Source organism: Deltaproteobacteria bacterium (assembly GCA_015233135.1).
Taxonomy (GTDB): domain Bacteria; phylum UBA10199; class UBA10199; order JADFYH01; family JADFYH01; genus JADFYH01.
The window spans coordinates 1-57,327 of record JADFYH010000011.1; the positions used below are offsets into that span (position 1 = coordinate 1).

At 43.9% G+C, this 57,327-nt stretch carries 55 protein-coding genes (1 of these 55 only partly in view); 31 read left to right on the plus strand and 24 right to left on the minus strand.

Annotation, left to right across the window (positions count from 1 at the left end; all coding sequences use genetic code 11):
- Positions 1-66: 66 nt before the first annotated feature.
- Positions 67-462, minus strand: coding sequence for a hypothetical protein (locus tag HQM15_05100; GenBank protein MBF0492137.1), 396 nt, complete (start codon positions 460-462; stop codon positions 67-69).
- 246 nt (positions 463-708) lie between these two features.
- Positions 709-1,941: an efflux RND transporter periplasmic adaptor subunit gene (locus HQM15_05105; protein ID MBF0492138.1), complete on the minus strand. Its 1,233-nt coding sequence runs from the start codon at positions 1,939-1,941 to the stop codon at positions 709-711.
- A gap of 131 nt (positions 1,942-2,072) precedes the next feature.
- On the opposite strand from HQM15_05105, the gene HQM15_05110 reads away from it, so the two are divergent.
- From HQM15_05110 to HQM15_05130, 5 genes are all read left to right on the plus strand, one after another.
- The gene (locus HQM15_05110; GenBank protein ID MBF0492139.1) at positions 2,073-3,416 is read left to right on the plus strand and encodes a glycine--tRNA ligase; all 1,344 of its coding nucleotides are present in this window, start codon (positions 2,073-2,075) and stop codon (positions 3,414-3,416) included.
- Between the two features lie 115 nt (positions 3,417-3,531).
- Complete coding sequence (locus HQM15_05115) at positions 3,532-3,822, plus strand: DUF2442 domain-containing protein (GenBank protein ID MBF0492140.1); 291 nt, start codon at positions 3,532-3,534, stop codon at positions 3,820-3,822.
- The gene (locus tag HQM15_05120; protein ID MBF0492141.1) at positions 3,819-6,506 is read left to right on the plus strand and encodes a pyruvate, phosphate dikinase; all 2,688 of its coding nucleotides are present in this window, start codon (positions 3,819-3,821) and stop codon (positions 6,504-6,506) included. The genes HQM15_05115 and HQM15_05120 overlap by 4 nt, the downstream gene beginning before the upstream one ends.
- A gap of 20 nt (positions 6,507-6,526) precedes the next feature.
- Positions 6,527-7,699 (plus strand): hypothetical protein, encoded by a 1,173-nt coding sequence (locus tag HQM15_05125; protein MBF0492142.1) that lies wholly within the window; start codon positions 6,527-6,529, stop codon positions 7,697-7,699.
- Between the two features lie 114 nt (positions 7,700-7,813).
- On the plus strand, positions 7,814-8,962 hold the full coding sequence (locus HQM15_05130; GenBank protein ID MBF0492143.1) for a hypothetical protein: 1,149 nt from the start codon (positions 7,814-7,816) through the stop codon (positions 8,960-8,962).
- A gap of 66 nt (positions 8,963-9,028) precedes the next feature.
- Here the strand turns inward: HQM15_05130 and HQM15_05135 are convergent, their stop codons facing one another.
- Positions 9,029-10,432, minus strand: coding sequence for an MBL fold metallo-hydrolase (locus tag HQM15_05135; GenBank protein MBF0492144.1), 1,404 nt, complete (start codon positions 10,430-10,432; stop codon positions 9,029-9,031).
- 1 nt (position 10,433) lies between these two features.
- Entirely contained in the window at positions 10,434-11,882 is a 1,449-nt protein-coding gene (gene rho / locus HQM15_05140) for a transcription termination factor Rho (GenBank protein ID MBF0492145.1), read from the minus strand.
- A gap of 238 nt (positions 11,883-12,120) precedes the next feature.
- Here rho and HQM15_05145 point away from each other — a divergent pair, with 238 nt between their 5' ends.
- The 4 genes from HQM15_05145 (at position 12,121) to lysA (ending at position 16,011) form a co-directional block, all read left to right on the plus strand.
- The gene (locus tag HQM15_05145; protein MBF0492146.1) at positions 12,121-12,558 is read left to right on the plus strand and encodes a disulfide bond formation protein B; all 438 of its coding nucleotides are present in this window, start codon (positions 12,121-12,123) and stop codon (positions 12,556-12,558) included.
- Entirely contained in the window at positions 12,555-13,205 is a 651-nt protein-coding gene (locus HQM15_05150) for a thioredoxin domain-containing protein (protein MBF0492147.1), read from the plus strand. Before HQM15_05145 ends, HQM15_05150 begins: the two co-directional genes overlap by 4 nt.
- Before the next feature lie 43 nt (positions 13,206-13,248).
- Positions 13,249-14,622, plus strand: coding sequence for an argininosuccinate lyase (gene argH, locus HQM15_05155; protein ID MBF0492148.1), 1,374 nt, complete (start codon positions 13,249-13,251; stop codon positions 14,620-14,622).
- A 132-nt stretch (positions 14,623-14,754) separates the two neighbouring features.
- A complete protein-coding gene (gene lysA, locus HQM15_05160) occupies positions 14,755-16,011 on the plus strand; it encodes a diaminopimelate decarboxylase (GenBank protein MBF0492149.1) in 1,257 nt (418 codons plus the stop codon).
- 91 nt (positions 16,012-16,102) lie between these two features.
- Here lysA and HQM15_05165 read toward each other — a convergent pair whose 3' ends face one another.
- From HQM15_05165 to HQM15_05175, 3 genes are all read right to left on the minus strand, one after another.
- Positions 16,103-17,632: an FAD-dependent oxidoreductase gene (locus tag HQM15_05165; protein MBF0492150.1), complete on the minus strand. Its 1,530-nt coding sequence runs from the start codon at positions 17,630-17,632 to the stop codon at positions 16,103-16,105.
- 22 nt (positions 17,633-17,654) lie between these two features.
- Entirely contained in the window at positions 17,655-18,188 is a 534-nt protein-coding gene (locus tag HQM15_05170; GenBank protein MBF0492151.1) for a rhodanese-like domain-containing protein, read from the minus strand.
- Between the two features lie 131 nt (positions 18,189-18,319).
- Positions 18,320-18,622 (minus strand): hypothetical protein, encoded by a 303-nt coding sequence (locus HQM15_05175; GenBank protein ID MBF0492152.1) that lies wholly within the window; start codon positions 18,620-18,622, stop codon positions 18,320-18,322.
- A 41-nt stretch (positions 18,623-18,663) separates the two neighbouring features.
- Between HQM15_05175 and HQM15_05180 the strand changes: the two genes are divergently transcribed.
- On the plus strand, positions 18,664-18,813 hold the full coding sequence (locus tag HQM15_05180; GenBank protein ID MBF0492153.1) for a hypothetical protein: 150 nt from the start codon (positions 18,664-18,666) through the stop codon (positions 18,811-18,813).
- Positions 18,806-19,282, plus strand: a complete 477-nt coding sequence (locus HQM15_05185) for a nucleotidyltransferase (GenBank protein ID MBF0492154.1) — start codon at positions 18,806-18,808, stop codon at positions 19,280-19,282. Before HQM15_05180 ends, HQM15_05185 begins: the two co-directional genes overlap by 8 nt.
- 78 nt (positions 19,283-19,360) lie before the next feature.
- On the opposite strand, the gene HQM15_05190 is transcribed toward HQM15_05185, so the two are convergent.
- On the minus strand, positions 19,361-19,876 hold the full coding sequence (locus HQM15_05190) for an NUDIX hydrolase (protein ID MBF0492155.1): 516 nt from the start codon (positions 19,874-19,876) through the stop codon (positions 19,361-19,363).
- A 26-nt stretch (positions 19,877-19,902) separates the two neighbouring features.
- Here HQM15_05190 and HQM15_05195 point away from each other — a divergent pair, with 26 nt between their 5' ends.
- Complete coding sequence (locus HQM15_05195; protein MBF0492156.1) at positions 19,903-20,310, plus strand: OsmC family protein; 408 nt, start codon at positions 19,903-19,905, stop codon at positions 20,308-20,310.
- Between the two features lie 20 nt (positions 20,311-20,330).
- Here the strand turns inward: HQM15_05195 and HQM15_05200 are convergent, their stop codons facing one another.
- Together HQM15_05200 and HQM15_05205 are read right to left on the minus strand one after the other, a co-directional pair.
- Positions 20,331-20,702, minus strand: coding sequence for a type II toxin-antitoxin system VapC family toxin (locus tag HQM15_05200; GenBank protein ID MBF0492157.1), 372 nt, complete (start codon positions 20,700-20,702; stop codon positions 20,331-20,333).
- Positions 20,690-20,917, minus strand: a complete 228-nt coding sequence (locus HQM15_05205) for a type II toxin-antitoxin system prevent-host-death family antitoxin (GenBank protein ID MBF0492158.1) — start codon at positions 20,915-20,917, stop codon at positions 20,690-20,692. Before HQM15_05205 ends, HQM15_05200 begins: the two co-directional genes overlap by 13 nt.
- Positions 20,918-21,193: 276 nt before the next feature.
- Here HQM15_05205 and HQM15_05210 point away from each other — a divergent pair, with 276 nt between their 5' ends.
- A complete protein-coding gene (locus tag HQM15_05210) occupies positions 21,194-23,446 on the plus strand; it encodes a nitrite/sulfite reductase (GenBank protein ID MBF0492159.1) in 2,253 nt (750 codons plus the stop codon).
- A gap of 258 nt (positions 23,447-23,704) precedes the next feature.
- On the opposite strand, the gene HQM15_05215 is transcribed toward HQM15_05210, so the two are convergent.
- Complete coding sequence (locus HQM15_05215) at positions 23,705-24,403, minus strand: transposase (protein ID MBF0492160.1); 699 nt, start codon at positions 24,401-24,403, stop codon at positions 23,705-23,707.
- A gap of 507 nt (positions 24,404-24,910) precedes the next feature.
- Between HQM15_05215 and HQM15_05220 the strand changes: the two genes are divergently transcribed.
- Complete coding sequence (locus HQM15_05220; GenBank protein MBF0492161.1) at positions 24,911-25,486, plus strand: hypothetical protein; 576 nt, start codon at positions 24,911-24,913, stop codon at positions 25,484-25,486.
- Between the two features lie 16 nt (positions 25,487-25,502).
- Complete coding sequence (locus HQM15_05225) at positions 25,503-26,654, plus strand: FtsX-like permease family protein (protein ID MBF0492162.1); 1,152 nt, start codon at positions 25,503-25,505, stop codon at positions 26,652-26,654.
- On the opposite strand, the gene HQM15_05230 is transcribed toward HQM15_05225, so the two are convergent.
- Positions 26,651-27,271 (minus strand): hypothetical protein, encoded by a 621-nt coding sequence (locus HQM15_05230; GenBank protein MBF0492163.1) that lies wholly within the window; start codon positions 27,269-27,271, stop codon positions 26,651-26,653. The two genes, HQM15_05225 and HQM15_05230, sit on opposite strands and share 4 nt — an antisense overlap.
- Before the next feature lie 8 nt (positions 27,272-27,279).
- Complete coding sequence (locus HQM15_05235) at positions 27,280-28,875, minus strand: NAD(P)-binding protein (GenBank protein MBF0492164.1); 1,596 nt, start codon at positions 28,873-28,875, stop codon at positions 27,280-27,282.
- 84 nt (positions 28,876-28,959) lie between these two features.
- Here HQM15_05235 and elbB point away from each other — a divergent pair, with 84 nt between their 5' ends.
- Positions 28,960-29,613 (plus strand): isoprenoid biosynthesis glyoxalase ElbB, encoded by a 654-nt coding sequence (gene elbB / locus HQM15_05240; protein MBF0492165.1) that lies wholly within the window; start codon positions 28,960-28,962, stop codon positions 29,611-29,613.
- 178 nt (positions 29,614-29,791) lie between these two features.
- Here elbB and HQM15_05245 read toward each other — a convergent pair whose 3' ends face one another.
- Genes HQM15_05245 through HQM15_05255 form a run of 3 tightly spaced genes read right to left on the minus strand, consistent with a single transcriptional unit; the run spans position 29,792 to position 31,351 of the window.
- On the minus strand, positions 29,792-30,121 hold the full coding sequence (locus tag HQM15_05245) for a type II toxin-antitoxin system HicB family antitoxin (protein MBF0492166.1): 330 nt from the start codon (positions 30,119-30,121) through the stop codon (positions 29,792-29,794).
- A complete protein-coding gene (locus tag HQM15_05250) occupies positions 30,118-30,372 on the minus strand; it encodes a type II toxin-antitoxin system HicA family toxin (protein ID MBF0492167.1) in 255 nt (84 codons plus the stop codon). Before HQM15_05250 ends, HQM15_05245 begins: the two co-directional genes overlap by 4 nt.
- 31 nt (positions 30,373-30,403) lie before the next feature.
- Entirely contained in the window at positions 30,404-31,351 is a 948-nt protein-coding gene (locus HQM15_05255; GenBank protein MBF0492168.1) for a hypothetical protein, read from the minus strand.
- Positions 31,352-31,480: 129 nt separating this feature from the next.
- Here HQM15_05255 and HQM15_05260 point away from each other — a divergent pair, with 129 nt between their 5' ends.
- The 4 genes from HQM15_05260 to recQ all read left to right on the plus strand — a co-directional run bounded on the left by HQM15_05260 (position 31,481) and on the right by recQ (position 37,176).
- A complete protein-coding gene (locus tag HQM15_05260) occupies positions 31,481-34,312 on the plus strand; it encodes an SNF2 helicase associated domain-containing protein (GenBank protein MBF0492169.1) in 2,832 nt (943 codons plus the stop codon).
- A 100-nt stretch (positions 34,313-34,412) separates the two neighbouring features.
- Positions 34,413-34,820, plus strand: a complete 408-nt coding sequence (locus HQM15_05265) for a hypothetical protein (protein MBF0492170.1) — start codon at positions 34,413-34,415, stop codon at positions 34,818-34,820.
- Positions 34,817-35,359 carry a hypothetical protein gene (locus HQM15_05270; GenBank protein MBF0492171.1) on the plus strand — a complete coding sequence of 181 codons (543 nt, stop codon included), beginning with the start codon at positions 34,817-34,819 and terminating at the stop codon, positions 35,357-35,359. The genes HQM15_05265 and HQM15_05270 overlap by 4 nt, the downstream gene beginning before the upstream one ends.
- Positions 35,356-37,176, plus strand: coding sequence for a DNA helicase RecQ (gene recQ, locus HQM15_05275; protein MBF0492172.1), 1,821 nt, complete (start codon positions 35,356-35,358; stop codon positions 37,174-37,176). Before HQM15_05270 ends, recQ begins: the two co-directional genes overlap by 4 nt.
- Here the strand turns inward: recQ and HQM15_05280 are convergent.
- Positions 37,165-38,544: an ATP-binding protein gene (locus HQM15_05280; GenBank protein ID MBF0492173.1), complete on the minus strand. Its 1,380-nt coding sequence runs from the start codon at positions 38,542-38,544 to the stop codon at positions 37,165-37,167. The two genes, recQ and HQM15_05280, sit on opposite strands and share 12 nt — an antisense overlap.
- A 117-nt stretch (positions 38,545-38,661) precedes the next feature.
- Here HQM15_05280 and HQM15_05285 point away from each other — a divergent pair, with 117 nt between their 5' ends.
- On the plus strand, positions 38,662-40,041 hold the full coding sequence (locus HQM15_05285; protein ID MBF0492174.1) for a M20/M25/M40 family metallo-hydrolase: 1,380 nt from the start codon (positions 38,662-38,664) through the stop codon (positions 40,039-40,041).
- On the opposite strand, the gene HQM15_05290 is transcribed toward HQM15_05285, so the two are convergent.
- Positions 39,989-42,502 (minus strand): mechanosensitive ion channel, encoded by a 2,514-nt coding sequence (locus tag HQM15_05290; protein ID MBF0492175.1) that lies wholly within the window; start codon positions 42,500-42,502, stop codon positions 39,989-39,991. The two genes, HQM15_05285 and HQM15_05290, sit on opposite strands and share 53 nt — an antisense overlap.
- Before the next feature lie 27 nt (positions 42,503-42,529).
- On the opposite strand from HQM15_05290, the gene HQM15_05295 reads away from it, so the two are divergent.
- The 4 genes from HQM15_05295 to HQM15_05310 all read left to right on the plus strand — a co-directional run bounded on the left by HQM15_05295 (position 42,530) and on the right by HQM15_05310 (position 46,109).
- Entirely contained in the window at positions 42,530-43,159 is a 630-nt protein-coding gene (locus HQM15_05295; protein MBF0492176.1) for a hypothetical protein, read from the plus strand.
- 54 nt (positions 43,160-43,213) lie between these two features.
- Positions 43,214-43,627, plus strand: a complete 414-nt coding sequence (mce, locus tag HQM15_05300) for a methylmalonyl-CoA epimerase (protein MBF0492177.1) — start codon at positions 43,214-43,216, stop codon at positions 43,625-43,627.
- Positions 43,628-43,713: 86 nt separating this feature from the next.
- On the plus strand, positions 43,714-45,042 hold the full coding sequence (locus HQM15_05305; protein MBF0492178.1) for an ATP-binding protein: 1,329 nt from the start codon (positions 43,714-43,716) through the stop codon (positions 45,040-45,042).
- A 74-nt stretch (positions 45,043-45,116) separates the two neighbouring features.
- Positions 45,117-46,109, plus strand: coding sequence for a CoA ester lyase (locus tag HQM15_05310; protein ID MBF0492179.1), 993 nt, complete (start codon positions 45,117-45,119; stop codon positions 46,107-46,109).
- Between the two features lie 83 nt (positions 46,110-46,192).
- On the opposite strand, the gene HQM15_05315 is transcribed toward HQM15_05310, so the two are convergent.
- Positions 46,193-47,392, minus strand: coding sequence for an MFS transporter (locus tag HQM15_05315; protein MBF0492180.1), 1,200 nt, complete (start codon positions 47,390-47,392; stop codon positions 46,193-46,195).
- A 110-nt stretch (positions 47,393-47,502) separates the two neighbouring features.
- Between HQM15_05315 and HQM15_05320 the strand changes: the two genes are divergently transcribed.
- The 4 genes from HQM15_05320 (at position 47,503) to HQM15_05335 (ending at position 51,724) form a co-directional block, all read left to right on the plus strand.
- Positions 47,503-48,258 carry a hypothetical protein gene (locus tag HQM15_05320; GenBank protein ID MBF0492181.1) on the plus strand — a complete coding sequence of 252 codons (756 nt, stop codon included), beginning with the start codon at positions 47,503-47,505 and terminating at the stop codon, positions 48,256-48,258.
- A gap of 52 nt (positions 48,259-48,310) precedes the next feature.
- A complete protein-coding gene (locus HQM15_05325) occupies positions 48,311-49,507 on the plus strand; it encodes an ATP-grasp domain-containing protein (protein MBF0492182.1) in 1,197 nt (398 codons plus the stop codon).
- Between the two features lie 21 nt (positions 49,508-49,528).
- Positions 49,529-50,014 carry a 5-(carboxyamino)imidazole ribonucleotide mutase gene (gene purE / locus HQM15_05330; protein ID MBF0492183.1) on the plus strand — a complete coding sequence of 162 codons (486 nt, stop codon included), beginning with the start codon at positions 49,529-49,531 and terminating at the stop codon, positions 50,012-50,014.
- A gap of 63 nt (positions 50,015-50,077) precedes the next feature.
- Positions 50,078-51,724, plus strand: a complete 1,647-nt coding sequence (locus tag HQM15_05335; GenBank protein ID MBF0492184.1) for an acyl-CoA/acyl-ACP dehydrogenase — start codon at positions 50,078-50,080, stop codon at positions 51,722-51,724.
- A gap of 33 nt (positions 51,725-51,757) precedes the next feature.
- Here HQM15_05335 and HQM15_05340 read toward each other — a convergent pair whose 3' ends face one another.
- The 4 genes from HQM15_05340 to HQM15_05355 form a co-directional block, all read right to left on the minus strand.
- Positions 51,758-53,056 (minus strand): MFS transporter, encoded by a 1,299-nt coding sequence (locus tag HQM15_05340; GenBank protein ID MBF0492185.1) that lies wholly within the window; start codon positions 53,054-53,056, stop codon positions 51,758-51,760.
- A 43-nt stretch (positions 53,057-53,099) separates the two neighbouring features.
- Positions 53,100-53,447 carry a hypothetical protein gene (locus HQM15_05345; GenBank protein MBF0492186.1) on the minus strand — a complete coding sequence of 116 codons (348 nt, stop codon included), beginning with the start codon at positions 53,445-53,447 and terminating at the stop codon, positions 53,100-53,102.
- 92 nt (positions 53,448-53,539) lie between these two features.
- Entirely contained in the window at positions 53,540-53,971 is a 432-nt protein-coding gene (locus HQM15_05350) for a hypothetical protein (GenBank protein ID MBF0492187.1), read from the minus strand.
- A gap of 41 nt (positions 53,972-54,012) precedes the next feature.
- Positions 54,013-54,600, minus strand: a complete 588-nt coding sequence (locus tag HQM15_05355; protein MBF0492188.1) for a peroxiredoxin — start codon at positions 54,598-54,600, stop codon at positions 54,013-54,015.
- Between the two features lie 155 nt (positions 54,601-54,755).
- Between HQM15_05355 and HQM15_05360 the strand changes: the two genes are divergently transcribed.
- Positions 54,756-55,925 (plus strand): hypothetical protein, encoded by a 1,170-nt coding sequence (locus HQM15_05360; protein MBF0492189.1) that lies wholly within the window; start codon positions 54,756-54,758, stop codon positions 55,923-55,925.
- Positions 55,926-55,937: 12 nt separating this feature from the next.
- Here HQM15_05360 and HQM15_05365 read toward each other — a convergent pair whose 3' ends face one another.
- Complete coding sequence (locus tag HQM15_05365) at positions 55,938-56,816, minus strand: HDOD domain-containing protein (protein MBF0492190.1); 879 nt, start codon at positions 56,814-56,816, stop codon at positions 55,938-55,940.
- Between the two features lie 182 nt (positions 56,817-56,998).
- Between HQM15_05365 and HQM15_05370 the strand changes: the two genes are divergently transcribed.
- On the plus strand, positions 56,999-57,327 hold the 5' portion of the coding sequence (locus HQM15_05370) for an NADH-quinone oxidoreductase subunit I (protein MBF0492191.1). The gene runs 172 nt beyond the window's last position; the window shows 329 of its 501 coding nt (coding positions 1-329); the start codon lies at positions 56,999-57,001; its stop codon lies off the right edge, out of view.

Below are 57,327 nucleotides of genomic sequence, written 5' to 3' on the forward strand. Positions count from 1 at the left end.
GAAGATCCGTCGCTATTTTTTAGAGGAAAAAGTGGGTCCCTATCCTTGCGAACCACCGGGTCCCTATCATGCGTACAGGTGGGGCCCTATCATGCGAACTCCAGGCTCCCTGTCATGCGCGCTGACAATCTCCTTAGTCTCGCGGATCAACAAGCCCAGCGGCTTCATTTCGGTATCAAAAAAACCGGCATTGATTCCCAATAAAGCTCCACTGCGTTGGACCATCTCTCGAACGGAAACCCCTACTGAGGAAAAATCTTTATCGAACACTAGTCTTAGATCATTTGTCTTAAGATTAACTTTGTAGAGCAGCAATTCTTGGGCATTTGTGTGAGAATCTTGGGTCGGATATTGAGCCTCCTCCAATCCGGGGGAAACCACCTTCCAAACCAAGGGGGCTGCGGAGAGAGGGAGGGCCCATAGCAGCATGTAAAAGATAAGAAAAAACTTTATTTTTTTCATAAACTGCGCCCTTGTCAAAATAACATTTTTATGTTCTTGCCTCAATTCTCATGAAGGATTTTATTGAAAAAATAAAAAATTTTAGCCTTTACATCAATGGGCGAAGAATGAAGGAGGAGGGGTTCAAGGTAGACATTAACCCATTTAGTGGCAGGGTGATCGGTAAGGTTTTTTTAAGCCCCCTCGAATCCTACCTTTTCTCCGAGGAGATCACTCCTACAGAAGAAAACACGGTCAAAACCAAGCCTAGCTCTCTGTCTTAATGTATTCCTGTTCTTCCACCAAGGTGTTTAAGCCCTTGGACACCACTTTTTCCCCTTCTCTAATTCCCTTTTTCACTTCAACTTTGTCGGCTGTTTTTCGCCCCAAACTGACTTCCCTCTTTACAGCAAGATCTCCTTCAACCACATAAACATAGGCCTTTCCATTCTTTTCCAACGCCGCAGAAAGGGGAATTTGTATCGATTCTTTCGTCTCTGAAAGAGGGGTGAAAATTTTTCCATTCATTCCCCCTTTTAGTTTTTGTTGCGTATTACTCAGCGAAATTTTCACTTCGTAATTTTTATTTTGAGGATCGGGTTCTGCTGCAATAAAGATGACTTCAGCAGGCAGGGCTTGACCGGGAAGCTCATCCGAAAAAACCTCCAGATGATCCCCTTTTTTAAACTGGGAAACCATATCTTTAGAGACAAATACGGAAAGCAAAATTGGATCCAAGCGAACAATTTGATACAAAACCTCTCCCAGCCCCACCACACTTCCATCCGTCACGTTCTTTCGGCTGATGAAACCCGCAATGCCCGCATTAATAGTCTCCGATTCCAGCTTTTTTTCATTCAGGGCAATCTCGGCTTTGATGCGATCCATCGTGGATTCTTCTGCACGCAGCACCAAATCATTTTTTGACGAACCAGAAACATTTTGCGGAGTAGAAGATTCCTGATCTTTTGTAGTTTCTGCGCTTTCTTTCAAGGCGGGTCTGTGGCTTTCATCGCCAACCTCATCGGAATCACCATTTTCGGAAGAGGGACTTTCTTCAGCATCTTCCGGCCTCACAGCAACGGCAGCAGGAGCATTTGCGGCTGGAATAATTTTCAGCAGATTCATTCCTGCCTCGATTCTCGCCTCTGTCTCCTTAAGTTCTTTCCTGCTTTTATCCAGCTGTAGTTTGATCTTCGTAGCATCGATGGTTGCCAGGGGATCTCCCATCGAAACATTCTGCCCTTCCTGAGCAGTGGCAGACAATATTTTACCCTCCACTTCCGTTTTTACATCCAGTTTATCGCTGGGAACAAAAGTGCCTTTCAATTCCAAGGTATTCTGAATTTCTTCCCATTTGGCTTCCGTGAGAGAAACCGTCTTTATTTTATCCGCGGTTTTAGGTTTTTTGGGTTTTGCTTTACAAGCCAAAATCGAAAAGGAAAGCGGTATCAGAATAGAGAGAATCGATAGAACTGAAAGCAATTTATTTTTTTTCATGGAAAGGCCCTTGTTATGGATGTTGAGAAGTGAAAATTATAGTGTAGCGTCCATCTAAGTCAAACAGGAAAAGCCAAAAATGGGGTTTTTATCTTGACCCAAACATCTAGCACTTGATAGCGGGGGCGACTATGGAAAAACTTGTCAGCCTCGCCAAACGACGGGGTTTTATATTTCAATCCAGCGAAATTTATGGGGGAATCAACGGTTTTTGGGATTATGGTCCGCTGGGGGTTGAGCTTCGTCAAAACATCAAAAATTTCTGGTGGAATCGCCTGGTGCGTCTTCGGGAAGATGTCGTGGGCGTAGATACCTCCATCATCTGCCATCCCAAAACCTGGGAGGCCTCAGGACACGTCGCCAATTTTTCAGATCCCATGGTCGATTGCAAAGTTTGCAAAGGCCGTTTTCGCGCCGATCACATCGCCAACATCCCCTGTCTTCAAAAACCTTCGCTGAGTGTTGAATGTTGTGCCAAAGAAAAAAAAGGGCCGGGAGAACTCACCGAAGTCCGACAATTCAACCTCATGTTTCAAACCCACATCGGCGCCTTGCAGGACGCCTCTTCCGTGGCTTACCTAAGACCTGAGACCTGTCAATCTATCTTCACGAATTTCAAGAATATTCAGATTACTTCGCGACAAAAGGTTCCTTTTGGCATTGCCCAAATTGGCAAGAGTTTTCGAAACGAAATCACCCCGCGCAATTTCATTTTCCGGTCGCGTGAATTTGAACAAATGGAAATGGAATTCTTCATTCATCCAGATGCCGCTGAAGGCGAGAAATGGTATGAGTATTGGGTGGCGGAGCGCTTTCAATGGTTTGTGGACCTGGGAATTCAAAAAGAAAAACTCAGAAAACGCATCCATGAAAAAGACGAACTTGCGCATTATGCCAAGGGTTGCACGGACGTCGAGTATGAATTTCCTTTTGGTTGGTCCGAGTTGGAAGGTATCGCGAATCGATCCAACTACGATTTGAACCAGCACATCAAACATTCCGGAAAAGACCTCAGCTATTTTGACGATGAGAAAAAAGAAAAATATGTTCCTGCCGTCATTGAAACTTCTTTGGGAGTAGACCGTAGCTTCCTTACCGTTTTTGCCGATGCCTATCACGAGGAAAAAGTGGCTGGAGAAAAGGGGCAAGAAGAAGAACGAGTCGTACTAAAATTTGCACCTCACATTGCACCTTATAAAGCGGCGATTTTTCCTTTATCAAAAAAACTAGGAGAGACCGCCAAAAAATTAGAAAAGGATCTGCGTAAAGAATTTAAAACCGATTACGACGATTCCGGCAGTATCGGAAAACGCTATCGTCGTCACGATGAAGCGGGAACTCCTTTTTGTATTACTTATGATTTCGAATCGGAGCAGGATCAATGTGTAACCGTGCGGGAACGGGATTCGATGAAGCAGGAGAGGATTGCGATTTCGCAGGTGAGAAATTATTTAAGGGACAAGATTTTTATTTAACTCACGTTACGCGATATTCTACTCTCCACCCTCCCCCGTCTAGGGGGAGGAAGTATTCATTGGCAAGTGCAGTTTAATTTCAAATTACGTTAAGGTAATACCATTGAGGTAGAATATGCATCATCAACTTTTTAAAGTAAGGGCGGTAGATCTGCTTTCTGATTATACGCTCAAGGTTCATTTTGATGACTCCTCCGAGCAAACAATTGATTTTGCCCCTTTATTAAAAGGTGAGATTTACGGGCCATTGAAACAACTTTCTCTTTTCAGACAAGTGAAGATTGATCCAGAAACCCATACACTGTGCTGGCCGAATGGAGCAGATTTTGATCCCGAAACTCTTCACAATTGGAATTTATATTCCTCACGTCTGATTGAAAAAACAAAGCACTGGGGTCCCTTATGACCAAATACGTCTATTTCTTCGGTGATGGCCAAGCCGAAGGTGATGCCAAACAAAAAAATCTTCTGGGTGGAAAAGGTGCAAATCTTGCCGAGATGAATTTGTTGGGAATTCCAGTCCCTCCCGGATTCACAATCAGCACCGAGCTTTGCACGTATTTCTACAAAAACAACCGAACCTACCCTTCTGAACTCAAGGCCCAAATCGAAGAAAATCTGACGAAGGTCGAAAAAATCATGGGACGTCGTTTTGGAAGCAGCGAAAAGACCTTGCTGGTTTCCGTTCGATCGGGAGCCCGAGCCTCGATGCCGGGAATGATGGACACCATTCTCAACCTGGGACTTTCTGAAAAAACGATAGTCGGCATCATTAAAGAGTCGGGCAACGAACGTTTTGCCTATGATAGTTATCGACGCTTTATCCAGATGTATAGCGATGTTGTTTTGGGAATTCCCCGTCATAAATTCGAGCTTCAGCTGGAAGCCTTGAAGGAACAGAAAAAAGTTAAGTTAGACACCGAGCTTTCTACCGAAGACTTGAAAAAACTCGTGCTTGAATTCAAGGAAATTGTCTTGCAAGAAAATGGATCACCTTTTCCAGAAGATCCCTGGGATCAACTCTGGGGTGCGGTAGGAGCTGTGTTTAAATCCTGGATGAACAAAAGAGCTATCGAATATCGGCGAATTCATGGAATCCCCGAAGAATGGGGAACCGCGGTAAATGTGCAAGCCATGGTGTTTGGAAACATGGGCGACGATTGTGCTACTGGGGTTGCCTTTACGAGAAATCCTTCCACGGGTGAAAAACTTTTCTTTGGCGAATTTTTGGTAAACGCCCAGGGAGAAGATGTGGTCGCTGGAATTCGCACGCCTCAATCCATCAATCTCGAAGGAAAAAAACGCAATCACTCTCCCTTGCCCAGCCTGGAAGAAGTGTTGCCTGCTTGTTATCAAACCTTGGTCAGTATCTATCAAAAACTGGAAAAACATTATCGGGACATGCAGGATATCGAATTCACGATTGAGCGCAGTAAAGTCTGGATGTTGCAAACCCGCAACGGGAAACGCACCTCTGCTGCTGCTATCAAGATGGCCGCAGACATGGTAACCGAAGGTTTAATCGACAAAAAAGAAGCTGTGTTGCGCATAGAACCGGAGCAGCTCGATCAGCTTCTGCATCCCACTTTAGATCCTAAAGCCAAAAAAGAAATTATTGGAAAAGGCCTTCCTGCGTCACCTGGAGCCGCAGTGGGTCGTATTGTTTTTTCTGCAGAAGACGTCGACCTGTGGGTGAAAAGAAGAGAAAAGGTGATTTTAGTACGCCTGGAGACCTCCCCCGAAGACATTCATGGCATGAACTTGGCCGAAGGAATTTTAACGGCGCGAGGTGGAATGACTTCTCATGCCGCCGTCGTGGCTCGCGGTATGGGAAAAAGCTGTGTCAGTGGTTGCGGAGATTTGAAAATCAACATGGAGAAAAAAGAATGCAGTCTCGGTGGCAAAACCTTAAAAGAGGGCGATTGGATAACTTTGGATGGTTCCAAAGGTGAAGTCATTTTTGGCAAAATAGCCACTCTCACACCCACCCTGTCGGGAGATTTTGGAACCCTGATGCAATGGGTAGACTCCTTCCGCAAACTCAAAGTGCGTACCAATGCAGACACTCCTCATGATGCCAAGGTGGCCAGACAATTTGGCGCCGAAGGGATTGGTCTTTGCCGCACCGAACACATGTTTTTTGATGCCGAACGCATCGAAGCCGTGCGTGAAATGATTTTGGCCGAAGATGTGAACGGTCGCAAAAAGGCCCTCGCCAAGATTCTCCCCATGCAACAAGGGGATTTCAAAGGCATCTTCCGCGAAATGAAAGATCTGCCCGTTACTATTCGATTGCTGGATCCCCCTTTGCACGAGTTTCTTCCTCATACCGCCGAAGAGATTGCGCAACTTTCCAAGAGCATGGATGTCTCCCTCGAAAAACTGGAGGCTAAACTGGAAAGTTTAAAGGAATTCAATCCCATGCTGGGTCACCGCGGTTGTAGACTGGGCGTGACTTATCCGGAGATTTACGAAATGCAGGTGCGCGCTATCATGGAAGCGGCTTGTGAATTGGCAAAAGAGGAAAATTTTAAAATCATTCCTGAAATCATGATTCCTCTCGTGAGTGATTATAAAGAACTCGTGCTCCTTCGAGGAATTAGCGAGCAAATTGCGACAGAGGTCATGAAAGAAAAAGGGGTACACCTAGAGTATAAGATAGGCACCATGATTGAACTTCCCCGTGCCGCACTTACCGCAGACCAAGTCGCTCAAGCGGCCGATTTCTTTTCTTTTGGAACCAACGACCTGACCCAAACCACCTATGGTTTGTCCCGAGACGATGCGGGAAAATTCTTGCCCTTCTACATCGAAAAAAAGATCTTTTCAGAAGATCCCTTCGTGGTACTGGATCAGACCGGCGTCGGGCGGCTCATTAAAATGGCGGTAGACTTAGGTCGAAAAACGAAGCCTCATCTAAAAGTGGGGATTTGCGGAGAACATGGCGGCGAACCAAAGTCTGTCGAGTTTTGCCATCGCAATGATATGGAATATGTCAGCTGTTCACCTTTTCGAGTTCCTATCGCCCGATTGGCTGCGGCCCAGGCGGCCCTCAAAGAGGCAGGTTCCACGGGATCAAGTACCGTTTAAAGGAATGGGGCAAACAACTCATGTTAAAAAAAATTACTCTCATTTTTCTTTTTCTCTCGTCCTGCTCCGGACCCTCTATCTTTACATCCATTCCCCTCAGCACAAGCTCCCCCACCTTGGCCAAACCTATTTCAATGAGCATCGATGAAACGAATGCCCGAGCTTATGTAGTCAACTCCAATTATACTTTTATGTATCAGGATGCCTCTCTGCTCGTACTCGATTTGAGTAACCCCATCGCACCTGGCACCCGTAACGCGGTTTCAATTAAAAATTATTCAGGGCAATCTTATCTGGATGCAACAAATCACCGCTTATATGTGACCAACCGACTCAGCACCGATGTAAATGACACGGTAGACCAAATTTTACGAATCAATGTGAACGAAACCGATAGTCATTTTTTACAGGTCGATGAGTTCAATGCGGATGTAAATCCTTTCGGAATAATCGGCGATGGAACTAATCTTTATACTGTCTGCCAAAATTCTCTTGATCGCTATTTATTGAGTGACCTCACCCACCGCACGCGTATTGATTTTCAAAACACTCTTTCTGCCGGACAAACTTATCTGACTACAGACACACGGGAAGCAGCGATTGCCCCAGACTCCGCGCATATTTTTGTGTCCAATCGCTCCGACAAACTGCTTATTTTAAACACCTCCGATATTTTGACTCCAGATCCTAGCCAGGAAGTAACTGCTCCAGGCGGGGAAGCGATGGATTATGCGCTCACCAGTACGTCCTCCACGCGCGGAATTGCCAGCGATGGAACCTACATCTATGTCGTAGAAGCCTCTCCCCCTGCTCTCAAGATCTTAACGGATCGGAATTTGGGACCTGTAGTGGGGGCACCCATTGAAACCAGTTTGGCTTCCCTTGCGGTAGCTGAAATCCCACTAGCCCCCGACCCCAATGAAGTGGCCGTTGATGTTATCAATCATCGTGCCTATGTCAGCTTAAGCCAGGATCACCAAATCTCTGTTATCGACACCCAGTTGTTTAGAGAAATTGCACGTATTTCAGTAAGAGACAATTTACCGAGCGGAGTAAAATCGGGGGAATATCCCTTTGCTCTCAGCGTAGGCCATTTCGGAGGCACGGCCTATGTATATGTGATGAACTTGAATACCAATACGATCTCGATTATCAACGGAACTACTCTCGCCATTGTAGCGAGTTATCCATAAAGAGCTCCCTCTCCTTCGTAAGGAGAGGGTTTAGGGGGAAGTAGAGATCGAGTAGACTCGAAATCACCCTCTCCCTGACCCTCTCCCCTCAAGAGAGATGGGACCTGCACTCCAATGAAACCTGTTCCCTTTGTAAAAATATTTCTGTTCCTTGTTCTTGTCCTTAGCTCTGCCTGCGGCAGCAATAATAGTCCCCCAAACATTTTGCAGCTCCCTCAAGAACTAGCATTAGATAGTACCAACAATCGACTTTTCGTTGTAGATTCACGCAACAATAATTTTTCCTTAGTAAGCACAATCGACAACAGCATTGTCACCGGCGCGCCCTTACTCAACAACGACAGCGCGCTTCGTTTTGCCGAAGATCCTCAGGATATCGCCGTTCAAGATATGGGATCGGGTCTTTCTCGCATTTTTATTATTGGAAATGGAGCAAGCAATTCCAATCAAATTACGGTGCTCGATTATGACAGCAGCAACGGCCTTCGGGCAGCAAGTTTTAGTCCTATTTCTGTAGGGACCACTTCAACAGACGAATTGGGCGGATTTGCCCTCGATAGCGTAAACCACAGACTTTTTGTCAGCAACAGCACTCAATCCACTTTGCATGCCTTTAGCACCCAGGATGGAAATCCCAGTTTAAGTAGTCCTTTAACGGTGGCCTCTCTTCCTGCCCGTCTCAGTTTCAATTCGGAGATTTCACGACTCTTTGTTTCTTCTTTGGGATCCAATTCAGTGTCCGTGGTAAACACCGCAGACTTAAGTACCGCCGTGGAAAGCCTGGATGTTGGTGGACACACCAGTGCCCTCAGCTCCTTTACAAATACCAGTGGAAGCATTTTGGCTGCGCTCATTCCTGGCGCAAATACCATTCGTTTATTTCACCTCAATTTAACAACCATTTCGTCCAGTTCTAATATCGGAGATCCCATTTTACCCAATACCACCGGAGTAGACCTCCCTCCCAATGCGCCTCTCAGTGGAGCCGCGGCCCAATTAAAAAGTGGTGAAACTTCGGATGGAACGATTGTAGTCTTTATTACTCAAAGCACGGGAGATTTAGGAACAATCGACATTAGCTCCGATTTATCTTCTTACAGCACAGGGAGAATCAGTGTTCCCAATGCCTCTGCGGCTTCTGGGCTGGAGATCTTAAACGATGCTTCTGGTTTTGGAACGCGTGTCTATGAAGCAGCGCCCAATGGATCAACCGTGTCGATTGTGGATATTGCGTCGCGGGCTTTTTCTTCGCAGGTTTTTTAGTAGCTTGACCCACAAAAAATTGTAGCTCTACCTATCAAAAACTAAAAGCCGAATATTTTTATTTAGTTACAGCAACTCAATAAACTGCTTGGGAGTCGGCACCTGCACGTTTTGAAAACCTTTTGCTTTAATATGTTCCGCCAAGGCGAGAGATTGTTCTTCATCGCCGTGAACAATAAAGACGCCGCGAAGTCGTTTTCCGCAGGCCTCTACAAATTCGATGAGTTCCCCTTTGTCGGCGTGGGCTGAAAAGGAGTTGATCACCTCCACACGCGCATTCAGCTCTCGCTCGATTCCAAAAATTTTGATCTTCCGTCGGCGCTCCACGATGCGGCGCCCCAAGGTATGCTGGGCCTGATAGCCAATGATGAGAATCGTATTATTGGGATTTTCAATATTGTTGCGCAAATGATGCACAATCCGTCCCCCTTCGCACATGCCGGAAGAAGCAATAATGATCATGGGTTCTGTTTTATAATTGAGGGCCCGACTCGATTCGGAATCGGTCAGATAAACCAGATTCTTAAAACCAAAGGGATCGCCGGTTTTTTCTATAAATTGACGCGTTCCTAAATCCAGATAATCGGGATGCAATTTGAAGATATCCGTGATGGAAATGGCCAGCGGACTATCCACATAAATAGGAATTTCCGGAATCAATTTTTCTCGGGTGAGTTGATGCAAGGTGTAAACAAGAAGTTGAGTTCGTTCCAGCGCAAAGGAAGGAATGATGAGCTTTCCCCGACGGGCAAAGGTTTCATTCACCACACGGGCCAAATCCCTTTTCATAGTGTCGATAGGATCGTGCGAGCGATCACCATAAGTACTTTCAATAATAAGATAGTCCAAATCGGTCACGGCTTCTGGGTTGCGCATCAGTGGCATATTTTTTCGGCCCAAATCACCCGAAAAACCGATGCGCATTTTTTGGCCATTTTTTTTCACATCCAAAGCCACAATCGCCGAACCCAGCACGTGGCCCGCATCGTAAAACTTCATCGACACCTCTTTGCTGATGCGCAAAGAACGATGATAATCGATGGACACGAAGTGATTCATGGCCTGTACGACATTTTCTTCGTTATAAATAGGCTGCACCGGGCCCATATCCGGGTCATACAACTCATGCTTGTTAATATAATCGGCATCGTGTTGCTGAATATAAGCAGCATCCATGAGCATCACCGAGCACAAGTCGCGCGTGGCGGGCGTCGAGAACACATTGCCCTGGAATCCATTTTTCACCAGCGTGGGGACATTTCCCGAATGGTCGATATGGGCATGCGAGAGGAGCATGTGGTCGATGGAATCGAGATCAAAGGGAAAAGGCAGCTTCGAATTGCGTTCAAAGGCCTCCCGATGGGGCCCTTGATACATACCGCATTCCAGCAAAATGCGTTCGGAGCCCGTTTCCAAAACGTGCATCGAGCCGGTCACTGTTCGAACACCACCGAGGAAGAGTAGGCGCATATTATTTATTCATCGAATCCAGAAAATCGAGATTCGTTTTTGCATGAGAAAGTTTATCGATTAAAAACTCCATCGAATCGACCACATTCAGTGGGGCAAGTAGTTTGCGTAAAATCCAAACCCGATTGAGGACATTTTCGGGAAGCAGGAGTTCTTCACGGCGTGTGCCGCTTTTGTTGATGTCAATACAGGGAAAGATGCGCTTTTCCATCAATTTGCGGTCGAGGAGAATTTCACAGTTACCCGTGCCTTTGAATTCTTCGAAGATCACCTCATCCATCCTGCTTCCCGTATCAATCAGGGCCGTTGCGATGATGGTGAGCGAACCGCCTTCTTCAATATTTCGGGCCGCACCAAAAAAACGTTTGGGTTTGTGCAGGGCGTTGGAATCCACACCCCCGGAAAGGATCTTTCCGGAAGGCGGCACCACGGTGTTGTAAGCTCGGGCCAAACGCGTGATGGAATCGAGCAGAATGACGACATCCTTACGATGTTCCACGAGGCGTTTCGCTTTTTCGATGACCATCTCTGCCACTTGCACGTGACGCGAGGCGGGTTCGTCAAAGGTGGAGCTGATCACTTCACCCTTTACCGAGCGCTGCATGTCGGTCACTTCTTCAGGGCGTTCATCGATCAGCAAAACAATGAGCACCACTTCCGGATGATTGGAAGTAATGGCATTGGCCACATTCTGCATCATCACCGTCTTTCCAGTACGGGGAGCGGCTACGATGAGGGCCCGCTGTCCTTTGCCAATGGGGGTGAGCAAATCGATGACGCGACTCGTATAGTTTTTAGGATCGTGTTCCAGGTTGAGTTTTTGAATAGGATAAAGAGGGGTCAGGTTATCAAATAAAATTTTATCGCGAGAGGCCTCAGTGGGTTCAAAATTTAATTTTTCAACCTTGAGGAGGGCAAAGTAACGTTCCGACTCTTTCGGCGGACGAATCTGCCCCGAAATCGTATCTCCGGTTCTTAAATTGAAGCGTCGTATTTGGGAGGGGGAGACATAGATATCATCAGGACCGGGTAAATAATTGTAATCGGGAGCTCGCAAGAATCCGAAACCATCGGGCAGGGTTTCCAGAACCCCTTCCCCGTAAATCGCTCCATTGCGCTCCGTTTGTTTTTGGAGGACTGCAAAAATAAGATCCTGTTTTTTTAAACCCGCAGCCCCTTCAATTCCCAGGTCGCGAGCCATCTGAATCATGTCGTTGATTTTTTTTTCTTTCAGCTCCTTCAGGTTCATAATATCGCCCTGAATGGGAGGATTTTCTTCCTCGCCAGACCCGGCAGCAGAAGCTGAAATAGCCCCGTTTTCTTCAGCAGAATAATCCGGGTTGTAATCTCTGCGGGGTTCACGATGTGTGTGGGAGGAGGGGTTGCGGCGCTGTGGTGGACGACGGCGAGGGCTGCCATTGTCACGGCCTTGGTTGTTTTCTTCGTTCATAGAGATAGATAAAGCTTAGGGAGGGAGAAATCTCCGACTTCAGCTCCTTTCTTATTTGGTTTGAGGATGGTCAAAAAATGGATTCAAATAGACACCGTAAAAAAATAGACGGGTATGATTTATGATTATATAGGTATTGCTCTCGATATTTAAATGGGTGAGATCGATATTATTTTATTATCTATTTAAGTTTAAAAAGCTGTCAAGCAAAGCTTTTCAAAGGTTGGAGAAGACAAATATGACTCCCACAGATAAAACAAGCAATTCAGATTGGAACCTTCTTTTTACAGCCTGGCTGATCGCCACCCTCTCCACGCTGGGGAGTTTGTTCTTTAGCGAAATAATGAGGTTTCCTCCTTGCGTTTTGTGTTGGTATCAAAGAATTTGCCTGTTTCCCCTGGTGATCCTTTTAGCCAGAGGGCTCTTTCCCCTGGATAAGAGTGTGATCAAGTTTGCCCTTCCCTTGGCTTTAAGCGGATGGGCTATCGCATTTTATCACAACCTCCTTTATTACGGAGTTATCCCCGAAAGCATAAGCCCCTGCCGTCAAGGCGTATCCTGTGCAGAACGCTACATCAACTTATTCGGCGTCTTTACAATTCCGATGCTTTCAATCCTGTCGTTTTCAACCCTGGTCCTACTGCTATTTCTATTAAAAAGGAGACTTTCCGTATGAAAAAACGAAAACTATTTTTAGTGGCAGCGACGTGTCTCGTCCTTGCTTTTGTACTGGGGGCTTATTTCTATAAAAGTCAGCAAGCTTCGAAGCTGAGTTTTATGGCCAGAGAAAACGCGGCTACCTTTGTCCGAGACTACTCCTTAAAACTAGGCAGTGAAGGTGCAAAGGTCTATCTCGTAGAGTTCTCCGACCCTGCCTGTGAAACCTGTGCCCAATTCTATCCTCTGGTTAAGAGCTTGATGGAGGCACACCCAGGTCAAATAAAACTCGTGGTCCGACATGCCCCTTTCCATCCGGGCTCCGATACTGTGGTCAAGATATTGGAGGCAGCGAGGAAGCAGGGAAAGTATTGGGAGACTTTGGAACTCCTGTATAAAAATCAGCCCGAGTGGGCAAGCCATCATAACCCTCAACCTCAATTAATCTGGCAATATCTTCCAGAGCTAGGGCTAAATAGTGCTCAGATCAAAAAAGATATGAACGATCCTGAAATTGCTCAACATATCGAACAAGATCTGGCCGATGCCAAAGTCCTTGGTGTCACGATGACGCCCGAATTTTTTGTGAACGGGAAAGCTTTGCCCAGCTTTGGTTTCGAACAATTAAGAGAATTAGTTGAATCGGAGATTGAAGCCAATTATTAATTGGTTGCTTTTCCATACTTGTGCCTGATATCCGCCCTTCACTATGGCTACAAAACTCTGGGGTGGGCGCTTTGCCGAAAAAACTGCAAAAGAAGTGGATGAATTCAACGCATCCATAAGTTTTGACTATAAACTCTGGCCTTATGACATTGAAGGCTCCTTAGCCCATGTCAAAATGTTGGCGCGTCAAAAAATCATTTCTCAAAAAGATTCTTCAAGTATTCAAAAGGGTTTGAAGTCCATCGCTCAAGATATTGCTCAAGGAAGATTCGAATGGAAGACCGATCAGGAAGATGTGCACCTCAACATCGAAGCGGAACTGATTGATCGCATTGGCCCGGTCGGAGGAAAATTGCACACCGCTCGGTCGCGAAACGATCAAGTGGCACTGGATGCCCGTCTTTACTGCCGTAGCCAGGCCAAAATTATTTTAAAGGAACTGAACAACTTTCAACGAGTGCTCGTTCAACTGGCCGAAGAAAATATCGAAGTCATTCTCCCCGGCTACACCCATCTTCAAAGGGCTCAGCCGATCTTACTCGCCCATCATTTGCTGGCCTATGTAGAAATGGCAGCACGAGACAGTGAAAGAATTTGTGATGCCTTAAAACGCATTGAGATCTTGCCTTTGGGCGCTGGGGCCCTGGCGGGGACTACCTTTCCCATCGATAGACATTTTGTCGCAAAGGAATTGGGCTTTTCTCGAGTCTCGAACAATTCCTTGGATAGCGTCAGCGATCGAGACTTTATGATTGAGCTCCTCAGCGCCTGTGCTCTGATTTTGACGCATCTCTCGCGCCTCTCCGAAGAACTGATCTTATGGAGCAGTTTTGAATTTTTCTTTGTGGCCCTCCCCGATAACTTTTGCACCGGCTCGTCGATGATGCCCCAAAAGAAAAATCCGGATATCCCCGAACTCATTCGCGGAAAAACCGGCCGCGTCTTTGGAAATTTAATGGGTCTGCTGACCGTAATGAAAGGCCTGCCACTGGCTTACAACAAAGACATGCAGGAAGACAAAGAAGGCCTGTTTGACAGCGTGGAAACCACTCAGACTTGCCTGAGAATCATGACCTTGATGTTGCAGAAAACGAAGTTTCGCGCAGAAGTCATGAAGAAAGCCACCCAGGAAGGCTTTGTATTGGCGACGGACTTGGCCGATTATCTGGTGACCAAAGGAATTCCCTTTCGTGATGCGCATCACATTGTCGGACAGGCCGTGCTATATTGTCAGACTAAAAATAAAACTTTGGAAGATTTGAGCCTGGAAGAACTGCAAAAAATGTCCAAGGCTATTGAACAAGATGTTTTTTCTTGGCTCAATATTGAAAATGCCGTGAACCGTCGAAAAAGTTTTGGGGGAACGGCAAAGAGTGAAGTGAAGAAGCAGATTTCTCAAATAAAAAAAAGATTATAACTTATACTTCCCGATAGTCCTCTCTCCCTTGAGGGGAGAGAGTTAGAGAGAGGGTGATAATTTGGAATCCAATTGAATCAAAGATCACCCTCACCCTGACCCTCTCCCCTCAAAGGGAGAGGGGAGAAGCAGATGCATTATTTCCAATACAAAAACAAACAACTCTACGCCGAAAAAGTAGCGGTAAAGGCCATCGCCAAACAAGTAGGCACCCCTTTATACATCTACAGTTATTCTACGCTGGAACGTCATTACAAGATTTTTGACGCAGCCTTTGCAGACCTCCCTCATCAAATTTGTTTTTCGATGAAATGCAATTCGAACCTCGCCATTTTAAAATCCATCGCTGGCTTTGGGGGCGGGGTAGATATTGTGAGCGGAGGCGAATTGTACCGTGCGCTGCAGGCAGGAATTTCTCCTCAAAAGATTGTCTATTCGGGCGTTGGAAAAACCGCTGCAGAAATGGATGCAGCCCTGGATGCTGGGATTTTATTCTTCAATGTCGAATCGGAAGCCGAACTGGAAGTACTGCAAGAGCTTGCAAAACGAGCGGGCAAAAAAGCACCGATTTGTCTTCGTGTGAATCCCAATATCGATCCCAAAACACACCCTTATATTTCGACAGGGATGAAGAAAAGCAAATTTGGCATTGAAGTCAAACGTGCAGTAGAAATTTATAAAAAAGCGCAAAGGCTCTCCCACATTGAAATCGTGGGTCTCGATTGTCATATCGGCAGCCAACTCACCCAGATTCGACCTTTTGTGGATGCCCTCAAAAAATTAAAAGACCTGATCGCAAAATTGAAACAGGCCGGCATTGCCTTGCGCTACCTGGATATTGGAGGCGGTTTGGGGATTAATTATGATAAAGAAACTCCTCCTTCACCGGCCGATTATGCGAAGGCCTTAATCCAAGAACTCAAAGAATTGAATCTCACCCTCATTTTTGAACCCGGTCGCGTGCTCATGGGAAATGCAGGCATTTTAGTCACTCAAATGCTTTACAGTAAAAAAGGCGAGGCCAAAGAATTTGTGATTGTGGATGCCGCGATGAACGACCTCATTCGTCCCGCTTTCTATGGGAGCTATCATGCCATTGAACCGGTGGAACAAAAAGGCCGCAAAAAAATCAAGACCGACATAGTGGGCCCCATCTGCGAATCCGGCGATTTTTTTGCCCAGGACAGGCAAATTGAAAAAACCGAATGTGGTGAATTACTCGCCCTGTTTTCCGCCGGCGCCTATGGTTTTGCCATGTCTTCCAACTACAACACCCGCCGCCGTGCAGCGGAGGTGTTAGTAAAGGGGAATCAATTTGAAGTGATTCGTGAGAGAGAAAGTTACGAAGACTTGATCAAAAACGAAAAGATTCCTAAGTTTTTGAAATAGGATTTGAGTTTAAATATTCCAAATACCCTCCTTTGAGATTATAAGCCGGATAGCCCTTTTGACTTAGAATCTTCCAGGCTAGATAGCCGCGTTAGCCTTTTTGACAATACAGCACGACCGTTTGATCTTTTGGAATTTCACTCAGTCGATCTCGAATTTCTTTGAGAGGAATATTTTTTGCACCTGGAATTTGTTCGAACTTTTCAAGTTCCTCCGGATCGCGCACATCTATCAAAAATAATTTCTTATTCTTAAGCTCGGCCGCGTCGATAGAGTGAACATCACCGCGCAACTCGTTGGAGGCCACGAAGGCCGCCATGTTGATGGGATCCTGCGCCGAACCAAAAGGCGGGGCATAAGCAAGATCGATGGATTCCAGATCGGAAATGGTCATGCCTCCAAAAATAGCGGTGGCCAGCACATCCACGCGTTTATCGACTCCTTCCGCTCCCATCACTTGGGCACCCAAAATTCTTCCGCGACCTTCTTCCACCAAGAGTTTCGTCACCAGCATTTGTGCGCCTGGATAGTAGGAGGCGTGCGAGGGATCCCGCGTAATGGAATAAAAAAAAGAAAATCCGGCCTCCTTGGCCTGTCTGCTGTTGAGCCCCACATAGCCCACGGTTTTATTGAGAATACGCACGATGGAAGTTCCCAGCGCTCCAAGATAGGTGAGATTTTTTCCGGCGGCATTGGCTCCGGCAATGCGGCCTTGACGATTGGCAGGGCCAGCCAAGGCAATACGGACGCGCCCTCCCGTAATGTGGTGTCGAGTTTCAGCGGCATCCCCCACCGTAAAAATATCCGGGTCGGACGATTGCATCAGGTCATTGGCCTTTACTCCACCGGTGATTCCAATTTCGAGCCCCGCTTCTTTGGCCAAGGTCACTTCAGGCCTCACGCCCACGCTGAGCAACACCATCTGTGCCTCAATTTTTCTACCATCTTCCAGCACCACATAATCCGCTGCAATTTCTACAAGACCGGTCCCTGCAATAATTTCCATTTTTTTCTGCAATTCGCGCGTAAGTTCTGCGGCCATGTCGTCATCCAGCAAAGGTAAAACGTGATGGGCTTTTTCGACCACACACAGGTCAAGCCCGCGATGAATCAGGGCTTCCGCCATTTCCAAGCCAATAAATCCACCCCCCACGACCACCGCTTTTTTAATTTTTTTCTGCTGTAAGAACTGAACAATTCTGTCCATGTCCGGAATATCACGCAGGGTAAAAACATGCGCTTGCTGCACCCCTTTAAAGGGCGGAACTATAGGCGAAGCACCTTGGCTGAGAATGAGTTTGTCATAAGGCACTTCAATTTCGTCTCCCTCAGGCCTGCGCACTCGCAATTTTTTTTCGTTTCTCAATATGGCCAACACCTCATGATGGATGTTCACTCGGATACGATATTTGTCCCAAAATTTTTGGGGATTCATGAGCAGCAGATCGTCCCGATTTTTGATATCCCCGCCAATGTAGTAAGGCAGGCCACAGTTGGCAAAAGAGACATAAGGTCCTCTCTCAAATACCGTAATTTCGGCTTGCTCATTTTCACGACGAGCCTTAGCCGCCGCAGAAGCACCCCCGGCCACACCCCCTACCACCACAATTTTGAGTGGCATAAAAACTCCTATCGATTGATTTTTAATCCGTCTCAATACGGTTCCAGGGCATTTTTTCCAAAAGAATAGCCATGCCACAAAAACCAGAGACTCCCGCAAACACAAGACCTGTCCCCACAAAAAGGCTCAGGAATAGAAAGGCAGGATGAACAATTTTGGAAAGGAGAATCCCCAAGACCACGAGTGAACCCGCTGCGATTTGAACTTGCCTCATGAGGGGAAGACGGGAAGATATTTTAACAACGGCCCCAGGAACTTTGGAACATTCAGAAATCCCCCCTTCAATACAGAGGGTATTTGAGAAGCCCTGACCCTCCAAAATTTTGCGGGCCCTCTCGCTTCGAACTCCACTCTGGCAGATCAAATACAACGTTTTGTCTCGAGGGATAATACTGAGTAACCCTTTCTCAATACTATCCAGAGGTAGATTGATAGCTCCGGGGAGGTGACAGGCCGAAAACTCATCGGGGTTTCGAACATCGAGAATCGTACAAGAATCTTTTTGTTTTAACTGAAGGAAATCTTGAGCTCGGATTGTTTTGGATATTGTTTCCATGAACTCTCACATGGTTATAGAGGGGAAAAATGTCAAGGGAGCTAGGAGATCTAGAAATGTTAAAAAGATACAAACCTGGAAATGAGAAGAATCTGGAGGAGTTTTTTTACTGATTCTTTGTAAATAATTTTTTAATTCTTCGCCTGCTTAAACCCTTTTGGAATTTCAAACAGACTGGGAGAAAAATCTTCATGACTCAACTGTTTCACCAACATCACGTCCTTCGAAACTCCATCTCTTTGATCGAATACCGTTTTAATAATCATCCTATCTTTAAGCATTTCCTGATAAAGCGCATTCGATTTTAAAAAAGGTGCTATCCCCTGATCTAACAGCTTTTTATAAAAATCTTTCAGCAATTCAACATCTGCATCGGGGAGTCCCAAAGAACTGAAACGGCTTGCCCACATTTCAAATACTTTTTTATTTTTCACAAACAAGGCATAGTGGAGTAGACTGTAACAAGGAGAAAAAAATGAAAAAAAAAAGGCAATCCGCAGAAACAAAAAAAGAAATCCGTCTCAAGATAAATCCTCTTGCCGTTTATCAAATTTTGAGTCTTCGAGGAAAAGTACGAACAAAAGTTGAAAAACTCTCTGATGTTTTAAGGAGAAAATATGGTTGAAATACTTTTTCAGGCGATTTCTTTATTTGAGAAAAATAAAATTGATTATTGTCTGATCGGTGGCTTGGCCATGATGCTTTACGGAGGGCGAGCCAACACGGTGGATATTGATTTCTATGTGCTTGTTGAAGATTTAGAAGAAGTTCGAAAAGTATTTGAAAAGGAAAAAATTTCAGTTCGAAGTGCAGGTGAACATCAGTTGAAAATCAAAATAAAAGGCGTCCAATTGGATATTCTTTATGCAGATCATTATTTGGGAGATCAAGTTGTTAAAAGGGCGAAGCGAAAAAAATTAGGGAAAAATTACGTTAAAATTGCAACACCTGAAGATTTAATTGTGCTTAAAACCCTTGCCGACCGTAGCGTTGATCGACGTGACATCGAAGAACTAAGAGAATTATTTGAAAAAAAATTAGACGAAAAATATATTAAACGGAAATTGGAGTATTTGAGGAATTTTCTTTCGTAGCATCTTTATTTGCTCTGGAACTTCGGTCCAAAGCCCCTACTTTTTGAATTAATCTGCATTTGTAAAAATCATAATCGCTTATTTCATTTGGTTCATAAAATACAGGCCTGCATAAAATTTCGGGTCAATCCAAACTCCCTCTTTCATTTTTTTTCCAAGAAAGACATCAATGTTATCAAGCGGAATCTCATGCACCACAATCTGTTCACTCTCGTCTCCTCCTCCTGTACCAATTTTTTTCATATTTTCAGCCTTATAAAAATGAATCGTCTCTCCACTCAAACCCGCGGAAGGAGGCCCTTCAAAAAGATAAATCAATTTTTCTGCCGTGTAGCCAATCTCCTCTTCCATTTCCCGCAAGGCTGCCTGTTCCAGGTTTTCCTGGGAGGCCTCCGGGATATCTCCCACCAAGCCCGCTGGAAATTCAATTACCCATTTTTTGAGAGGGACACGATATTGCTCGGTGAAAACCAAAATTTTTTCAGGGGTCATGGTAAAAATGGAAACAATGCCACTGCAATTATTTCGTTTCACGTATTCCCATCTGCCCTCCTGAATAAAATTAAGATATTTACCTTGGTGAATTATTTTCATACAAAGACCTTAAAGGAGAATTTTTTATGGTTCAAATAAATTTAATTTACGAAGGCGAACTTCGTGTTCGCGCCATCCATGGGCCATCCGGAAAAGAGCTGGTCACCGATGCCCCGTTGGACAATCAGGGGAGGGGCGAGAGCTTTTCACCTACCGATCTGGTTTGCACAGCTTTAGGATCTTGCATGGTGACGATTATGGGCATAGTGGCAGCACGGCATCAAATTGATTTAAAAGGGACAACGATTAGCGTCAAAAAGCACATGATCCAAGAACCAGTGCGACGGATTGGAAAAATCGAAGTGCATCTTAAAATGCCTGCCGGTATTGATGAAAAAGAAAGGAAAATTCTGGAACGCGCCGCCCGCACTTGTCCCGTGCATGAATCCTTACATCCGGATGTAATACAAGAAATACAGTTTGATTGGGCTTGATTTTTGGGATTGGTTCTTAATTACCAGAGCACATTCTTATAATATTTTTTGATGAGTTTGTCTGAGGTGACAATGGGGACATCCTGTCTTTTGGCATAGGCTACGATGAGTCTGTCGACGGGGTCTTTGTGTTTCCAATCCAAATGAATTGCATCAAACCATTCTTGCACGCTGATATTGATAATCTTTGCTTCTTCCGATTCCATACAGTCCTGAAATACATCAAGAGATTTTGGATGTTTCAAAAGCCCGCGTTTTTCCTTTAAAGCAATTTCAGCAAAAGAAACAGAAAGGATGAAAGCGCCTTTGGCAATTTCATCTTCGGTTCGAAGGGCGAGTGAAGATTTAAATTGATAGAGCTCTATCAGAGCGCAAGTATCTAAGAGCACCATTGGTCAAAAGGAGGAAAAACAGGATCATTAATGTCTCCTTTTAAAACTTTAATGTCCATTTTACCCCTCAAATTTAAAATACTTTTTTTTCGAACCGGAACCAATTTCAATTCAGGTTTATTGCGATGAGTAATGACAATTTCCTCTCCATCCTTGGCTTTATTCAAATATTTACTGGCATGTTGCAAAAATTCTCTTTTTCCTACTTGTGTCATAAAGCACCTCCTCTTTTCACGTTAAATGATCGTACATTTTGTTTCAACATCTATTTCAATAAAAACTGCCTCTTGCATCTTCAAAAAAGCTTTGAAATAAGAATTCTAATACATTTAAATAAAAACCTATCCCAAAATCGTCATGAGCAAGCCAAGGGCAAGGCGCGGAGGGTCCAAAAAACCGGAGTTTGCTACTGCAAATGAGGATTTTTTGGAAACCGCAACGCCGCCATTGGGTTGCGCAATAGATTTTGGGATAGGTTTTAAGGATTTTATATGAAAGCCTCTAATAACCTCTGGCGGGAAAAGCTCGCTGCTCAAACCAATCCGGCTTGGCTGGCGGAGCTGGATCAATTCGAGTCTGAAATTGCGCTCAAAAAACAAGGCAAAATGGAAGATCGAATTTTTGCAGAAACCCGGCTGCGACGCGGCGCCTATGGTCAGCGCTACGACAATGGTCAACGTCATGACGGTCTGCAAACTCAAAAACTGGAATTCCCCGCCGGCGAACTCACCAAAGGGCCTCATACTTATTGGGATGCGCCGGGCATGCTGCGCATCAAAGTGCCTTACGGGGGCTTGAACGCCGAACAACTGGAAGTGGTGGCAGATCTCGCCGAAGAATATTCGGACGGCATTGCCCACATTACCACCCGACAAGATTTCCAGCTCCATTTTGTACACATCGAAGATACCGCCGCCATTATGCGTCGCCTGGCCGCGGTGGGCATCACCACGCGTGAGGCCTGTGGAAACTCGGTGCGAAACGTCACGGCCTGTCCCCTGGCCGGGGTATGCGCTGATGCCCCTTTCGACGTCACGCCTTACGCCCATGCCCTCACCTTCTTTTTACTGGGCCATCCCGATGCCCAGGATTTTGGCCGTAAGATGAAAGTTGCTTTTTCAGGCTGTGTCGAAAAGGCCTGTGGACTCGTCAACATCCACGACATGGGTTACATCGCCCAAACCAAAATAGTGGATGGCAAAACACAACGCGGATTTCAATTTTTTATCGGCGGTGGTTTAGGTTCGGTCCCTCAAAGTGCAAAATTATTTGAGGCCTTTTTACCCGAAGAGGAAATGCTCCCGATGGCTCAGGCCGTCTGCCGCATCTTTGGACGTTATGGGGAAAAGAAAGATCGAGGCCGAGCCCGAATAAAATTTCTCATCAAAGATTGGGGCATCGATAAATTCAGAGAAGAAGTGTTGAAAGAACGTGCAATCCTCAAGACAGATGAGCGCTGGACCAGCTTCATCCCCAGCACTCGCCAGGAATTTGAAAGTCCTCTCAAAGCCGCCTCTGCGCTAGATCTCAATCCTCAGTCCGCTGATTTTAAATCCTGGTTTAAAACCAACGTCCATGCTCAAAAACAAAAAGGCTACAAAGCAGTAAGCATCAGCCTGCCTTTGGGAGATCTGACAGGCCCTCAACTTCGCGGCCTGGCGGATATCGTCCGCAAATATACGCATGAAAGTGTGCGTACCACTGTGGAACAAAATTTCGTCTTGCGTTGGATAAGCGAGGCCGACCTTCCTCAAGTGCATCAAGAATTAAAGGCGATCCACCTCGCTGAAAAGGGTGCCGGAACTATTTTAGACATCGTTTCTTGTCCAGGAACAGACACCTGCAAATTAGGAATTTCTTCTTCACGCGGACTCGCGGCAGAACTCCGAAATCGTCTGGCCGAGCAGGCTCATCTTATGGATGAAGCGGTGCAGAATCTGCATATCAAAGTGAGTGGCTGTTTTAATTCTTGCGGTCAACATCACATTTCCGATTTGGGTTTTTATGGTGTTAGCCGGAAAATTGGAAATTATATGGTGCCGCACTTCCAAGTGGTGCTGGGAGGTCAGTGGGAGAACAATGGGGGATCCTACGGGCTTCCCATGGGCCCTGTTCCTTCCAGGAGAATTCCGGAGGTCGTTACCCGTTTGACGGGGCGCTATTTGAGTGATCGGCAGAAGAATGAGAATTTTAAAAGTTTCATCACGCGTGTAGGAAAAGTGGAAGTTAAAAAATGGCTGGAAGATTTGGTCCCCGTTCCTTCGCACGATACAGACCCTTCTTATTATCAAGACTGGGGCGATCCTCGCGAATACAGCACCGGAGATATTGGCGTGGGTGAATGTGCGGGAGAAGTAGTCTCGACGGTTGAATTCGATCTCACTGCAGCCGAACGGCAGGTGTTCGAGGCCCAGGTTTTACTCGAGCAGGAAAAAGTTCAGGAGGCCGCTGAAAAAGCCTATGCGGCTATGGTTCAAGCAGCCAAAGGTTTGGTGCGGCATTACATCTGGGATGTCCCCGAGGGCGATGCCCTGGTGGCCGAATTCAAAACACGTCTCGTGGACACTCAACTTTTTCACGACCCTTATGCCGGTACAAAATTTGCGCAGTACTTCTTTATGGCCCACAAAAAACAGGGCAGCGTTTATACGAGCGAAAATGCCCATCATCTGATTGAAGAAGCCTCCTTATTTGTAGAAGCCGCGCATAGTTGTTATGTAAAGATGACTTTGAAGAAAGAATAAATCGGAAAATCAGCGGAATCGGTGAGAGCGGAATCGGTGACGGAGGCCCTGGAACAAAAAAATAAAAAAAGGATTTTATTCTCTGGAATAAGTCATTCTGAATGAGTGAATTCTTTCCGAAGAACAATTTTTTTAGGAAGTACCTTCAATATTTTTCTAAGTAGGCGCTGTGCGGTACTGAAGGAGGCTCCTCACACACAACCCTACCTGCAGTTTTCGATGGTGATGTTTTTCGGTTGGAAATATCTCTGTTTTTCCTCAAGGGGATATTCTGGAATTCAATTTCCTAATCTTGGCGAGTGAAATTCTAAACTCTCTTATTTTTTCGTACTGCTTTGCCACCCACTCAGGATCACCTATATACAAAGCGTTGCGATAGCTTCCTTCTTTCTTCCTCGGAGCAGCACTTAAGATTTCTTCTACCATCCCTTGATAGACAATTTGTCTTTCTTGGGGAGAACTCCCCATCTGTTGGTAAACTTCAGGATCACTAATTAAAGAATCTTCTCTTCCATAGGCATAATGCGCATAAGAGCTGAGGCTGTTTTTTTTGGGATGTTTCACCTTGCCCGCTCGAACCTCATTCAAGTCATGGTAAATCATTGCTTTCACCAAATCTTGCTCCGTTTGTAAGGCAGGAGATTTGAAACGATCTCTCACCACTTGGCCACAGCGAGTAAACTGCTTATTGATTTCTTTGGCGAACATTGAGTTCACAATACGAAAGAAGGCTGAAAAACTTTTGAGATCGGTAAGCTTTCCGGAGAGATGGATGTGGTTATCCATCATCATGTAAGAATAAAAAACAACGTCATATTGTTCTTTAAAGCGCAGCAGCAAAGAGTAGTAGAGCTTTTTGGCCCACATCTGTCTGAGAAGCCACGACTTATTATGGCTTTGCCAGGTGACATGAAAAAGAGAACCATTTTCTAAAATAAGAGAACGGGGAATTCGCATGCATCCAGTGAATGCAAGCTTTGCTCCAAAACAGAGTAATTCATAAAAGGCTTGTTTTTATCGGCTTTAGAAGTTTGCGATTAGAAAAGAAAGTTCGAAATTCAAACGGATGAGAAAAATATCTTACTGTTTTCGGACCTCCGTCACTGTTTTCGATGAAGAAGGAAGCAGCTTCAAGACTTGCTAAAAATACCAAAACCGATTAACAAAAATTCACTCTGTCGCTGGAGGATTTTCAAGTGGCCATCGGGGTATGGTGAAGATTTGATGGGGCATGAAGATGTACGTACCACGCAGATTTATACGCATGTGATGAACAGGAATTTGAGTCACGTGAAAAGTCCGTTGGAACCTTTAAATAAATGAGCCTCAAATCGTATATATAAGCCGCTCTCTATCTGGAAAAAGGCTGCTAGGAAGTCTGGGATCAAAAATGGAAAATTCAAATCTATAATAGTTTGGGCGATGCAAAAAAATCTAAATTATTTAAGGGAGTAAAATTGTAATATGAGTCTCCAACACCTCAACATCAAAATTTTCACAGACGAAAACTCCAAACAAATTCCCTTGGGCACTTACCTCCCCATCTTTCACCGCTGGATACAAAATAAAGTGACCAAAGAAATGCTGATTGATGTAGCGGATTATGCCCATGTCCCCGCGGGGCCAGGCGTGATGCTCATTGGCCATCAAGCCAACATCAGCATGGACAATATCGGCTCTCGCTTGGGCCTGCTCTACAATCGCAAAGTGGCGGATGAAGGAACGAATGAAGCACTCCTTCGCAAAACTTTAAAGGCGGCACTCACTCATGCCTTGCGTTTGCAAGAAGACGCTGCCGTAAAAGGCAAATTGGAATTTTTAGGGAATGATTTGCAGTTCATCGTGAACGATCGGCTGCTGGCTCCAAATACAAAAGAGAATCTGAAAATCTTGCAGCGAGACTTGGCTGCTGTTTTAGATCTTCTTTTTGGAGATAAAAATTATTCGTTCGAAACCGCTCAGGATTCGCGCGAAAGATTAAACGTAGAAGTAAAAGCAAAAAATAAAGTCCAGCTTCAAGATCTCATTCAAAAAATTTAACTTACTCCAAACTCTATTGAAAAATATTTTCAACTCCTTTCCCTATCAGTATCATCTGCGCAATCTCTTTGCGCGCAAGGCGTCTACCTTGCTGAATCTGTTTGCGGTGATGGTGACAGTGCTGGTTTTTTTGGTGATGAATGGCATGGCGGCAGGCCTCAAGCATTCCCTGCAATCCACAGGAAGAGAAGATATTTTGGTGCTACTCACACGAGGGGCTCAAACCGCCGAGGTGAGCAAAATTCCCTACGATTTTTTTCCCGTCCTTAAATATTACCCCCAAATTGCCAAACGGACGGATGGAAGCCCCAAGCTTTCTCAAGAAGTTTATACTTTGAAACCCATGTTGGTGGATGACTCCAAAAATAGGCGTTGGATTCCCATGCGCGGTATCGATCCTGCAAGCCTGGATTTATACAAAAATCTCCTCCAGCTGGAAGGGAACGCACTTCAAAATAGCCACGATCTGCTCGTAGGAAATTTGGCACGGCTCAAGCTTGGAAATGTAAAAATTGGAGATCAAATTCAAATCGGAAGGCAAAAACACAAAATCGTAGGTTTTTTCTCTGCCTCCGGCTCTGCCTACGAAAGTGAGCTATGGATGAGTCGCAATGATCTTAAGGTAGACTTTGATATGAGTTATGATTCTATCGCGGTAGTTCAATTCAACTCGCTCAAAAATCGCGACGACTTCATCGATGCCGTGTCGAACGACAAGCGTTTGAGGTTGGATATTAAAACCGAACGCGAGTATTTTTCTTCACTTTCCGAAAATGCCGGCATTTTGGAATTTATCGCAAATCTCATTGCCATAGTGCTTTCTATCGCCGCTGTCTTCACCGGCATGAATGCGCTCTATGCTTCAGTTGCCGCGCGCAGCACTGAAATAGGCACGTTGCGCTCCATGGGTTACGGAAGGCAATCCATCCAGCTGGGATTTATGTTCGAAGGGGTGAGTCTGTCACTGCTCGCGGGCTGCGCGGCCCTTTTGCTTTCCCTCTTTTTTCAACACCTGCCTATCGCCTTTATGCGGGCCTCTTTCCGCATTCAAATTCCTTTTACACTTATGATACAAGGCTTTGGGCTGTCGTTTATGGTGGGTTTGATTGGGTCTTATATTCCCGCGAGACAGGCGGCAAAGATGAAGATTGTGCAGGCCTTGCGTTAGCTAAAATTCCCTTCTCCTAGGGTAGGAAAGGGTCGGGGTGAGGTACGAAAAGATTCGGAACTTTCAATACTCAGCAGGTTGTGACCTTCTTCAAAACTCCAATGAATACTCAAATAATTTTCCCCCTGGATACCATTGACCGAATAACCTCGGGGTTCAAATAAATGATTTTGAAACTGAAAGCCCGGCCATTTGTTTTTTAGATTTAGAAAAGTTTCAATGTTGCGAATTTGTTCAGCCAGATCGCCTGAAAAAATTTCGTTGCACTGAGCATCTTCCACCGAAAAAATTTCAAGCCAGCTGGTTTTCGATTCTAAAGTAAAATTTTTTACCCCCTCCAGACCCCGTTCTTCATAATGATACTGGATCCCCTTTCCCGGAAAAGGCGCTTGTTCCAAAAGCCTTAAAGGATTTCCTCCGCCGCAGGTAATTAAAATAAAGTGATGGGCAAAGACAAAGAGACTGGATTCCGACAATAAATAGGCATCGATTTGTGGGTTTGAAAAGGAGCTCAGAATCTTCACCCCACAAGGGCGCAGCAATTCACTCCAATTTTTTTGTCGAAAATTTATCGTCTCATTATTTACAATTTCAAGTCGTTTCTCGATCAGGGTCATAAGCAATTTTATACTTTCTTCAAAACCTGTTTTGCCGCTTCCACTCCCCAATATTGGGCCTCTTCAAAAATGGAAATCCCACTTAAGTCGGAATGGGCAAAAAATATTTTATTATGGATAGCCTTAATACTTTGTCTTTCTTTCCCCCAAATAAAACCCGGTTTTGGTCTTATCATCGCGTGTCCCCAAACCCACACTTGGATGTCTTCAATTTCAGTTTCCAATTCCGGATGCACTTTGAGAAAATCGTCCAAAATTAATTTCTTCCATTCTTCAGGACCTCGCGCAAAGGCATTCTGTCTTTCTTCTTCTACAGACTTTTCACAAAGAGGATAATAAAAAGTCAGTACCGTTTGGTGAGGATGGCTGTCCAGGCTTTGATGTGTCGCCACCACATAGCCCAGGGATTTGCTCTGATAGAAGACATTGTCCCAGGCAAGTGGTGTTCCACGGCCTTCTGGCATCTTTTTTAAACTGAGGTTTGCCACCATCCAGGGGGCGTAAGAAAAATTCTCTATCGCTTCAGGCTTGTGATTTCGGTAAGCCAAAAAAACTTTTGAAAAGGTAAACTGGGGACCTGCATAAATAATCTGATCTGCTTTCCAGAGAATACTGCAATTATTTTTAGAGTCCCAAGATTTTGCCCAAATAAGATTTTCCTTTTCTTCAAGTTCAAATACTAGCTGTCCCTTGAGAATTTTTTCAGGAAATTTTTCACTTAATCGTTTTGCTATCCATGCATTTCCTTCTGGCCAAGTGAGTACAGAAGCTTCTTTGCTGCGTGCCGCAAAATAATGCAAGCCTGCCCAGGCAGAGCTTTGATCCAATTTGCAGCCATAGTCATCTCGGCAGGCATAATCCAGATACCAAAGTAAGAGGGTCGATTGATAACCTTGCTGCTTCAGATATTCTGCGAAACTGATTTGATCCAACTCAATCCATTCTGGATCTTGAGAAGAATAGGCAATGGGGATAGCGAAGAGTTTTTTTCCGTCTTTTCCACGCGCAAGCCGAAGCTCATCAACCCACCGAAAAAATCGTTCGTATTCTTTTTTGTCTTGGGCGCTTGCTCCCAGTTGAGGCAGTAGACCTTCTTGCCATTGGCCATGCAGAAAGAGCCTCTCGTTAGGATCGGCGCATAGAACGTAAGGGCTATAACGAGGCTCACCGTTTTGATCATAAGTTTCGATGAGCCCCAGCTCTTCAAAAAGTTCCCGAACATAAATGGCCTCAGAACCAGGCGTAGGCACATAATGCGCACCCCAAGGATAGGCGGAAATTTGATTTTGTCCCGAATGCGCATTTCCACCCACGTAATCTTCCAGTTCTAACAAGGTAAAATCTTCATAGGCATTTCGCTTCAACCACCAAGCTGCGGAGAGTCCCGCAATGCCTGATCCCACAATTAATGTTTTGACTTGCCGAATTTCCGAGGGCTCCGGAAAATCTCCCCAGCGCAAACGATGCCCCGCTTGGGCATTAGGACCTAAAATTTGAAGAGGAATTTCTTTTTTTGATTTTCCAAAAAAAAACTTCCCCGTAGCCAATGCTCCCAGACCAACAAGAGAGTAGAATATAAATTGTCTGCGGCTGATAGAAGTCATAAAAGTAATTTCTAGAACTACGCCCTGGAAACTTGACTGACAATCAAAACATGCTACTCGTCGCTTGATTTCAAAGGAGGATTTATGAAAAAAATTGGCGTCATCCTTTCAGGTTGTGGACATCAGGATGGAAGTGAAATCCACGAGGCGGTTTTTACTTTATTGGCCATTGATCAGGCCAATGCAGAAGCGGTGTGCATGGCCCCTGGTATTTTGTTGGAGGAAGTGAATCATTTAACCGGAGAGAACACTGGGCAAAAAAGAAATGTCCTGCTCGAATCGGCCCGCATTGCACGGGGAAAGATCAAAGACATTGTTCAAGTGCGGGCTTCCGATCTGGACGCGCTCATTTTACCAGGGGGGTTTGGAGCGGCAAAAAATCTTTGTGATTTTGCTTCCAAGGGTGCTGAAGCAAAAGTTCAACCTGAAGTTGCTCGCTTGGTCAAAGAAATGTTTTTGGCCAAGAAACCTATTGGCGCCATCTGCATTGCTCCTGCAACACTCGCTGCAATTTTAGGTTCAGAAGCTCATCCTGTTTTAACCATTGGAAAGGATAGTGGCACGGCAAAGGCCTTGGAAAAAATGGGGGCCACACATCAAGTATGCGAGGTGAAAAATTTTGTGGTGGATGAAAAAAACAAAATCGTCACAACTCCTGCCTACATGCTCGCCAACAGAATTTCCGATGCCTACGAAGGCATAGAAAAATTGGTAAAAGCAGTGATTCGTTTGGCTTAAGACGTTTCCTTTGAATTGTGATCTCCCTCCGTTTTTTTATAAAAAATCATCTAAAACAAATGATCAAATCAATGGGATGTATTTTTTGCTCTATCACCCTCTTCAGCACTGCCATTTATTGACAGTTGAGAAAAACCAACCACCACCAAACTTTTAAAAATGAAAAACTTGTGCCCGGTTAAAGTATAGAAGCAGCTTCTTGCAGTACTTCAGATACCCAACTGTTCAAACTTTGACCTTTGATCTTTGAGGCGAGATAAACTTTACGATGTTGTTCAGGAGTAAGACGAATGACAAATTTTCCTGTAAAAGGTTTGTCAGGTTCTTCGCCTCTTTCTTGGCAGAATTCAAGATAGTCGTTGATAGACTGGTGGAATGCTTTTTTTAACTCATTAACCGACTTCCCTTGAAAGGTAACGACATCACGGATGCCTAAAACTTCCCCATGAAAGATATCTGCTTCATCATCGAATTCAATTTTTCCCGTATAACCCTTATATTCCATCATGGTGCAACTCCTGCTGTGGTTAAAAATCGCCTCATAGAAACTAAGACACCTTTGTCCGTTTCCTTCCTAGGGTGAGGTCGATGAAAAACGGCACGAATGTCATTTAAGGCAATTCGAACTCGAGAACCATTTCCCTCAGAAATTTCTGCACCGCAAGATTTTAAAAGGGCTTCGATATCTTTCCAAACCACGTTGGAACGAACGGGGTTTGCAAATATAGCTTCGAGAGTTTTGCGATGCTTCGATTGCATAGTTTACAGTATCAGATAGTGATACTATTTTTCAATAAGAATAAAAAACATACTGCAAAAGCTTCGCATCGAACAATCCCCTCAAATCTTTTTCTTCGGTCATTTCATATAAATTTCCATACGCGTCTTCGATGCTGATGGAATCGAGCTTTAACACCATCAAACGCCCTTTTAAATCAGGCTCTGCGCGTGAAACATAAAGCGTACAATCGAAATAAGTTCCCTTCAGGGTAGAGCTACAGCGGGCTTGAAGAATATCCACACGAGTTCCATCTAAATAAAGTTTAAAAAACACCTTCAAGGAATTTAAGTCCAGAGCCTGTTGATCATCATGGGTGACAAGCCTGAAATAGATTTCTCCCCGGGCCCAATGTCCAAAAGTTTTTATCTTTTGCTGCAAAGGACTTTTAGAAATAATCTTCTCAAAAACAAATGGATTGCGCTCTGCTTTCTGAGCCTCAGTAGCCTCTAAATCGATGACCGGAATCTTTGGCAAATCTTCCAGCTCTTCTCTCAAGCTGATGTGCCGATTTTTAGAAAGAATTAAATCGAGTTCCGTTAATTGATATTTCCCGGCATTTATCTTTTTTGGAATTTTTATACTCCCCCCATAACATCCCGCGGAATCCGGTTTTAAGCCTTTCAGTTGATATGAAGTAGCCCCCGTTAACTTTCCCTCGCCTGAATTGGGAACAAGTTCCAATTCAATCTTTTGTAAGTAAGGTAAATAGGCCGCTATTTTGGGGTAGGAGGAATTGAGTTTAAAACAAAAATTGACCGTGTCGTCCGCTAAAGCATGCACCGATTCTTGATCGGGTTTTAATTCTTTGAAATAAAAGAAAAGTTCTCCTAAGTGAGAACTGGGGTCTAAAGAAATACTCTCTTGTGATTCGGCAGGGCTTTCGCTTTGAGCCCAAAGGAAACCTGAAGGAGAAAGGATCAGGGTAATAAAAAATAAAAAAAAATGGGGGGTTTTCATGAACTTTTGACTTACTGAAACTGGGTTAAAGGGGCAACTTAAAAAATACACTTTGAAATGAATGGCGAAAAAACAATTCATCAAAGTGCTAGAAATAATTTTTCATATGGTATAGGGTCCCCAGTCCCTATGAAAACGCCCAAAGAACAATCCGAGACAAATGAAGGTTTATGCTTCGATTACGCCATTAGTTATGATGCCCGTCGCCAGAACTTGTGGATCAAGATCTTTCACAACGGCAAGATCATCACCCGCTTTGAGCGCTATGGAATCAACGTTTTTAATTTAAACGACAGGTCCATTACCTCCAGTGTTCTCAATTACTCCCATCGTTTTTTTATCCAGCACTTGTTACGCTTTGGTCAGGTGGATTCCTGGGAAAACTGCTATGTGGTGCCTCGGGCCCAGGCTGGCTTCTTCATTGGCAAGTTGAATAAATTTGAAAAAGTGACGCAACTGCAGGATGGAAAAGTGGTTTCTTTTGCGGAGTCTTCTTTGGCCTTCAAGGTGAAGCTAAAAAGTGAAAATCTGGTGCCTCTCAAGTTGGAGGCTTCCTTCTTCGATCCTCAAAATAATAAAAAGATTGCTTTTGCGGCGAGTGTTATTTTTCCTTCTTCCAGGCCCTGGATTTTATTCCAAGGCAGCTACTATCCTATCCGCCATTCTCTTGTTACCGACTTGCTTCCAGAATTTGATGCAGAGGGGAACCTGGAAATAAAGGGTGGGCGTGCTGCCAAATTTTTTGAAGAAGAGTTTGGTGTACTGGTGGAACAACAGGAAATTGAAGTTCCTGAAGGTTTTATCTCGCCTCTTTTTGAAAGATTTGATCCCGAACCGCGTTGTCAAATTTCTGAAGATCGCAAAAAAGAGGAACTGACCCTTACCCTGCAGTTCGCTTATGGCCCACATTTGCTCATTCCTTACCAAAACGAACAGGATATTGTCGCAGAGAGGATGCACGAAGGTAAAAAGGTTATTTTATGTCGTAATCTTAGCTTTGAAAAAAGTATCTTGGAAAAATTCATTAAACAAGGTTTTAAGCGTGTGGGGCCCGATTTGTTTAGCACAGGAGGAGATCAGGCTTTAGACTTTGTCTCTACCGTGCTTCCCGAACTCAAGGAAGAGGCGGAGGTCTCTGGCGAAGATTCACTCAAGCGCTTTCAGGTGTTTACACATTTGGGAGGAGAACAGCTTTCTGCAAAGGCTTCCTTTCCCAGCATGGATTGGTTTTCTCTTGATTTGAAATTCAGCGTGGACGATTGGGAAGTGTCTTTCGAAACGATTTTAGCCTTGGCCCAACAAGACAAGCGTTATTTGTATGTGCCTGGAAAAGGCTATGCGCGCATCGACAAAGAAGAAATCCTCAAGATCCAACAAAGCCTGGAAGAGCTGGAAGCGAAGAAAGATGAGCAGGGGCTACTGAAGCTTTCCCGTTTTCATGCACCCTATTTAGACAGCCTGTTCAAGATCAATTGGCAGGGCGAAGAGGCCTTACATCAAGCTCTCGACCGCTTTAGGCTGCATGAAGGCATTCAGGAAAAACCCATCCCTGCAACCTTGAAGGCCACCCTCAGAGATTATCAAAAACAGGGTTTTGCCTGGTTGCATTTTTTGAAAGATCACAATTTTCATGGTGTTTTGGCCGATGACATGGGTTTGGGGAAGACCGTGCAAGCCCTTGCCTATCTGCTTGATCAACGGATCGAAAAAGGCCAGGCCCCTTGTCTGGTGCTGGCACCCACCTCCGTCGTGTTTAACTGGGGAGCAGAATCCGAAAAATTTACCCCCGAATTGACGACCATTCTCTATACCGGAGATCAACGTAAAAAATTCAGAGATCAACTCACGCAGGTCGATATCGTACTCACCAGTTACGCCCTGTTTCGTCGTGAAGCGGAGATGTTTCAATCGATTAAATGGCGCACGCTGATTCTGGATGAAGCGCAGAATATCAAAAATCATCGCAGCAAGACTGCGGCCTTGGTGAAAGAAATCAAGGCCAGTCAGCGATTCGCCTTAACGGGAACTCCCTTGGAAAATTCATTGGCTGAACTTTGGTCTATTTTCGATTTTCTCATGCCGGGTTTTTTGGGCTCGCACACACACTTTAAGCGCACCTACGAAAAACCTATTGAGTCGGATCAAAGCCAGGACAGCCTCGATCGTTTGCGTCGACGGATTTTTCCTTTTGTGTTGCGGCGTCATAAAAGTGAGGTGGCTAAAGAACTTCCTCCTAAGACAGAAATTCAGCAGTTCTGCGAGATGAGCGAAGAGCAAGCCAAACTCTACAAGGAAATTCTCTTGTCGTCGCGAAAAATGGTGTTTGATGAAGTGGAGTACAAGGGAATCGAAAAAAGCCAGGTCTCTATTTTAACCGCCCTGCTGCGCCTTCGGCAGATCAGTTGCCATCCTTATTTGTTGGGCGATCGTTTTCTGAAAGGTAGAAAAATCGAATCGGGCAAATTTGAGAATTTCAAGGAATTGCTCCAGGAAATCATCAGCGAAAAACATCGGGTGATTGTGTTCAGCCAATTTGTGGAAATGCTGGGGGTACTTCGGCGCTGGATGGACGAAGAAAAGATCGTCTATGAGTATCTGGATGGCCGCACGCGAAAGCGCGAAGAGCATATTAAAAACTTCCAGACAAATCCCGATATTCCGGTGTTTCTCATTAGTCTCAAGGCCGGAGGGACGGGGCTAAATCTCACCGAAGCCGATTACGTCATCCACTACGACCCCTGGTGGAACCCTGCCGTAGAAGACCAGGCCACCGACCGCGTACACCGTATTGGGCAAACCAAACAGGTATTTTCTTATAAATTGATTACCAAAGGCAGTGTCGAAGAAAAAATTCTCACCCTTCAGGAACGCAAAAGAAACTTGTTCCTGGGTGTAATGAAGTCCGATTCCCCTCTGGGTAAAAAGTTGACGGTGGAAGATCTGGAATATTTGTTTTCGTGATTTTTTTACGCCTGTCTTGACTTGTTTAAAATATTCTTTATGATAACAACGCCTGCTTGTAAGTCATTATGTTAATAATAATTAGTTATTTCAATATATTATGAAATCAAGTGATTTGAACATTTTAGAGAAATTATCTCTTTCAGGAGTGGTTCATCGAGATGAAGTGAAAAATTATGGGCGGGAATTAAAAAAATTAATCAAATCTGGATTTGTGAAAGGCGCCTGGAAAAAGGGTTATGTTTATTATGAACTCACCCAAAAATCCCTTCCCTTGTTGGAGGAGCGACGACAACAGCTTTGGCACCTAGCCAAATTAAAACATCTGCTTTCTCCTAGCTCCCAAGTTTATTGGGCTTTAGTCGAGGATATACGTTTCCTCAATGTTAAACATCCAGAAGCAAAAAAATTTCAATTTTTGGGAGACTGGCAACTCAAACGCCCTTGTGTTTCGGGGCAGCTGACTCTCGCTCAATATCGTTATTATCGGGAAAAGAAACTTGTATGAAGAAAAGGTTCGCTTCCCTGAACAGAGAAAATATTCAGAATATTTTTCTAAAGTTGGATGCTTATTTTTTGAAAAAGAAGAAAAAAATTCAAGTAACTACTTTGGGTGGAGTAGCCATTTTAATGTTGGGTTTTATCGAAAGATCCACCTACGATATCGATGTTGCGGTCACAAAAGATACCGAAGTGTTTTTGAATGCTTGTGAAGAGCTTGAAGTCGAGGCCCAAGCGGTATCAATTGCAATGACTGTCGATTTTAATGACGCGAAAAAACAGAAAATTTTTAAAGGTAAAGCCCTTACTATTTTTTCGGTTTTGCCAAAAGATTTGATAAAACTGAAATTGGAACGATTTAGAAAACAGGATCCCGAAGATATTTATGCGATCATAAAAAAGACAAGGCTTTCCTTCGAAGAATTCAGCCAACTTGTGAAAGAAGGTGTTTCCTATTTTGTGGGAAGACCCCAAGAATATTTGTTGAATGCCAGTGTTGTAGTGGAACAAATGTGGCCGGATTGTTTGAAAAAGTTTTTGAAATGAAAACTCCTCAGCAAATTTTACAACACGTTTTTGGCTATCCCGAATTCCGCGGGGAACAAGAGGCCGTTATCCAGCAACTTCTTGACGGCAAAGATGCATTGGTCCTCATGCCTACGGGGGGTGGAAAATCTCTTTGTTATCAAATCCCTGCTTTGGCACGAGTCGGTGTTGGTGTGATTATTTCTCCGCTGATTGCCTTGATGAAAAATCAAGTTGATCGACTTTTGCAAATGGGTGTGAAGGCCGCTTTTTTAAATTCCTCTTTGTCTTTCGAAGACTTTCAAAATACTAAACAGCAACTCTTAAAGGGCGAACTCGATTTAATTTATGTGGCCCCTGAGCGATTGGTGACAGAAGATTTTTTAGATTTACTCTCTCAAATTCCAATTTCTCTGTTCGCCATCGATGAAGCGCATTGTGTGTCCCAATGGGGGCACGACTTCCGGCGGGAATATCTTCAGCTCTCTGTGCTGCACGAACGTTTTCCAAAAGTACCGCGCATTGCCCTCACGGCCACTGCGGATTTGCCGACACGAAAAGAAATTATCAAAAATCTTCAACTTGAATCCGCAAAAGTTTTTTTAAGCTCTTTCAATAGGCCCAATATTCATTATCAGATCGTCCTCAAAGAAAATACCAAAGCGCAGTTACTAGAATTTATCCGTACTCAAGAATCGGGCGTTTGTGGAATCGTTTATTGTCTTTCGAGAAAGAAAACCGAAGAAACTGCTGAATGGTTGCGAGGTGAAGGGTTAAAGGCTTTAGCCTACCACGCCGGCCTTTCCCAGAAAGTGCGAGAAAAAAATCAGGAAATCTTTTTGAATGAAGAAGGCGTGATCATTGTTGCAACTATTGCCTTTGGGATGGGCATCGACAAGCCCGATGTGCGTTTTGTGGCCCATTTAGATTTGCCCAAAAGTCTGGAATCTTATTTCCAAGAAACAGGACGGGCAGGACGGGACGGGCAGCCCGCCAAGGCTTGGTTAGCCTATGGTTTAGGAGATGTGGTGAGCATTCGGCAAATGGTGGAAAAATCGGGAGCCAATGAACAGCGCAAGAGTTTAGAGATGCAGAAGTTAAATCAGCTTTTGGGATTTTGTGAAAGCACCCGTTGTCGCCGCCAAGTGATCTTGAGTTATTTTGGGGAAGATTTTTCAGATTCTTGCGGCAATTGTGACAACTGCCAAAATCCTCCCGAAACTTGGGATGCAACGGTGGCAGCTCAGAAGGCTCTGTCCTGTGTGTATCGTACTGAAGAGCGTTTCGGTGTTGTTTATTTGATGGATGTGCTGAGGGGTAAGGAAACAGAACAGATGAAGCGCTTTGGACATCAACGCCTCAGTGTTTTTGGAATAGGAAAAGATTTAGATAAGAAACAGTGGAGTTCGGTGTTCCGCCAGCTTGCCGCTGCAGGCTATGTAATGGCCGATGTGGAAGCTTATGGGGCAATCAAGCTTTGTCCAGAGGCACGATCCGTATTAAAGGGCGAAGTTCAATTGAGCTTTAGAAAAGATCGCAGTCAAAGAGTTCGAAAAACAGCTGCTGAACGCTCCATTATTCGAAATAAATTACAGCAAGAAAATATGGATGCCAATTTGTGGTCTGCCCTCCGCGAGTGTCGCTTAAGCCTCGCTCAAAAACAAGCTCTGCCGCCTTTCATGATTTTTCACGATACTACTCTTAAAGAAATGGCTTTGCGTAAACCCAAGTCGATGGATGGGCTTCTGGGTGTCAGTGGAGTGGGAGTGTACAAGTTAAAAAAATATGGGGAGGCTTTTTTGAAAGTGATTCGAAAATTTTCTTCTCTAGAGCTTTGAAACAATTCTTGAGATTTCTTGTGCAAAATAAAGAGGAAATGAAATTAGATTAAAACTGACGCTTAATCCCGAATGAGCGGGACCCGTGAGGTGATGTTCGACTGCTTGCTGGGAGGGAAGATTAAGATCTAAGCGTAACGCGGATTTGATATTTTTAGCTAAAATAAGATGTTGGAGAGATCTCAAAGATCCGCTTTTTCCTGCTTTGACTTCAATGGGAATTATTTTCTTTCCTTTAGAAATCACAAAATCGACCTCTGCATTTTGAGTTTTACTTTCACGAAGCCAATAATTTATTTGAGGCTTTTCAGTTCCATCCTGACGGTAGGCTAAGTGTTGAGCAACAAATTGTTCTGCCAAAACTCCTTCATTAATGAGTTCTCTTTCACCAAGCTGAGCGATGTCTGACCATTCAAGTCCACAAAGATAATTAAAAAGACCCACATCTAAAAAATAGACCTTATAAACCTGATCATCCTGAGTGGATTTTAAAGGAATTCCAGAACAATCCGTATGGTAAACGGGAAGAAGTAAGCGTGCTTTTATTAAAATATCAACGGCCGAACGAATTTCGTTTGCTCGATCGTCTCGAGAAATTTGGGTAAACTTCATTTTTTTCCCAATAATTCTGGGACAGGCATCGAGAGTTTTTTGAACCATGTTTCGTGTGCGATCCGCTGGGCTATATTTTGGAAAATCATCCTGGTAGGTTTGAATGATGGTGCGGTGAATTTTTCGAGCTTCTAAAAGGCTTTTTGTTTGCGAATAGGCTAAAATACTCTCGGGCATTCCCCCAATAAATAGAAATTGTCTCTGTCTTTCTAATAAGCGTTCATGCGCAATGCTGGCAAAGGGCTGACCCAGTTGATAGTTTTGAATGATATTGGACAAATCATTTTCGTTCATAGCCCAAAGGAATTCAATGAATGTCATGGGTCCGAGGTGGAGATATTCAATTCTTCCCACAGGCATTGAAAAATTGTGAGAGGCCAACACAAATTCTAAAAGTGATCCGGCCGATACAATGGGAATATCAGGAAAATCTTCATGCAGATAACGCAAGGCAGCTAAGGCGTAGGGGGTGGCCTGAATTTCATCCAAAAAGAGTAGCGTTTTTTCAGTGTGAAGATTTTGTCCTGTCAGTGCTTCAAGTTCAAAAAAAATTTTTTGAGGAGCGTTCGTTTTGAAAATATCGTTAAGTCGGGGATGTCTTTCCAGATTAATTTCTATTAGTTGCAGCTGCTGTTGTCGGGCAAAGTTTCTAATAAGTGTAGATTTTCCAACTTGTCGAGCCCCCCGTAAAATGAGCGGTTTTCGCCTAGGATTTCGAAACCATTCTGAAAGACCATTTTCTAAAATTCTACGCATTCGATTAAAATAACCTTACTTTTGACATAAATAAAGATAATAATAAGGTTATTTTAATTTTTATAGGGCAAAAAAATAAATTGAATAGAAACGAAGAAAAGTCAATATTCATGGCTTATGAAAAATCCCATTCAATACCTTGAAGAAAATTTTGACAAATTTGTTCAAGAACTTTGTGAATACTCCAGAATCCCCAGCATCAGTTTTGAACACTATCCTCCCTACACACTAGATCAATCGGCCGAATGGACGATCCGGAGATTGAAATCGATTGGTTTGGAAAATGTGCAGATTTTTAAAATTCCTGGTGCACATCCCTACGTGTACGCCGATTGGCTGCATGCGCCGGGGAGGCCTACCTTGTTGCTTTACGGGCATCACGATGTGCAGCCTCCCGGTCGCCCCGAGTTGTGGAGTAGTCCCGCTTTTGAACCTACGCTTAAAGAAGATGGAAGATTATACGGGCGCGGTGTAGCCGACGATAAAGCCGGAGTGATGTTGCACATTGCCGCTCTGGAGGCTTATTTGAAAACCCAAGGCACGCTTCCCCTGAATATCCGTTTTATTGTGGAGGGAGAAGAAGAGACAGGAAGTACACATCTCAAGACTTTTCTGAACGAATATAAAAAACAGCTGGAATGCGATATTTTGGTACTCACCGATACTGCCAATATCGAGGAAGGGCTTCCTTCCATCACCTATAGTCTCAGAGGGATTGTGGATTGTACAGTAGAAGTACGTACCCTGAAACATCCATTGCATAGCGGTTTGTGGGGAGGCCCTGCAGTGGATGCCTTGACCGTGCTTTCAAAAATATTAGCTCGTCTGGTGGATGACGAGGGCGAGATTGCCATCCCTGGTTTTTATGACGATGTTCCTCCTCTCTCCGAGAAGGAACAAATGGCCTTAAAAGAGATTCCTTTCGATGAACAAAAATTTAGACAAGACATGGCTCCGGTCGATTCACTAGAATTTGGCGGGGAAAAAGATTTTTCATTGTTGGAGAGGATGTGGATCCGGCCTTCACTCGCTATTTTGGGGATAGATTCTCAGGACGTTGACAGTTCGAGCAACAAGATCGTGGAATCTACCCGGGCGAAAATTTCCATTCGGGTGGTGGCGGGCCAAGATCCTGAGCGAGTCCTTTCTTTGTTAAGCAATTTTTTGACGACCAATGTCCCTTTTGGGGCTTCCGTAATGGTCTCTCCGGGTGTTGCCAACCCAGGCTGGAAAATGGATCCTCGGGGCAAGGCCTTTGAAGCGGCGGCCCGTGCTTTGGAAAAAGGTTTTGCTTGCAAGACCGCTGTCATTGGCTGCGGGGCTTCCATTCCTTTTGTAAAGCCTATTAGCGAGGTGTTTGGAAATATTCCGGCTCTGTTGATTGGCATTGAAGATCCAAAAACCAATGCCCATGGTGAAAACGAAAGCCTGTCCTTAAGTGATTTTAAAAAGGGAATGAAGGCGGCGGTGTATTTGTATGAGGAGTTGGCTTTATAGGTATTTCTCCTCTCCCCAAAAAAATTCTTTCTATCTCATTCATCAAATCATTTTGTACCCCCGCTTTATCTGCAACATGATTGACCACCAGTTTGAGTTGCATTTCGATGCTCAATTCTCCCATGTTTTTAATTTCAATACTGGGAGAGGGATGCGTTGCCACCTTCTTGTGGTTTTTGACACAATCGAGAATGAGTTTCCGAATTTCTTCAGTATTCTTGCCATAAGGAAGTCGAAAGGGAATGCTGATTGCCAGCAGCGTATTGGTATAAGTGAGATTTATTACTTTAGAGGAAATCAATTCACCATTGGGGATGAGCACGTGCGCATGGTCCCCTGTTTCCATTAAGGTAGCGCGGGCCCCTATTCTCCGGATATGACCTGTCAAATCGCCCAATTGAATAATGTCTCCCACTTTTACCGGACGTTCCAGAAGCAAGACAATTCCACTGGCGAAGTTGTTGGCCAGATTTTGCAAGCCCAGGCCGATGCCTACTCCAAAGGCCCCCGCGACGACCGTGATATTGCGGACATCAAAACCCAGAAACTTTAAGGCAAATATTATTCCCGCTAGCGTAATGATGTAATGGGCCCCGGTGCTTAAAGCACTTTGTATTCCTTGATCCCAAGGTTTTTTGGGATAGAGATTTTGTTCCAGGATTCCCCGGATAATTTTGGAAAGAAGGGTGGAGAGATAAAAAACAAGAAAAACAGAAAGCATTAAGCCCACGCTGAGACGGAGTTCATTAAGCCCGAACCCTAAGGCCAGGAAGGCATTCAAGCCTCCCAGTAATTCTTTTTGCAAATGCCAAAAGGAAGAAAAAAAATAGAGAAATGCACTCCAAAGAAAGAGTTGATTCCATACTTGGAAGGTATTTTTCCATTCCTTCGGATTTTTTGAAATTTTACTGAACACTTTGGTTTGAAATAATTTCTTGTCGATGAATTCATCCAGACTTTTCTTTAAAATAAGGGTGGCACTCAAGAGGCCCAAAGATCTTAAAGAAGCATTCGCCAAATAATTTGAAAACGAAATATAGCCAAAGCTATCTGCCACCAAAATGAAGACAAATAAGGCGAGTATGAATCGCCTGAAAAATTTTGCTAAAAATTGCAGGGAAGGGTTTTGAGGAAAAAGAGCCTGGGTCCACTCCTCTCTTGCGAAGGAATAGAAATGAATAAAGAGAGTGATTTCGAAAAATGCTTTTAAAACTCGAACCAGTTCCGAATCGAATTCAAATGCCTGGGGAAGGTTTTTAAAAAAGATGAAAAAATATAAACAGATTAAAATGCCCAGGATGTGATTCTTGATTTTTTTTGTGGTGACCCCGTTTAGCGGTTGAGAAAAATTTGAAGTAGAAAAAAAAAGAAAGTCTTTTACGGTATAAAAAATAAGAAAAAAGCAATAAGCTCCCAAGACCGACCAGAGTAGAAAAAATCGTTTTTGGTCTGAAATATTTTCCAGTCCCAAGATGAAAATACTATATAAAATGGCAACAAAATTGAAAATAAAATGAGAAAACGAAGAGGTTCCCAGGTAATAAAAAAAAGCTTCCAGCCTGGTTTCGTTTGTCCGAAAATATTTTTTTGAAACAAACTTCTGAATTTGAAAAAGTGCAAAACTTATAAGTGCACTGAGGGGAATGAATAAAAGATAGAAAGGGAATCGTTCTTTCCATTGATCAAAATTGTCTAAAAAACTTTCTTTTAGTGATTCGAGATGATCTTTCTTTTCCAGAAGCAGAAAAAGAATTTCGTGATGAATGAGGGTGAAGGTATCTTTTGTAATGAGAGGACGTCCCCGGTAGGTCAATCTTGAAAAACGGGTGTCTTCCCAGCGTGCATTCACCTGATTAAAATATTGTTTACACTGAGTTAAAGCATTTTGCAGTTCTGTTAAATTTTTTGAAATGAGCCGAAGATTATTGTCTAATTCATTTTCAAGTTGAGTGTAGCTTTTGATCTTCTGTTGAAGATTATTCAATTCGCTTTTCAAGTTTGAATTTTGAGGAGTGTTTTGAAATTGAGATTTGATATCCACCAATTTCAACTTATAGAGTCGTAAATTACTATCAATGCGAAGTTGTTGCTGCTCCAACTGTTCCATTTGAGCTTGAGTGTCTTCCAACACCGCCTTGTAGGAACTCAGCAAGGTCTCCCATTTTTTGAGGAAAGGCTTAAATTCTTGAGGGGCAACTTGAGAGATCTCTAAAAAATATTTTGTTTTTTCAATTTCCTGATTGGTCTCCACTGCCCCTTCTTTGAGGCGTTCTTCCAATACAACCTGGTCTTCGTAGAGCGATTTTAATTTGTTTAATTCTGTGTCTATAGGGTTTTCAGGCAGGTTTTTAGTGGGAGTGGCGGGAAGGCTTTGGGCTTGGAGTTGCTGAACATGAGAGAATGAGGAGAAAACGAAACAGCAAGACAGAAAAAAAAGGATGAATTTTTTATTTTTTTTCATAAGGATAAGGTATTAATCGAGGGGCCTATGTTTTTCAAAACTATTTTTTTTCTTTTTCTGACATTTTTTTCACCGTTCTCTCTTCTCTACAGCGCTGAGCTTAAAGGTTTTGTCCGTTCCGTCAACTATGAAGGGCATAGTTTTTCGGTGGATGTGCCCCCGCTTCAACGAGTGAAAATGAATGCCTCCACTCAATTTGAAGGGGAAACCGGGCAAGAAGCCTTTAAAAAACACCTACAGGAAGGCGATTATGTGCGGGTGGAGGGAAGTCAAGGCTCAAACGGTTTGTGGCTGGCCACAAAAGTAGAGGTGCAAAAAAATAAGAGTGAAAGCAAAACAAACGAAATTCAGGTGAAATTCAATCAAAGTTTTCTTTTGGAAGTGCTGCAAACCGCTCAAGTGGAAGATTCAAACTTGGAACTTTATTTTTCACAATTGGTGGATGAGTTGTGTGACACAGGGATGGACTGTGTCGATAAAGGAAAGTTGACCCTTAAAATAATTGTAAAGCGCGGAAGTGAAGCCAAAACCATTGAACTGGTGACGGAAGGAAGTCGAAAACCCATCAAGCCCGTGTCTGTAGAAGCCCTGGGGTTCAGAGTAGAACTCATCGAGGTGGGAGAATATGCAGCGATGTTAGTGGTGAGGAAGAGTTAAGCAGTTTGTATGTCATTTCGACCTGCGCGAGGGTAATAGAAATAAGGAGTTTTTATGTCTTTCAAAAAAGTAGATCACATCGCCATTGCTGTTCCAAATTTAGAGGAATCCATTGCCTTATATCAAAGTCTTTTAGGAAAAACTCCCGAGCACCTTGAAGAAGTTGCCGATCAAAAAGTGCGCGCAGCCTTTTTCGGGGTGGGGGAAAGCAATTTGGAGCTTCTTTTTCCTACCTCTGCCGAAAGTCCAATCACTCATTTTCTTCAAAAAAATCCCAAAGGGGGCTTGCATCACATTTGTTTAGAAGTCTCCAACTTGGAAGAGCATTTGGAGAAACTCAAAGCTCAAGGTATAAAACTCATCGATGAAAAACCGCGCCTTGGCGCACACAATAAGAAGATTGCCTTTGTACATCCCAAGTCAACGGGTGGGGTTCTGATTGAGTTGTCGGAATCTCAGGGACATTAGAAGAATTTATTAAAGCCTATAAATATCCAAAATATGGCTATATTAACCTTGTTAAATATCTATTATATGGATAATATTTAAGTATAATGAAAAGGTTAGCCTTAAAGTTTTTGGGAAATTGGAGGATTAGGCCTCAACGTCGCCCCCTCCTTTTGCGAGGAGCTCGGCAAGTTGGAAAGACTTGGTTAGTGAGAGCACATGCCGCTTCTTATGAAAGTTTCGTAGAAATTAATCTGGAAAAACAAGCTCAGTTTATTCCACTTTTTCAAAAAAAATTTGGGGACCCTCAACAACTTATTCGTGAGCTTTCACTTTTAAGCGGGCAAAAAATTGAGATCGGAAAAACGCTTTTATTCATCGACGAAATTCAGGAATGTAAAGAAGCCCTTCTTTCACTGAGATATTTTAAAGAAGAACTTTCTGAACAGGCAGTGATTGCGGCAGGTTCTCTTTTGGAATTTATTTTTTCAGAATTAAGCTTCCCGGTAGGACGCATAGAATTTCTCCATCTTTTCCCACTGAACTTCGAAGAATTTTTGATGGCTTTAAATCGAGAAGATTTAGTGGAAACAATAAAACTTCAGGATGTTTCGCGAACACTTGCAGAACCTTTGCATGAATTGCTTCTGGATTATTTTACAACTTATTCTCTTTTGGGAGGCTTACCTGAAATAGTAAAATGCTATGCAGAATCGAAAGATTTGAAGCTCTGCCAAAATATTCAACAATTGCTAATTGCGAGTTATCGAGAAGATTTTCATAAATATGCCAAGAAAACTCAGATACAAAATTTGAGACTTTTGTTTGAAAATGTTCCCAGACTTTTGGGTCAAAAATTTAAGTATAGTGAAATTGATTGTGAATTGAAATCACGTGATTTGTCTTTGGCTTTAACTCTTCTCGAGCAGGCGGGGCTTGTTTACAAAGTTTATCATTCTTCTTCGAACGGTGTGCCTCTTCATGCTCAAATTGATCCCAAAAAATTTAAAGTATTTTCTTTAGACATAGGGCTGTGCCATCGTTTACTGGGTTTAGAATTGTCTCAACTGTATTTAGAGAAGAAAAACTTATTGGCACGTCGGGGTGGAATAGCGGAGCAAATAGTGGCGCAAGAACTGATCAGTTACACTCCTCAAAATGAGTCCCCTCAATTGCATTACTGGCATCGCGAAACGGCGGCTTCTTCGGCCGAAATGGATTTTGTTATTGGAAAAAATGGGCAAGTGTTCCCTCTCGAAGTAAAGTCCCAACGAGCAAGAAGCTCAAAAAGTATGGGAATTTTTTTGGAAGAAAAGAAGATCTATGCAAACAAAGGCTTTATTATTTCCAAGGAAAATTTTTCATTTCATGACAAAGTGCAGAAACTGCCTTTTTATGCGCTGCTTCGAAATTTGAGAGAACAAATTTCAATTTGACAAGCCATGTCATTTTCAGCTTAAGCAGGAATTCCGATTTATCTCTTTAACCCCTATCCCGATGGAGTACGCCAATGAGTAAAAACATTCACCCCAAAGCAGCCCTTTTTAGTGGCGAAAGACCTTTTCCTATCATCCCTGCCTGCGAGCATTTTGCGGGTTCTGAAAAACTCATCACTAAGGCCCTCGAGACCCAAAACAAAAAAGGGGGCGTGTTTGACATTACCATGGATTGCGAAGACGGAGCCCCAGAAGGGCGTGAAAAAGAGCATGCGCAAATGATTGTGGATATTCAGAAATCGGCCCTCAATCAGCATAAGATGAGCGGAGTTCGTATCCACGATTACAGCAATAAGCATTGGAAAGAAGATGTGGATGTTCTGGTGCCTGGAATTGGCAATATCGTCGCTTACATCACCATCCCCAAGCCCACTGCGTTTAGCCAAGTGAAAGAGATGATTGGCTACATTCAAGAGACTGCGAAAAAAGCCGATATCAAAAGAGAAATTCCTATTCATGTTCTGGTTGAAACTCATGGTGCTTTGCGAGATGCGGATGCGATTGCGGCCTTGCCCTGGATGCAGGTGTTGGATTTTGGTTTGATGGATTTTGTCTCCGGTCATCACGGGGCTATTCCCGAACAATGTATGAAATCTCCGGGGCAGTTTGAACATTATCTGGTGGCGCGCGCAAAAGCCAATGTGGTGGCGGCAGCCCTGGCAAACGGGATTGTCCCTGCGCACAACGTAACCCTAGATTTGAAAGATCAATACAAAACCTATCAAGATGCTTTCCGCGCCCGCAATGAATTTGGTTTCTTGAGAATGTGGTCGATTTACCCCACTCAAATTGATTCGATTGTGGCAGCGATGACCCCCGATTATTCTTTGGTAAAAAAGGGCTGCGACATATTGCTGGAAGCCCATCGCAACGATTGGGGCCCCATTCAATTTGCAGGCGATCTGCACGACCGCGCCACTTACCGTTATTATTGGGAACTGGTGCAACGCGCAAAAATTTCCGGTCAGAAATTGACTGAGGAAGCGGAGAAGGTTTTTTTTAGTTAAGCGCCTGTCATTGCGAACCCGAGCATTGGGTGTGGCAATCATCCCTATCGCGATGACAAAGAGTTTAAAAAATTAAGTTATTTTTAATTCTGACTCGAGAGAGGGGTAGAAATAACATTCTGGGTGGCTTCAACATTGGATTTAAAAAAGAACATCACAAGTGCACTGATGAAAGAAAGTAGGGCGTAAATCAAAAAGGCCTTTTGACTTCCTAAGGCCGTCCATAAATATCCAAAAACCAGGGAGGCCGGAAGCAAAGCCATTCCGTAAGCAAAATAGTACCCGCCCAAGGCCGTGCCGCGAAATTGGGATTGGACGATCAAGGAAGGAATGGACCGCTCTGCTGCTTCTACAAAGCCCGCTTGAAAACCGTAGAGAACCAGAAAAATCCAAGCGATTTTCAGCGTGTGAGATTGAGAAAATCCAAAAAAACTTACAGCAAAAAAAAACCAACCCAATGAAATAATGTATTTAGGTTTTATTTTATCACTGAGAGCTCCTCCCAACAGTGCAGCAATCAGACTAAAAGCTGTGAGCAATAACCAAGCCAGAGGGGCATGTTTAGGGCTTAAACCCAATTCCTGTATTTTTAAAATGAGAAAAAGTTCTGAAGGAGAACTTAAGGCGGCAAAGAAGATAATTACCAAGTAAATTTTCAAAGATTTATTCATTCCTTGAGTTGAAAAAATTTTTTCTTTTTTTTCTTCTCTTTTCTCAAAAGAAGGTTCTTGCAGCAGAGGAGAAATAACAAGGATGGATAAAATAGCTGGAATAGAAGCCAGGAGAAAGAGTTTGCTGTAACTGATGGCAAAAGTAGAGAGAAGAAAAGTAGCTAGCAAAGGACCTAAGAGGGCTCCTGTATGATCCATGGCCCGTTGAACGCCAAAGGCCTTGCCCCAATGACTTTTTGGTGCGCTCAAAGTTAAGAGTTGATCTCGGGGAGAAGTTCGAATGCCTTTGCCAATGCGGTCTGTAAGACGGATGGCTAAAATAATTCCGGGAGAAGCGATCGCCATGAGTGGGCGGGTAAAGGCACACAATCGATAGCCCCACACGGTGAGCTGTCTCGGGTTTTGCAGGCGATCGGAATGATAACCCGAAAAAAGTTTGAGGATATTCGATAAGGCATTCGCACAGCCTTCCATCAGACCCAAAAAATGAGTCCCAGCCCCCAATGTCATTAAAAATGTAGGAAGCAAGGGCGTAATCATATCGGCGGCCATGTCATTAAACAGGCTTAAGGCTCCGAGTAAAAAAATATTTCGTCCCAGTTTTTTAAACATTTTTGAAGACCTTAATTTCTAACGTCATGCCCCCCTAAAAGAAGCTTTACAACTGTATTGAAACTAAATCAGAATAAGAACTTCTCATCAATGTCAATAAAGGGGATCCCATGAAATTATTTCGGTTCTTTGTTTTGTTATTATTCCTCTCCAGTTTTTCCGCCTGTTTTCAATTTGAAGAAGTGCTCGAATTGAAAGGTGGGCAAGATTCCATCATGCATTTTGCGATGAAGCTTCCCACCGGGGGTGAAAAAGATAAAAAGAATGTCGATAAATCAGAGAAGAATTTTGAACAAATCAAACGAGATTTTGAAAAGCAGAATCTTTCTCCTCTAAAACTTGTAGGATTCAAAGCAAATGAGAAGGATGGTTATGTGTGGGCCGGTTTTGATTTTGCTATTCCCAGTTTGAAGGCGCTGAAGGTATTTTATGAAAACTTTAACTTGATGAGCGCTAACCCCAAAGATGAGAAAAAACCTGAGCCTTCTGTGAAGGAAAAGGAAATACAAAATGTGTTGGCGAAGGCGAGCTTTAGTTTAAAGAAATTGAGTAATGGCAACCTACTCTTTAGCCGCACTTTTACACCTCCTCCCTCCACTGAAAAAAATAAGAAAAGCCAGAAAAAAGGCAAGAATGACAAAAAAGAAGAAGCCGCCATTTCAAACCCTGAAGAGGGTTTGATGGATATTGTGAGTTTTCGTTTTGAACTCATCAGCCCCACCGAAATAGTGAAATCGAATGCCGCTCAACAGATGGGGAACAGCCTGCGTTGGCAGACCAATATTGGTTATTTGGTGAGTCAGCCTTTCAAGATGGAAGCCGAGATTAAATCGTCTCTGGAGTTGGAGAAGATGTTGAGTGAGTAGAGTTTTAAGGGAGAGGGGACTATCCGGACATGGGGGTAAACGGTGTGGAACCATGAATGTAATATTGCCAAATAAAAATAAAAAACTAGGCATTTTAGGGGATGGTCAGCTGGCTCAAATGCTGGTCGAGGCTGCTTTCGAGCTGGGTTATGATCCCCTCGTTTATAGCAGCTCCAAAGAACATCCTGCCTCTCTCAAGACCTCTCGTATTTTTCTGGGAGAAATGAAGGATGCAGAAAAAATGTCTGATTTTTTTTCTCAGGTAGACCTCGTTGCTTTTGAGAATGAGTTCTTGGATTGTGAACTCTTGGGAGAGGCCTCAAAGAATCTGTCCGTACAGATCTATCCCAGGCTTCCGGTGATTGAGCATCTGCAAGACAAGCTGAATCAAAAATACCTTTTTAAAACCTTGCAAATGCCGAGTTCCGATTTTGTCGTTTTGAACGGAAAAGACACTGCTACCCTTGCAAAACTTTTTAGAAATTTTCCCGAAGGCTTTGTGTTGAAGTGGAGTCGCATGGGTTATGATGGAAAAGGAGTTTTAATCCTTCCTGCAGGAAGCAAGGCCTTTGATGAGATCTCAAGGTTTATTGAGTTGGGATTTTCTCGAGGGGCAGAGGTTTATGCGGAAGAAAAAATAAATTATGTCACCGAGCTTGCTTTGGTGGCAACTCGTTCGATTTCAGGAAAATTTGTGTCCTACCCTTTGATGATTTCCGAGCAGGAAAATGGAATCTGTAAGAAGGTGTTTGGTCCTGCGGTTGCCTTTGGTATTCCCGAGAGTTTACAAAAGCAGGCAACTACCCTGGCCTTAAAATTTGCGAATTCCCTGGAAATGGTGGGAACTTTTGCAATGGAGTTTTTCTTTACCCGCGAAGGAGATTTGTTGCTGAATGAAGTGGCTCCTCGCGTTCATAACTCGGGTCATATTACCCAGGATGCTTTCGCTCCTTCGCAATTTGAAAACCATTGGAAGGCCTTGCTCGATCGAGACTTGAGTTTGAAAAATAAAGCTCCTTTTTTTGGGATGTTGAATTTGTTGGGGCCCGCTTCTGCCAAAATTCAAAATGCAAAGGCTCCCGAATTTAAGGAAGAAAAATTATTTTTGCATTGGTATGATAAAAAAGAGTTAAGAGCTTTCCGAAAAATGGGGCATATCAATGGGGTGGCTGATACTAAAAATGAATTACTGGAAAAAATGAAGTTGGCGCAGAAGTTGGATGAAGATTGGATGAAGAGTTTTAAATAGTATTTTCGTGGAGAGAATAAAATGAAAAAAAATATTCATGTCGCCATCGTTATGGGCAGTGACTCCGACCTCCCGGTCATGAAAGAAGCCGCTGCCGCCTTGAAGCAATTTAAAATCAATTTTGAGATGTCTATAGTTTCTGCCCACCGCACTCCCCAAGAAATGGCTCAATTTGCGCAAGAGGCGCGGGCACGAGGAATCAAGGTGATTATCGCGGGAGCGGGTGGGGCCGCTCATTTACCAGGGATGATCGCGGCAAATACCGAATTGCCGGTGATTGGAGTTCCGGTGCCCGTAGGTCATTTGAATGGGCAAGACGCGCTGCTCTCGATTGTGCAAATGCCTAAAGGAGTTCCGGTGGCGACGGTAGCCATTGGCAATGCCTGGAACGCGGGTGTCCTTGCTGCCCAAATTTTAGGGGTAGCCGATGCTTCTGTGCTGGATCAAATCTGCAGCTATAAAGAGGCCTTGAGAAAAAGGGTGCTCAAAAAGAAAATTAAATCTTGATGAATGCCCATTCAAATCCCTAATTGACAGCGTTAAAAAAATCTCGATAGAAGCGCTGCTATTATGAATACACAAAAACTTTTAAGTAGCGCAAAAACTGTCCTTCAACACATCAGCAAACACTTGGCGGCTAAGGCCTCAGATGGAAAAGATATTTCCACTGCCAGGCTCGACACCTTTCAGGCTTTGGCCTATGATCTGGCCTGGATTTCCTCTGAAGTTTATGCGGCTGAAGAGAGTGTGGCCTTTGCGGAGCAGAATGGTGGTGAACTTGAAAAAGCCCTGGCTGAATATTTTACTGCCGAAATGATCAGTAATTTCAGTCAGAAATTGGCTTACCATTGGACCGAATTTGGAGCAGGGCCCGATCTTTTGATGAGTACTTTGTGGAGTCGAGAGGTGGCCAGCGAAGTTGAAAAAACGCTGGCTACCGAGAATGTTGTTCGCATTGCAGGGCTCATCCAAAAACACAACGGAAAGATTGCTTATGGGCTGGATGAAAATCATGCGATGTTCCGCGAAACCTTCAAAAAATTTGCGGAAGATGTTGTTATGCCTTTGGGCGAAAAAGTACATCGTCACGATGCGCTGATCCCGAATGAAATTTTAAATGGCCTTAAAGAACTGGGCTGCTTTGGTCTATCGATTCCCCAAAAATTTGGTGGATTTCAGGATGACGCAAAAGCGGACAACATCGGAATGTGTGTGGTAACGGAAGAATTGTCCCGTGGGGGCCTGGGGATTGCGGGTTCGCTGATTACCCGCCCCGAAATTTTATCCAAGGCCTTGCTCAAGGGCGGGACTGAAGAACAAAAGCAGAAGTGGCTTCCTTTGCTGGCGACGGGTGAGAAAATGGCGGCGGTTGCGGCCACCGAGCCTGATTTTGGCTCGGACGTTGCCGGTATGAAAGTGACCGCCAGACCTCAGGAATCTAGAGGTCAAAAAGGCTGGATCATCAATGGAGTAAAAACCTGGTGTACCTATGCGGGTTTTGCGGATTCTCTCATGGTGCTTTGTCGCACTGATCCTGATATGAGCAAAAAACACAAAGGGATGTCGATTCTCATCGCCGAAAAACCCAGCTTTGACGGGCACGAATTCAAATACGATCAACCCGAACACGGTGGACACATTGAAGGAAAGGCCATCCCCACCATCGGTTACCGTGGCATGCATTCTTTTGAAGTGGCTTTTGAAAATTACTGGGTGCCCGAAGAAAATTTAATTGGTGGAGAAGCGGGTTTGGGAAAAGGATTTTACTTCCAGATGGAAGGCTTTGCCGGCGGACGTTTGCAAACTGCCGCTCGTGCCATGGGCGTGATGCAAGCCTCATTTGAAGCGGCTTTGCGCTACGCGGGCGAGAGAAAAGTTTTTGGAAAAACCATTGGTGAATATCAAATAACGCAATGGAAACTGGTGCGCATGCTCGCGATCATCCAAGCCTGCCGCCAAGCCACTTTTCACGCCTGCCGTCTGATGGATGACCACAAAGGTTCCATGGAAGCCTCCCTCGTTAAATTTTACTGTTCCAAGGTGAGTGAATGGGTAGCCCGCGAGGCCCTGCAAATACACGGGGGCTACGGTTATGCTGAGGAATACGCGGTGAGCCGCTACTATGTCGATGCCCGCGTTTTCTCTCTCTTTGAAGGGGCGGAGGAAGTGTTGGCTTTGAGGGTGATCGCACCGGCTTTATTGAAGCAGTATTTGTAAAATTAAAAACCCAAGCGTGTTTTTCTAGTTATCCTACTTTTTGAATCGCTCCTCCTCCCAGGGTAAAAAATGAATCAAGGCCAAACCGGGAAGAGAGGCCAAAAAACAAAATAAAAAGTAATAGGCATAGCCCAGGTGTAGGCCATCTTTATGAATCAGCCATTCGCTGAGGTATCCGCCAATAGGCCCAGAAATCATGGGACCGAAGGCGATGAGGGAAGTCGAAATTGCATAGTGGGAGGCTTTGAATTCCTTGCTGCAGGTTCGCATCTGAAAAATCACAAAGGCCGTGGCACCTATGCCGGCTGCAAATTGTTCCAAGAAATGAATTGCAGCTACTTCCCACAAATGCATTTTTGCGAGTGCTAAGACCCCATAGACCAGGATGGTAAAATTCATAAAAAGCGCCGACTGCCAGAGCCCCTTTTTAAGCCCTATTCGGGATACCCACCAGCCCCCAGCCAAGCTTCCAGCAATGGATCCAATTTTTCCTAAAGTTCCCCCAATCCAACCCAGTTGTTCTTTTGTGATTCCCAAATCCAATAAAAAAGGGGTGTTCATGGCGAATAGCATCGCATCGCCTAATTTATAAATAATGACGAAACTGATAATGAGAATGATTTTTTTCTGTTCCAAATAAGTCAAAAAAGCGCGGCCATATTCTTGAAAATATTTTTGAATCTTAGCCTCTTCTCGAAGAGAGTCGCAGATCTCGATATTATTGGGGGCTAGGGTGAGGTGAGTGTCCCTCGGCAAGAAGAAGAGGTTATACAAGAAACAAATTCCATACAAAACAGCACAACTCATAAAGGCCCAAAACCAGTTTACTCTTTCGGCAATGACCAGAGGGATTGAACTTCCGAGTATCATTGCCACCCGGTAAGCCATGGTTCTCACACCCGCGAAGGCGGCCTGTTTTTCTTCATCCAGGGCTTCGAGGTAAAATCCATCAATAGCAATATCGCTCGTCGCACTCAAGAAGGCACACAATCCAAATGCCACCCACCAAAATACCTTGGCATTAGGCATCACCACAATAAAAGACATGAGTACCAAGACTGCCAGCAGCAAGGCTTGTAAACACAAGGTCCAGGAACGCTTCTTCCAAAACAGATCGACGAAGGGACTCCACAAAAATTTGAAGGTGTAAGGAATACCCAATAGTGAAGTAAAGCCCACCACATGATTGCTCTCACCCATGCTTTTGAGGAAAGCCGGCACCACCGTGGTTCGTAAAAAAGTGAAAGGAAGGCCCTGGGTGAAATAAAGAAAATTGACCCAGAGAAAATCCTTTATGTTTTTAGTGGATTGCTTTTTGTCGTTTTCTTGCATGCGGGGCAGATTGGCAGGCTAACTTTTGCTGTGCAATGGAAAATTAATTCCAATAGGTATCTTTTTCAGGAGTCTTGATTGCTAATAAGATTTTGGCAGTAGTTTTCAGAAGCAGGGAGGTATTATTTTCGAGTTGTTTGAGGGAAATGTGCAGCCGCTGGCTGTTTTTTTTGAATTGTTCGCAATTTTCCTGATGACATTTTTTTCTATTTTCTATCTCAAGTTGTTTCTCCCAAACGCCTTGGGCCTCTTCAAAAAAGGCCTCGCGCAGAGAAATAGGAGTTTTATCATTTAGACTTTTGTCTAGCAGTTCAATGAATCGTGCTTTGAAGTTTTCACCAACATTTTTATTTTGAAGCACTTTATTGATGAGCTGATTATACTTTTCCACGGCATTTCTCTTTTTTCTGATGGTTTGCTTGGCAGTCCTCGCAATTTCCAAGGATACCTGGGGTGTTACCACGATTAAAAAATTGGTAATGCTTATTTTTTACACGCTGTGGTCTTTTCTAAATACAGCTGATTGAGAGTTAGTACCTCGCTGCAAATAAGTGGGGCATAGTCACTGGAGGCATTTTCTGGCATACGAAAAGGCGTGCCTGCTTCACAAGTGATACTTCTCAGAAGGTCTCTCAAAGCGACTAGCTTGAGGTAATTGAAATTGAGGCAACGGACAGAATCGTTTTTTCTTCTAGCGCAGTAGAGATCTTCTTCGGAATATAGGCCCAGCGTAGAATAGAAGGCTTCATTCAATTTGCCGGAGCAGATAGACTGCTTTGCATCAGGATCTGGAGCGAGGGAAGGGGTATCGAATTTTTTAAAGGGGGCCTCTAGGGGTTTGATAGGCTGGGCAAGCGGCTGGGCCTGGGCATTTCCCACTAAGAGGAAGAAAAAAAATAACAAAAAAAAGGGCATGACGAATCATGCCCTTTGAAAATAAAATAATCAATCAAACTTTAACCATGTTTTGAAAAATAAGACTTCGAAGCCTCTACACCAGGCTTGATGGTATCCAAACCGGGTCTCCAATTGGCGGGGCAAACTTCACCATTTTTTTCGAAGAATTGAAGGGCATCCACCATACGAATGGCTTCTTCAACACTGCGTCCCAAGGGAAGATTGTTCACCACTTGGTGATGAATAACACCCTCTTTATCCATTAAGAACAAACCCCGAAGTGCAATGCCTGCATCCTCAAGCAGCACGCCAAATTTACGGCTAATCTCTTTGGTGACATCGGCGATGAGAGGATATTTGATCTCACCAATTCCTCCTTCTTTTTTTGGTGTCTTTCTCCAGGCCAGGTGGCTGAATTTGGAGTCGATAGAAACCCCCAGCACCTGGACATTACGTTTTTCAAACTCGGCCACCGCTTCTGAGAAAGCGATAATCTCAGTGGGGCAGACGAAAGTGAAATCAAGCGGGTAGAAGAATAAAAGTACATACCTCCCCTTGTAATCCGAAAGAGAAATATCCTTGAATTCACCGTTTGCCAGCACGGCCGAAGCTTTAAAATCAGGGGCTTTTTGTCCAACTTGTATCATGGGCTCCTCCTTGTAATGAATGTGTAATTCCCTCCATGTCCAATGTACGACATATAGAGTCTTATTTTGTTCGTCAATGGGGTTAATCGAAAAAAAAATCGAGTAAAAACTAAAGTTTTAAAGTTATCTGCCGTTCTAGTTGCTGGAGGCGGGCTATGAGTGAATTTCTTAAGATGGCGCAAAATGTTGCGGCGGCTGCACTTATTCAGCAATTTTTGGATAAGGATGCCAGGTCGAGTATAGCGTCAGCAAGGCCAAAAATAAGTCCCATCAGCTTTAAGGCCACGGTTTTTTCGTTAAAGGGGCAGAACGTCTATGCCCTTCAGGATTTTCGCAGCGTTGCGAGTGAAAATCAGGATCTCCTCTATGCGATTTCAAAGTCGGATGCGGCAAAACATCTTCTTACTCAAACCAAGGTTTCTTCGAGAGAAGATTTGGCAAAAATTGTTGCTCAATCGGCCTATAATGCCGTCAAAAATGATGCATCGGCCCCTTCCGATCTAAAAACCCAATTTCAGCAAGATCCAAGTTATGCAGCCCTTGTATTAGCTAATGTAGGCGGGATTCAGGATTTGCTTAAAAAAGAAGACCTTTCTAAGCTCGTGTTTTCGACGAGCACAGGAGAAACCGAAGTTTTTAAACAATTGGCCCAAAAAGCAGCCTCTCTTTTTCAAAGGGGGAATACCTTGAATGATGTGAGCTTTTTTGAAAATAATCTCAACGCGGCCATTTATGTATTAAATAAACCAGACTTAGTAAAAAAACTTAATGCAGGAGATTCAGCAGGAAATGCTGCCGCTTTAACCTTTAAAACGAATGTAGGGCGTAGTGATCAGGTTCAGGTTTTCCAGGATACTGCAGTCAGTTTGGCCAAAAATTTGGTGGATCGCTCGACCTATACTCAAACTTTCTTTGAAAATAATCCCGAGCTGACCCAATTTGTAGTGGCAACCGATTTGTTGAACTTTAATACAAAGGCTCCAGATATTTTAAGAAGTAACTTGAGTTATCAGTCCAGTAATATTGCTTTAGGGGACCATTTTAATTTTGACGATCTTGTCAATCAAACCCTTTCCAAGGATGCTGCTGCAAAAATAGGTGGCAATTCTTCTTTACCCTCGAATTTTCTGAAATCGCACTTGGGACTGGCCCAACTCATTCGGGAAAACCCACAGTTTAGCAAGAGCCTTCAGACTGAGGGTTCAAAAAATCAACTGCAAGTGATCTTCCAACGAAGGGCCGCATCGAGTATCGATTTACAAGAGGTGATGACAAGCCTGCAGAGGAATTTTAACTCGAAAAGGGCACTCTCTTATATTATTTAAAAAAATAGGGGGTTAACGAATGGCTAGAAACAAAGGAGTCGATTCTTGTAGGGCCGCCTGAATTTGAAGGAGAAGCTCGTCGTATTTTTCTGCGGGCAGTCCTGCGCTGTACCAAGATGCCAGAAAATCTTCATCGCAGGGAGGTCCTCCGCTATCTCCCCAGTGCTGGATGTTGCAGAGATAATCCGCCACGTTTACCAGGGCCGACAAATCGTTATATTTTCCTTCTTCCCGAAAGGGATGGTGGTGATTGCGGATGCTTTCCACAAAAATTTCGGATAAAGACCAGTGCGAGGCCAACCAGGCCCCCACCTCGGCATGGGTGGTTTTAAATACTTCTTCTTCTGCCATGAACAGAGGGCAGTTTTTCTCAATAGAAATTTTTAAGGCTTCTATAAAATCTTCGTGAAAAAACTGATCAAAAACAATACGACCCATGTCATGAATGACGCCCATTAAATGTAAAACATCTAGACTGTATTCCTTCCTTTCTTTCAGGTTGGAATAGGGAAAAAGAACATTCATGGCAATGCCTGAACTAATGGAGTGCTTCCAAAACTCCTTGCGGTCAAAACTGATTTCACCATCATTGAAGACAGAAAAAATAGCGCTGGAAAGGCCCAAATTATAGACACAAGAAAGGCCTAAACGGGCAATGGCCAGCTTTAGCGAGGTGATGGGTTTAGAAACCCCCCGGTAGAATACCGAGTTGGCAACACTTAGAATATTGGTCATGAGAGAGGGGTCATTTTCCAGAAGTTTTTTGATTTGTGAGGCATCAGAGTTGGGGTCATTGATTAGGCGTGAAAGTTGTTGAATAATTTGCGGCAGAGTAGGTAAATTATGAACCATCTCTAGTTTGCGAAACACAATGACGGATGAAGAGTACATAATTTTTTTTAATAAAATGAAATTGAACCTTACGAAAAATGTTGATTCTATCCATTGTAAGTTGGATAGCCTACAAAAAGAAACGTTTTTTGAAAATATTTTTTTGTCAGTTTGCAAAAAAGTTAATATTCAATAACAACTGTCTGTTTTTGAAAGGGCGTTAGTTTATGGCGACAATCGTAATGAGAAAACCTCGTTTGAGCTTTTGGCAAAGGATTTATGTGGGGGCTATTGCAAAGGGGCTATGGATTACACTCCGACATGCCTTGCGAAATACTTTGAATCAAAACAAGCTGTTGACTTATCAATATCCTGAACAGAAAAAACCTCTCCCGGAATACTATCGGGCAGAGCATCGCCTGATGCAAAGACCCGATGGTTCTGTTCGTTGTACTTCTTGTATGCTTTGTGCCACTGCCTGTCCTGCCAACTGTATTGAAATCGTGGCGGCTGAACACCCTGACCCCAATATTGAAAAATATCCGATGGTTTATAATATCGATTTGCTGCG

Coding starts and splice junctions, on each gene's coding strand:
- HQM15_05100 (MBF0492137.1), bottom strand. CDS start 462: ATGAAAAAAATAAAGTTTTTTCTTATCTTTTACATGCTGCTATGGGCC.
- HQM15_05105 (MBF0492138.1), bottom strand. CDS start 1,941: ATGAAAAAAAATAAATTGCTTTCAGTTCTATCGATTCTCTCTATTCTG.
- HQM15_05110 (MBF0492139.1), top strand. CDS start 2,073: ATGGAAAAACTTGTCAGCCTCGCCAAACGACGGGGTTTTATATTTCAA.
- HQM15_05115 (MBF0492140.1), top strand. CDS start 3,532: ATGCATCATCAACTTTTTAAAGTAAGGGCGGTAGATCTGCTTTCTGAT.
- HQM15_05120 (MBF0492141.1), top strand. CDS start 3,819: ATGACCAAATACGTCTATTTCTTCGGTGATGGCCAAGCCGAAGGTGAT.
- HQM15_05125 (MBF0492142.1), top strand. CDS start 6,527: ATGTTAAAAAAAATTACTCTCATTTTTCTTTTTCTCTCGTCCTGCTCC.
- HQM15_05130 (MBF0492143.1), top strand. CDS start 7,814: ATGAAACCTGTTCCCTTTGTAAAAATATTTCTGTTCCTTGTTCTTGTC.
- HQM15_05135 (MBF0492144.1), bottom strand. CDS start 10,432: ATGCGCCTACTCTTCCTCGGTGGTGTTCGAACAGTGACCGGCTCGATG.
- rho (MBF0492145.1), bottom strand. CDS start 11,882: ATGAACGAAGAAAACAACCAAGGCCGTGACAATGGCAGCCCTCGCCGT.
- HQM15_05145 (MBF0492146.1), top strand. CDS start 12,121: ATGACTCCCACAGATAAAACAAGCAATTCAGATTGGAACCTTCTTTTT.
- HQM15_05150 (MBF0492147.1), top strand. CDS start 12,555: ATGAAAAAACGAAAACTATTTTTAGTGGCAGCGACGTGTCTCGTCCTT.
- argH (MBF0492148.1), top strand. CDS start 13,249: ATGGCTACAAAACTCTGGGGTGGGCGCTTTGCCGAAAAAACTGCAAAA.
- lysA (MBF0492149.1), top strand. CDS start 14,755: ATGCATTATTTCCAATACAAAAACAAACAACTCTACGCCGAAAAAGTA.
- HQM15_05165 (MBF0492150.1), bottom strand. CDS start 17,632: ATGCCACTCAAAATTGTGGTGGTAGGGGGTGTGGCCGGGGGTGCTTCT.
- HQM15_05170 (MBF0492151.1), bottom strand. CDS start 18,188: ATGGAAACAATATCCAAAACAATCCGAGCTCAAGATTTCCTTCAGTTA.
- HQM15_05180 (MBF0492153.1), top strand. CDS start 18,664: ATGAAAAAAAAAAGGCAATCCGCAGAAACAAAAAAAGAAATCCGTCTC.
- HQM15_05185 (MBF0492154.1), top strand. CDS start 18,806: ATGGTTGAAATACTTTTTCAGGCGATTTCTTTATTTGAGAAAAATAAA.
- HQM15_05190 (MBF0492155.1), bottom strand. CDS start 19,876: ATGAAAATAATTCACCAAGGTAAATATCTTAATTTTATTCAGGAGGGC.
- HQM15_05195 (MBF0492156.1), top strand. CDS start 19,903: ATGGTTCAAATAAATTTAATTTACGAAGGCGAACTTCGTGTTCGCGCC.
- HQM15_05200 (MBF0492157.1), bottom strand. CDS start 20,702: ATGGTGCTCTTAGATACTTGCGCTCTGATAGAGCTCTATCAATTTAAA.
- HQM15_05205 (MBF0492158.1), bottom strand. CDS start 20,917: ATGACACAAGTAGGAAAAAGAGAATTTTTGCAACATGCCAGTAAATAT.
- HQM15_05210 (MBF0492159.1), top strand. CDS start 21,194: ATGAAAGCCTCTAATAACCTCTGGCGGGAAAAGCTCGCTGCTCAAACC.
- HQM15_05215 (MBF0492160.1), bottom strand. CDS start 24,403: ATGCGAATTCCCCGTTCTCTTATTTTAGAAAATGGTTCTCTTTTTCAT.
- HQM15_05220 (MBF0492161.1), top strand. CDS start 24,911: ATGAGTCTCCAACACCTCAACATCAAAATTTTCACAGACGAAAACTCC.
- HQM15_05230 (MBF0492163.1), bottom strand. CDS start 27,271: ATGACCCTGATCGAGAAACGACTTGAAATTGTAAATAATGAGACGATA.
- HQM15_05235 (MBF0492164.1), bottom strand. CDS start 28,875: ATGACTTCTATCAGCCGCAGACAATTTATATTCTACTCTCTTGTTGGT.
- elbB (MBF0492165.1), top strand. CDS start 28,960: ATGAAAAAAATTGGCGTCATCCTTTCAGGTTGTGGACATCAGGATGGA.
- HQM15_05245 (MBF0492166.1), bottom strand. CDS start 30,121: ATGATGGAATATAAGGGTTATACGGGAAAAATTGAATTCGATGATGAA.
- HQM15_05250 (MBF0492167.1), bottom strand. CDS start 30,372: ATGCAATCGAAGCATCGCAAAACTCTCGAAGCTATATTTGCAAACCCC.
- HQM15_05255 (MBF0492168.1), bottom strand. CDS start 31,351: ATGAAAACCCCCCATTTTTTTTTATTTTTTATTACCCTGATCCTTTCT.
- HQM15_05260 (MBF0492169.1), top strand. CDS start 31,481: ATGAAAACGCCCAAAGAACAATCCGAGACAAATGAAGGTTTATGCTTC.
- HQM15_05265 (MBF0492170.1), top strand. CDS start 34,413: ATGAAATCAAGTGATTTGAACATTTTAGAGAAATTATCTCTTTCAGGA.
- HQM15_05270 (MBF0492171.1), top strand. CDS start 34,817: ATGAAGAAAAGGTTCGCTTCCCTGAACAGAGAAAATATTCAGAATATT.
- recQ (MBF0492172.1), top strand. CDS start 35,356: ATGAAAACTCCTCAGCAAATTTTACAACACGTTTTTGGCTATCCCGAA.
- HQM15_05280 (MBF0492173.1), bottom strand. CDS start 38,544: ATGCGTAGAATTTTAGAAAATGGTCTTTCAGAATGGTTTCGAAATCCT.
- HQM15_05285 (MBF0492174.1), top strand. CDS start 38,662: ATGAAAAATCCCATTCAATACCTTGAAGAAAATTTTGACAAATTTGTT.
- HQM15_05290 (MBF0492175.1), bottom strand. CDS start 42,502: ATGAAAAAAAATAAAAAATTCATCCTTTTTTTTCTGTCTTGCTGTTTC.
- HQM15_05295 (MBF0492176.1), top strand. CDS start 42,530: ATGTTTTTCAAAACTATTTTTTTTCTTTTTCTGACATTTTTTTCACCG.
- mce (MBF0492177.1), top strand. CDS start 43,214: ATGTCTTTCAAAAAAGTAGATCACATCGCCATTGCTGTTCCAAATTTA.
- HQM15_05305 (MBF0492178.1), top strand. CDS start 43,714: ATGAAAAGGTTAGCCTTAAAGTTTTTGGGAAATTGGAGGATTAGGCCT.
- HQM15_05310 (MBF0492179.1), top strand. CDS start 45,117: ATGAGTAAAAACATTCACCCCAAAGCAGCCCTTTTTAGTGGCGAAAGA.
- HQM15_05315 (MBF0492180.1), bottom strand. CDS start 47,392: ATGTTTAAAAAACTGGGACGAAATATTTTTTTACTCGGAGCCTTAAGC.
- HQM15_05320 (MBF0492181.1), top strand. CDS start 47,503: ATGAAATTATTTCGGTTCTTTGTTTTGTTATTATTCCTCTCCAGTTTT.
- HQM15_05325 (MBF0492182.1), top strand. CDS start 48,311: ATGAATGTAATATTGCCAAATAAAAATAAAAAACTAGGCATTTTAGGG.
- purE (MBF0492183.1), top strand. CDS start 49,529: ATGAAAAAAAATATTCATGTCGCCATCGTTATGGGCAGTGACTCCGAC.
- HQM15_05335 (MBF0492184.1), top strand. CDS start 50,078: ATGAATACACAAAAACTTTTAAGTAGCGCAAAAACTGTCCTTCAACAC.
- HQM15_05340 (MBF0492185.1), bottom strand. CDS start 53,056: ATGCAAGAAAACGACAAAAAGCAATCCACTAAAAACATAAAGGATTTT.
- HQM15_05350 (MBF0492187.1), bottom strand. CDS start 53,971: ATGCCCTTTTTTTTGTTATTTTTTTTCTTCCTCTTAGTGGGAAATGCC.
- HQM15_05355 (MBF0492188.1), bottom strand. CDS start 54,600: ATGATACAAGTTGGACAAAAAGCCCCTGATTTTAAAGCTTCGGCCGTG.
- HQM15_05360 (MBF0492189.1), top strand. CDS start 54,756: ATGAGTGAATTTCTTAAGATGGCGCAAAATGTTGCGGCGGCTGCACTT.
- HQM15_05365 (MBF0492190.1), bottom strand. CDS start 56,816: ATGTACTCTTCATCCGTCATTGTGTTTCGCAAACTAGAGATGGTTCAT.